The organism is Rhodobacteraceae bacterium M382 (assembly GCA_025141015.1).
GTDB lineage: Bacteria > Pseudomonadota > Alphaproteobacteria > Rhodobacterales > Rhodobacteraceae > Aliisedimentitalea > Aliisedimentitalea scapharcae.
The window spans coordinates 547,501-605,171 of the sequence record CP081098.1; the positions used below are offsets into that span (position 1 = coordinate 547,501).

The window sequence follows — 57,671 nt, forward strand, 5'->3', positions numbered from 1 at the left end:
TTTGTATTGAGTGTTTGATCGTCCAATCGGACGCACGCAACTTCGGTTGCATTGACATCGTTTAGAGAGAAAATCAATCAACACTGTTTGATCGCCACAAGTACGTGGATGATCTCAGTACGGTTCTGGTTCTTCGCAAGAAGGTCCAGAAGGCGTGATTGGAGATGTTTCCTCGTCTCCTTTGTGCGTATCCCGTCTGAAACGAACAGAGTTGTCCAAGTCAAGTACACTAACCCGGTTCAAATTCTGCACGGATTTGAACCAAATGTTCTTCATCCTCCACACGGGTCCGACCGACATCGGAAGTGTGGGTTCGGGGTGAAGAGCGGGAAAGTATGCTTTTGGTTCAGAAAGTTAAGGCCCCTTTAGTTACCAGCTGGGGTGCCGCGAAAGATCAGTCTTTCTCTTTCTGGATCAAATCAAGCGCGAGAAGGGCGTTTGGTGAATGCCTTGGCAGTAAGAGGCGATGAAAGACGTGATACTCTGCGATAAGCCATGAGGAGCTGAGAATAAGCTTTGATCCATGGATCTCTGAATGGGGCAACCCACCTGAAAGTTCATTATAATTACTTCGGTAGTTTATAATGTTCTTAAACAGGTACTTATAGACTGAATACATAGGTTTATAAGAGCAAACCCGGGGAACTGAAACATCTAAGTACCCGGAGGAAAGGAAATCAATTGATACTCCCCTAGTAGCGGCGAGCGAACGGGGACCAGCCGAGCCAGATGAGTGACTAGAACATGTTGGGAAGCATGGCCATAGCGGGTGATAGCCCCGTATAGGAAGCTTTGATGGACGTATTAAGTAGGGCGGAACACGTGAAATTCTGTCTGAAGATCGGAGGACCACCTTCGAAGGCTAAGTACTCCTTACTGACCGATAGTGAACCAGTACCGTGAGGGAAAGGTGAAAAGCACCCCGACGAGGGGAGTGAAACAGTACCTGAAACCGAACGCCTACAATCAGTTGGAGGGCCCTTGCGGCCTGACAGCGTACCTTTTGTATAATGGGTCATCGACTTGGTCTATCTAGCAAGCTTAAGCCGTTAGGTGTAGGCGCAGCGAAAGCGAGTCTTAATAGGGCGCATGAGTTAGATGGATCAGACCCGAAACCGAGTGATCTAGGCATGATCAGGTTGAAGGTGCAGTAACATGCACTGGAGGACCGAACCCACATCTGTTGAAAAAGATCGGGATGAATTGTGCCTAGGGGTGAAAGGCCAATCAAACTCGGAGATAGCTGGTTCTCTGCGAAATCTATTTAGGTAGAGCGTCATCCGAATACCCCCGGGGGTAGAGCACTGGATGGGTAATGGGGCCCCACAGGCTTACTGATCCTAACCAAACTCCGAATACCGGGGAGTACTAGATGGCAGACACACTGCGGATGCTAACGTCCGTAGTGGAGAGGGAAACAACCCTGACCTACGACTAAGGCCCCTAATTCATGGCTAAGTGGGAAAGCAGGTGGGACGACCAAAACAACCAGGAGGTTGGCTTAGAAGCAGCCATCCTTTAAAGATAGCGTAACAGCTCACTGGTCTAATCAAGTTGTCCTGCGGCGAAGATGTAACGGGGCTCAAGCCATGAGCCGAAGTCTAGGATGCACATAGTGCATGGTAGCAGAGCGTAGTGTGACATAGTCTCATTCCTCCTTAACTCCTTCGGGAGTATTGGAGGAGAGAGGCTTTCGATGAAGCGGGCGCGTGAGCGATCCCGTGGAGAGATCACTAGTGAGAATGATGACATGAGTAGCGACAAAGAGTGTGAGAGACACTCTCGCCGAAAGTCCAAGGGTTCCTGCTTAAAGCTAATCTGAGCAGGGTAAGCCGACCCCTAAGGCGAGGCCGAAAGGCGTAGTCGATGGGAACCAGGTTAATATTCCTGGGCCATGGAGTGGTGACGGATCTCGAAGGTAGTTCATCCTTATCGGATTGAATGGGCTGCTGAGAGGTTCCTGGAAATAGCCCTCCTATAAGATCGTACCCTAAACCGACACAGGTGGACTGGTAGAGAATACCAAGGCGCTTGAGAGAACTATGTTGAAGGAACTCGGCAAAATACCTCCGTAAGTTCGCGAGAAGGAGGCCCGGTTCCTAGGCAACTAGGGGCTGGGGGCACAAACCAGGGGGTGGCGACTGTTTATTAAAAACACAGGGCTCTGCGAAGTCGCAAGACGACGTATAGGGTCTGACGCCTGCCCGGTGCCTGAAGGTTAAAAGGAGGGGTGAGAGCTCTGAATTGAAGCCCAGGTAAACGGCGGCCGTAACTATAACGGTCCTAAGGTAGCGAAATTCCTTGTCGGGTAAGTTCCGACCTGCACGAATGGCGTAACGACTTCCCCGCTGTCTCCAACATAGACTCAGCGAAATTGAATTGCCTGTCAAGATGCAGGCTTCCCGCGGTTAGACGGAAAGACCCCGTGCACCTTTACTACAGCTTCACATTGGCATTAGGCCGAGCATGTGCAGGATAGGTGGTGGGCTTTGAAGCAGAGACGCAAGTCTCTGTGGAGCCTCCCTTGAGATACCACCCTTGCTCTGCTTGATGTCTAACCGCGGTCCGTTATCCGGATCCGGGACCCTGTGTGGCGGGTAGTTTGACTGGGGCGGTCGCCTCCTAAAGCGTAACGGAGGCGCGCGAAGGTTGGCTCAGAGCGGTCGGAAATCGCTCGTTGAGTGCAATGGCAGAAGCCAGCCTGACTGCGAGACTGACAAGTCGAGCAGAGTCGAAAGACGGCCATAGTGATCCGGTGGTCCCGAGTGGAAGGGCCATCGCTCAACGGATAAAAGGTACGCCGGGGATAACAGGCTGATACTGCCCAAGAGTCCATATCGACGGCAGTGTTTGGCACCTCGATGTCGGCTCATCTCATCCTGGGGCTGGAGCAGGTCCCAAGGGTACGGCTGTTCGCCGTTTAAAGAGGTACGTGAGCTGGGTTTAGAACGTCGTGAGACAGTTCGGTCCCTATCTGCCGTGGGTGTAGGATACTTGAGAGGAGTTGCCCCTAGTACGAGAGGACCGGGGTGAACGAACCACTGGTGGACCAGTTGTCGTGCCAACGGCAGTGCTGGGTAGCTATGTTCGGACAGGATAACCGCTGAAGGCATCTAAGCGGGAAGCCCCCCTCAAAACAAGGTATCCCTGAGGACCGAGGTAGACCACCTCGTCGATAGGCCAGAGATGTAAGCATGGTAACATGTTCAGTTGACTGGTACTAATGGTCCGATAGGCTTGATTTGATCCAGTAAAAGTAAGACTGCTGGCCTCATGTAGCGCTCCGCGCAATAGGCCAACAAAACTGGAACCAAACAAAAGCATACAGCCCCAAAAAATCTTGGCTTGGACAGCACAATGTTGATTGATCTCTATCCGCTCTGACAATGAATGGGTGACAACGCGCTTTCCTTTGGAAAACGCTGTCTGTCACTCTCACTGTCCGAGAGCGGACAGTGAGTATTTATTCGGTTTGGTGGTCATAGCACGAGTGAAACACCCGGTCCCATCCCGAACCCGGAAGTTAAGCACCGAAGCGCCAATGGTACTGCGACTTAAGTCGTGGGAGAGTAGGTCACCGCCAAACCTAATAAATACTCACAAAATCTCTCAATTCGATCCAAAACACACACCCTCCCAAAAAAACACCAGACAAACTAAAATAATCGCAAGTCGATATGTCTGGATATTCGTGTATGACCTGCCTGGTTGCCATCGGGTTGATGGCTGTCGGCCCAGGTGGCGTTAGCCCAAAGCATGGGTGGGCTCCGCTGCCTGTCTGGGTATCTGGCCGATAGCATGAACGCGCGGTATGTCTTGGCCAGATGGCATCTTAACTTGCCAAAATGTCGTGACAATCTCTTCTGGTTCGTGTCGTTTGACACCCCGCTTTGATCACCGGGTTCCCAAATACAGGGGCGGGCCATTTCATTGGCGGAGGTTCAGGATTTTAGTTTCTCAGTCAAAATCCAAGTGATCAAGGAAGTCGATACAAATCGTATGCCTTGCGCATAACCGTCGGAAGATCCGAAACACGAAAATCACGCAAACCAATAACCTCATACGGACTACCAGGACTGAAATCTGCGGGAAATTCGGCATATTGCACCGCCAGTATCAGGTGAAAATGCGTGAACGTATGGCGCACTTCGACCTTCAATTCGCGCCATTGGGCGGCAAAGGGTGGCGCAGGGTTTGGTGCGTCGGTCCAATCAGATCCCGGCCAGCCGAGCATCCCGCCCAACAATCCCGAATCGGGGCGCCGTTCCAGCAACCAGTCGCCGGTTTTGGACTGGGCGATGTAAACAATGCCGTATCGCGTCGGCTTGGGTTTCTTGGGCGTCTTGCGAGGAAGTTCAGGAGCAGTGCCGGCATCGCGTGCCTTGCATGGAAGACGCCAAGGACAGATTCCACAGGCTGGCGACTTTGGTGTGCAGATGGTCGCGCCCAGATCCATCACAGCCTGTGCATAATCCCCGGGGCGCGCATTTGGTGTCAGATCTGCGGCTAGGCGTTTGAGTTCAGGTTTGACGCCCGGCAAAGGTGTATGAATGTCGTGCAATCGCGACATCACCCGTTCGACATTTCCGTCCAGTACAGTTTCAGGCCGATCAAACGCTATCGATGCGACGGCTGCTGCTGTATAGGGGCCTACCCCGGGAAGTGTTAGAAGCTCGTCATACGTATCAGGAAAAACACCACCGTATTCTGTCACGATGACTCGGGCGCATTTCAATAGATTGCGCGCCCGTGCGTAATACCCAAGCCCTGCCCATTCGCCCATAACGTCCGCGTCCTGGGCTGCGGCCAGAGCGGATACCGTCGGCCAGCGTCGTGTAAACCGTTCAAAGTAGCTGACCACGGCTGCCACAGTTGTTTGTTGAAGCATGATTTCGGACATCCAGACCCGGTAGGGATCCGGGGCGGTTCCGGTGGACCGCTCTTTGGGGCCAATCCGCCAAGGCATTGAACGGGCATTGCGGTCATACCAATTCAGAATGTCCTGGCTCAGTTCGTCCGGAGTCCAGTCTAGGTCACGCATTCTTTACACTTTCATTTCCGGTTTTGCTGGTACATGTCTCAGCGCTCTTTACAATAGGCGGCACAATCGAGCAAAACCATCACCATGCCACCCAGACGATCAACAACCCGCGGTTTTAAACGCACAGCGTCGCTTCTGAGCGATCAAATTCGTCGTGCAGGGGAAAGCCGGGGGTTTGCGGTCTCTAGGTTGCTGACCCATTGGCCGGAAATTGTTGGCGAAAATATTGCTGCGATCGCGCGTCCCGTCAATATAGGTTACGGCCGTGGTGGATTTGGGGCAACTTTGACAGTGTTGACTACCGGTGCCCAGGCACCGATGCTGGACATGCAAAAAGAACAGTTGCGCGCCAAGGTCAACGCCGTCTACGGCTATAACGCGATCAGCCGGATACGGTTGACTCAGACTGCACCAACTGGATTTGCTGAAGGCCAGGCCCAGTTCTCGCATGGCGCAAAACCCACAGCCCGGACACCGTCAGCTGATGTTGTCAAAAAGGCGGAAGAAACAACCAAACCAATCGAAAACGACATGTTGCGCGAGGCCCTGGAACGATTGGGGCGTAACGTGATGACAAAACAGAAAAACCAAGGAAAGGGTGAAAAATGACCCGTCTAATGTCCGGTGTCTTTGCACTGGTTGCTCTTGTTGCCGGTGGTTATGCCGTGATGGGGTGGCAGGCATCCGCCCCTACCATACCTGAGAACCTGTTGGTCGGGGCAGCCAATGCCCAGGAGGCCGCTGATATCGACACGTCCACGATTGTCGAAATGGTACAGGGTGCCGAAGACGCGCCGATTACGTTGATTGAATACGCGTCTTTTACCTGTCCGCATTGCGCCAATTTCCACGCTGGGCCCTATAAACAGATCAAGGCGGACTACATAGACACCGGCAAGGTCAAATTCATCTTTCGCGAGGTTTATTTTGATCGCTACGGATTGTGGGCCTCAATGGTGGCGCGGTGCTCAGGGCCGGAGAAATTCTTTGGCATCACCGATCTGATCATGAAGGGTCAATCCGAATGGGCCCGTGCAGGCAGCGCCACCGAAATCGTCGATGGGCTGCGCAAGATCGGTCGCTTGGCCGGGACGGACAGCGATCAACTTGAAGCGTGCCTGATGGATTCCAACAAGGCCCAGACTTTGGTGACATGGTACCAGGAACACGCGACCGCCGATGGAGTCGAATCCACGCCCTCGTTCATCATGAACGGGAAAAAGGTTGAAAACCAAGCTTATGAAGACTTCAAAAAATTGCTCGACGCCGAGCTGGAAGGCTAAGTAAACGATCCGGGTGGGCGGCCAACGCCCGCCCGGCGACATATCAAGGTGGCGGTGCGGTGATTTTCAAACGCTCCCGCAGCCCCTCGTCCCCCTGAATCTTTAGGCGCACCGGCAGGGTGACGACCTTGGTCCGAAACGACAGCGGCAATCGCACGGCATCCTTTTCCGTCGTGACCAATTGCGCATTCAAAGATTTGGCATCGTTCTCCAATCTTGACAGCAGGGCGGCCGACAGTTTCTGGTGGTCATCCAGCGCTTCTGAGCGGCAAATCTCGGCCCCTAGACTGCGCAGGGTGGTAAAGAATTTTTCGGGGTGTCCAATACCCGCAAAGGCCAGCACGCGTGTCCTTTCCCAGGGCATTCCGGTTTGTAACGGCTCTACTTTCCCCACGTAATGAGGCAGGGCACCAAGCTGTGCTGCCCACTGATCCTTGAACGAGTTTTGGGCGTCATCGTCTCCCAGTGACAGAACCAGGTCGGCGCGTTTCAACCCGACGTCCACAGGTTCGCGCAGCGGTCCGGCTGGCAGGCAACTGCCGTTGCCAAACCCATGTCGTGCATCGACCACAATAACGGAAAGGTCCTTTGCAACTGACGGGTTTTGAAACCCGTCATCCAGGATCAGAACTGTTGCGCCTGCTTCGACTGCGGCCCTGGCTCCGGCTGCGCGATCTCTGGAAACCCAGACCTCGGCAAAGGCCGCCAGCAGCAGCGGCTCGTCCCCGACGTGCTGTGCCTTGTGGCGGCTGGGTTCGACCTGAACCGGCCCTTCGAGTGTGCCGCCGTATCCACGCGAAACAATGTGCGGCTCATGGCCCAGATCGCGCAGGGTCTCGGCCATCCAGATGACGGTCGGGGTTTTGCCAGTGCCGCCGGCATTCAAATTTCCGATACAGATGACCGGCACATCGGGTCGATAGGGGGTGCCTTTGGCCAGGCGTCTGGCTGTGGCCATTGCATAGAGCCCCCCCAGAGGGGTGAGCAACAACCGCTTCAGGTCAAAACCTGCAGGGGGTTTGTTCCAGAAATCAGGAGCCCGCATACTGTGTCTCCTGTTGATCCAGAAAAGTCTGAATGTCATCGACCAGCAGATCCGCCAGCTGTGCCCCTTCGGTGACGACTTCCCATCCCGCCACGGCCATGCTGGCGGCTTTGTCCGGGGCGGACAAGTGGGTGATCTTGGTCGCCAGGTCCTGACTGTTGTTGATCTGGATCGCTGCCTTGTCCGTGGCCAACCGGTTGTACAGCGCCCGGTTGCGCCGCACTCCGGGGCCAAACAGAACAGCAGACCCCAATGCCAGAGCTTCCATGGGGCAGTGTCCTTGCCACGCGGGTTCCAGAGAGCCCGCAATCAGGCTGACGGGGGCAACCCGGTACCACAGCCCCAGACCGTCCTGGGTACAGGCCAACAGGACCTGGGTATTGTCGCTGGGCATCTCACCTCGATCCCAGTCGGTGCACCGCAATCCGCTGTGTTCAACTGCGTCAAACAACGCATCGCGATTTCGATCGCAATCTACCACAATCACCAACAGCAACCGATGCAGTCGACGCAACGCATCCCGATGTGCGGTCAGAATTGTTTCGAATTCTTCGGGTTCTGCATAAGCCGCCAACCAAACGGGACGCCCCCCCAGCGAGTCAGTGAGTTCACTCAGGTCGTCCGGATGGTAATAGGGCGGAGTCACCGAACTGCGCATGCTGGTTGTGCGTTTGATTAGATCCGTGGAATAGCCGACCCGCACGAGCCGTTCTTGGGCGTCTTTGGACGGGGTGTAAACAAACGAAAAACACTCCATCATGCGTTGCGTGACATCCGTCAGCCATCGGCGGCGGCGTGTCGGAACTTCATCAGCCTGAATGTCGGCCAATAACATGCACGTCCCCCGGTCTTGGGCTGTTCGGATCAATGTCGGGCGTAACCCGCCGCCTGTCCACATGCACAGGCCAGGCTGGTGCCGATCCAGAAATTGACGGGCTCCGGATGCCGTGTCGGATGTGGGCAGGCCGCCCCGTTCATCGCAACCCTCAGGGAGGGCAAGACTGGCCAATGCGGATTCGGTTGTGACCAGAACCCGCAGATCGGGGCGTGTGGTTTTGAGTCTTCTGGCGATATCTCCCAAAGCGCCCAGTCGTTCGGCCGATGTCGCGTGCATCCAGATCGACATTGCTTTTATCTTCTTGTGAGAAGACCCGTTTCCCTCGCCCTGTTCGGGATTTCGGGTCAGTGCAATACGTGCTTTTTGTGCCAGAGATTGGGACATTGAATCAATCCGGCGTGCTCAGTGCACCCAGGATCTGGGCGTGCAAATCCAGGTTTGACGCAATAACACCGTTCAACATGGGATGAGGGTTGTTGAACCGCAACTGGGCACCGGAGCGATCTGTGCAACATGCACCGGCTTCGCGCAAAATCAGATCACCGGCGGCAATATCCCACTCCCAACTGGGGCGCAGGGTCAACATGCCGTCAAATCGACCCTGGGCCACGGTGGCCAAACGGTACGCCAAAGAAGGTCGGTAGCTGCGGGTAAAAGCGGGGACATGGCCGTTTTGCCAGTGTTCGGGTTGCAGGTTGGGACGAGCTGCCAGAATTTCGGCCTCTGCAAGGAGCCGGCAATCAGAGCGCCGGATCGGGTCACCGTTCAAAAAGGCACCTTGGTTCGCTGCTGCCGTAAACATCATGTCCCGCAGCGGTAGATAGATGACCGCTGCGGAAACGACACCGTGTTCGGCCACGGCCAAAGAATGGGCCCAGGTGCGAGACCCATCGGCAAAACTGCGGGTGCCATCAATCGGGTCGATGATAAACACCCGGTCCCGGCTCAACCGATCAGCTGTGTCTTCGGTTTCTTCCGACAGCCAGCCATAGTCAGGGCGTGCGCCGGGCAAGCGATCTTCGAGCATGGCGTTCACTGCCAGGTCTGCTTCGGTCACGGGACCGGCACCATCGGGTTTGTCCCAACGGCGTGCGTCTTTGCCAGTGTATGTCGTGGCAATCCGACCAGCTTCGCGTGCAGCGTCGATCAAAAGGTCCAGGTCAGCTGCCGGCAAGGGTCATACCCTCGATCAGAATTGATGGAACCACGCGTGAAAGATAGGGGCGGGCGTCATTGCCGGGAATGATGCGGCCCAACATGTCCCGCAGGTTGCCAGCAATGGTACATTCGTTGACTGGGTGGGTGACTTCGCCGTTTTCCACCCAGAACCCTGATGCGCCGCGTGAATAGTCACCGGTGTTGGGGTTGATGGTGGATCCGATCAGCGAAGTGATCAGCAGGCCAGTGCCCATATCCCGCAGCAGGTCTTGGCGGGTGTGATCCCCTGGGGTCAGTTCGATGTTCCAGTTCGCCGGTGACGGTGGAGAGCCGGCCCCACGCGCCGCGTTGGCGGTGCTGCGCAGCCCCAGCTGACGGGCGCTTCCCAAATCCATGGTCCACCCCGTCAGAATGCCGTTTTCAACAATGGCCCGTCGTTTGGTCGCCAGCCCTTCGGCGTCAAACGGTCGTGAGCCAGGGATGCGTACCCGGTGCGGATCTTCGATGATGGACAGCCGGTTGGGTAGCACCTGTTTGCCGTTGGCATCCAGCAACCATGATGATCCGCGAGCGATGGATACACCATTGATGGCTGACAGGAGATGTCCGATCAGGGACGAAGAAATCCTTTCGTCAAACAGGACGGGATAGCAGCCTGTCTGTGGCTTGCGTGCATTCAGGCTGGCCACCGCGCGTTCGCCGGCGGTTTGACCGATTTCCTGGGCGCTGCGCAGGTCCGTTTGAAAGATCCGGGAATCGCCGTCATAGTCCCGTTCCATGTCCGCCCCGGTGCCGGCAATTGCGACGCAAGAGAGCGATCTGCTGGTCCGCCGGTAGCCGCCCGAAAATCCGTTGCTGGCTGCCAGATGCACGCCATGCATGCCATACCCGGCGGCCGCCGATTGAACCTGTGTCACACCGGGCACGGCTTTGGCCACGGCTTCGGCCCCCAGCGCGTCCGCCATCAGGGCATCGGGATCGGGTTCCGGGCTACTGTCTTCCAACTCATAGGCGGCGATATCCCACCCTTGGGCCAAATCGTCGGGCTCTGCCAGGCCGATATGCGGATCTTGGGGCGCTTCGCGGGCCATTGCCACCGCCCGTTCGGCCATCGCGGCCAGTGTTTCCGGTCGGCTGTCGGAGGCGGACACAATGGCCTGGCGTTGACCTACGAGGACCCGCAATCCCAGATCCGTGCCCTCAGAGCGTTCTGCATGTTCCAGTGTTCCTTCGCGGACTTCGATCGAAACCGAATTTCCCTGAACGGCCAGCGTGTCTGCCGCGTCAGCCCCGGCTTTCAGGGCAGCTTCCATCAGGGCGTGGCTCAGATCTTGCAAGGATTGGGTCATGAGGCTCTTTCGTGTCAGGTCTGAGACAGAGCTAGCCAGAGCAGCGCCAAGCTGCAAGGCCTGCACGTACAAAAAGGGCCGCGTCTGGCGCAGCCCCTTGGAATTGGCATCAGGTTGGGATCATTTGATCCGTTGACCATTTGCAATGATGTGACCCTGATCGTTGATTTCGATTTTTGATGTCAGCGTATCCGGCGTCTCCCCCGGTACGGCCAGCATACCCATCATCATCCGGGCCCCCATCGCGTCTTCTTCCGCCAGGAAACCCATTTGGATCAAACGGTCGATCAGGCCATTCGCACCGCTGATGGACAGGTTGGCCACGCCGCTGGGGGCGGGCATTCCATCAAAGCTTTGCAGATCAGTGTTGTCAAAGGTGAAGTCCCCGGTGCCGGCGATTTTGGCGCCAGCAGCGGCAACCTGCAAATCGTTGACGGTCAACGCGTTTAATTCGCCCGGAGGCTGGTCGCCCATTTCCGCAGCGGACTCCGGATCCATCAAATCAAACAGCATCTTTGCCTTGCCCGAAAGATCGACCACAATCGTCGCAGGGTCCCGCGGCATGATGGCGGCCGGATCGACCATCCCCCACAGCATGTCAGGCACTGTGAATTCGGTCAGGCTGATACCAAAGGCAAAATCCTGTTCAGCGTCCGATTTTGCAATCGGCATGGACATGTTGAACCCGAACCCGGACATGGACAGCATGATGGGAAACGGGAGCTCTCCGCTGCTGATCGACATGCTGGTGGCTTTTTGTTGCACGTCATACGACAGGTGAGTCGCGCTCATGGCGACGCCGACGGCACCGTCTTGTGTCTGACCTTCAAACCCAAAGGTTTCACCATCGCCGGCACCGCTCATCGAAGTTGTGGCCTGGCCGTAGCTAAATGTGCCATCAAAGGAAAATCCCGCGTCCAGCATGGCGCGCACATCATTTGGATTGGCATCGGCCGGGACTGCAGCGGTTCCTTGAAACCCTATTTGGTTCAACGTGCCGTTAAAGCTGGCCTGATCATCAGAGTCCGGGTCTTTGAACCCGAGTTGGTAGGTCAGGCTGTCCGCGCTCATATTTTGGGCGTAACTGCGCCCCTCGGCTACGATGGTCTGGGTGCTGCTGGCCACGTTATTCATGGTCATGGCAAAATTCCCGACCGAGGCGGGGACCGCTTCGCCATCGACATTCAGCGATTTCAGCGCAATGGATGCAGTGGATGCAGAATAGTCGCTGGTCATGTCGTCTGGATCGCCAGATACGGTCATGACCGCGTCGGCATGGGCATAGTTCAGCTCGATATCGACAGATTCTTCGCCGTCCGGGCGCATGGACATGAGCATTGGGAATTCCGCGGGCAGCGTGACATTCACAGAGCCGTCGCCATTATCAGTGAACACAAGCTGGGGCATAGTCATCGTGACGACGCCCTCTGCGTCCGGGACTTGCATTCCCAGCGACAGGTCGCTGACCGTCAGAACGCCACCTGATTGTGACTCTTGGGCAGAAATATCATAGCCCATTCCGGTCAAATAGGATTTCCAGTCGGACCAGACCTCCTGAGGGCTGACATCGGCCCAACCGGTGGAGGTTGAAATAGCAAAAATGGATGCCGCACTCAGCCCGCGTGCGAATGAAACAGACATATGAGAACCTTTCGTGGTGAATTTGTGCGATATGGTCTGCGCTTGCGGCCCGGGCGTCAAGGGGGCAGGGGTGGACCTGTTCCCCCTTGCGCTTTACCACGGTCGGTGAAACCGCAAGGGGAGATAGATGTGATGAACATGGGTGGGAAAACTGTCCTGATCACCGGCGCCAGCCGTGGAATCGGGGCCGAAGCCGGGCGGGTTTTCGCCGATGCAGGTGCCAATGTCGCCTTGTTGGCCCGCAGCGCGGACCAGATTGATGCGCTGGCCGCTGAAATTGGCGACGCCGCCATGGCGCTGTCCTGTGACATCAGTGACTATACGGCAGTGGCCGCAGCAGTTCAGGCCTGTGTGGACCGGTTTGGCGGCATTGATGTGTTGATCAACAACGCAGGTGCGATCGAACCGATTTCCCATCTGGCTGCTGCAGATCCCGATGACTGGGGGCAGGTGATCGATATCAACCTCAAAGGCGTCTTCTATGGGATGCGTGCCGCGGTGCCGCTGATGCGGGCGCGTGGCGGATCTGTTCTGACCATCAGCTCCGGCGCAGCCCACGGTCCGGTCGAGGCCTGGAGCCATTATTGCGCCTCCAAGGCGGGCGCAGCGATGCTGACACAGTGCCTGGACAAGGAAGAGCGCGCCAACGGCATTCGTGCTATCGGACTGTCACCGGGCACTGTCGCGACACAGATGCAGAAAGAGATCAAAGCCAGTGGCATCAACCCAATCAGCCAATTGGCCTGGGAAGATCACATTCCTGCCGATTGGCCTGCGCGTGCATTGCTGTGGATGTGCGGCTCTGACGCTGATTCCTATTTGGGGCAGGAAATTTCCTTGCGGGATGAAAGCATTCGAAAACAGGTTGGGCTGATATGATCGAATTGACCAAGGTGGACGGGCTGTGGACCGTCACCATCAACCGTCCTGACAAGGCCAATTCCCTGACCGAAGAGATGCTGGGCGATTTGGCGGACATCGCCGAAAGCGCCGGTGATGCGCGGGCGCTGATTCTGACCGGTACGGGAAAAGTGTTCAGCGCCGGTGCCGATCTGGAAGAGGCGCGCAATGGTCTGGCACTATCCGGGGTATGGGAACGTTTGTCTTCGGCTATCGCCGCGTTGCCCTGTCTCAAGATTGCGGCGCTGAACGGGACATTGGCAGGTGGGGCCAACGGAATGGTGTTGGCCTGTGATCTGCGTATCGCGGTGCCCAACGCCAAAGTGTTTTATCCGGTGATGAAACTGGGGTTCCTGCCGCAACCTTCGGACCCCAAACGCATGGCGGCGCTGATCGGCCCGGCCCGGACCAAGCTGATCCTGATGAGCGGGCAAAAGATCACCGCACAGCAGGCCTATGACTTTGGCCTGATCGACCGGATCGTTCCGCCCGAAGACCTGATGCAAACCGCCCACGATCTGGTGGCCGACAGTGTGGCGGCCAAGCCCGAGATAGCCCGCGGAATCATGGACATGTGTCAGTGAAACGGTTGTCAGGTGTGCGCCTGAGGGTCGCGGACATGGGTCCGTTGATTACCTTTTACACAGACGTTATGGGAATGACTGCGACAGCGGACACGCAAGGATGGCGGCTGGGGTATCTGGGCGCAGATGCCGATCTGATTCTCTTGCCCGGCGGGTTATCCTATTTGCACAGCCAAGATCAGAGGTACTGGAAAATCGGTGTTACCCTACCGAATCTGGCGATGGCACATGCACAGTTGCGGGCCGCAGGCGTTCAGGTGTCACAGCCTCGGCAGTTTCTCGATATCGGCTATATGGCGCATCTGAGCGATCCCGCAGGATTCGTGATCGAGCTGCTGCAATGGGATTTTGATGGAAACCGCCCCCCGGATGCCGGGAATGCGTCGCTGCCGTTGGGCGGGCAAGCCCGCATCGGCCAGATCACTCTGCGCACCGGCGATATGGCCGCCGAACGTGACGCATATTCCGACATGCAAGTGCTGTCGGTTCAAAATGTTGCTGACCATGGCTTTGATCTGCATTTCTTGGCCTATGCCCATGAAACGCCACCTGTGCCCGACGTGACGGCGGTTGCGAACCGCGAATGGTTGTGGAAACGGCCTTACACCTTGTTGGAATTCCAGCATGTGGCCGGCGTCAACTTTGCTCCGACGTCGGCATTTGAAGGGTTGGAGATTACCGGGTGAAGGAGGTGCGTTTGCGCCGCTTTCCCGGAACCCGCGATTGGAAGTCGGGAGGGCGTTTGTGAACTCATGCGATGAATTTGACCATTCGGGGGTGCGCCTGCAGGGCAGTAATCGTTGCATACTGCCGTGCCAGTTCGGTTTCTGTGAACGTAGTGTGGATCTCGCGCTGGCATATATCATGCAACAACACAGTTGGTCCCCCCTTGCCTCCTTTCAGTTTTGGGATCAGATGGTGCACACTTTGCGAAACGCCGGGCGGGATTGGTCGGTGGCATAGCGGGCATATCGGGTCGGATTCTGTCATGGCCAGCACATGATGCGGCATTCTGACATTTGGGCAAGGGGACAGGTCATGCAGGCGCATTTTGACGCTGTGGTTATCGGGGCCGGACCCGCAGGATTGATGGCCGCAGGAGAAATTGCGGCTGCGGGGCATCGGGTGTTGGTCGCCGAAGCCAAGCCGTCAGTCGCGCGCAAGCTGCTGATGGCCGGGAAGTCGGGATTGAACCTGACCAAAGACGAGCCGCTGAGCCAATTTCTGACCGCCTATCGCGAAGCTTCCAACTGGTTGTCGCCGGTGATCTCTGCGTTTGATGCCCAGGCGATACAGGATTGGGCCCAGGCACTGGGGCAAGATACTTTTGTCGGCTCGACAGGGCGGGTGTTCCCCAAGGTGATGAAAGCCTCGCCTTTGGTGCGGGCGTGGATGGCACAATTGACCAACCTCAACGTCGATGTGCGCACCCGCTGGCAGTGGACCGGATGGGATGGCGACGCGGTGTGTTTTGACACACCTGACGGAGCACAACAGGTCAGCGCCACTGCAACGGTTCTGGCCTTGGGCGGAGCGAGCTGGTCCCGGTTGGGTTCGGATGGAAGCTGGGCACAGATCCTCGCCGATCGCGGAGTTGGTCTCGCGCCTTTTGCGCCTGCAAATGCCGCGCTTTGTGTGAATTGGAGCCCCCATATGACACCCCATTTCGGTGGGGCGCTGAAATCCATGCGTTGGACAGCGGGTGATCTGACATCGCGGGGCGAAGTCACGCTATCGCGACATGGATTAGAGGGTGGGGGGCTGTATTCGTTGACCCCGGCCTTGCGTCAGGGTGCGGACCTGATGGTCGACTTGTTGCCAGACCTCAGCGTCGAAGTGCTGGAGAGCCGATTGTCGAAAAAACCGGCCAAGTTGCGGCTGGCGCATTGGCTCAGGAATGGACTGCGGTTGCCGCCTGCCAAAGTTGCGCTGTTCTTTGAAATGACCAAAGGCGCGGACTTACCCCGATCCCAATGGGTTGCAACCGTCAAATCCCTGTCCATTCGCCATCAGGGACTGCGTCCGATGGATGAAGCGATTTCAACTGCGGGCGGCGTCAGACAGGCAGCTCTAGATGATGGGTTGATGCTGCGAGAACTCCCAGGAGTGTTTTGCGCGGGGGAGATGTTGGATTGGGAAGCCCCGACCGGGGGCTATTTGCTGACCGCATGTTTCGCGACCGGGCGCTGGTCCGGGCGGGCGGCGGCAGAGTGGATTTCGCGATAATCGCCCCTACCGCCAACTATTATTTCATCAACGCTGCAACATTGCGGAATGCGTCACGGCTGCGCATCTGCTTGGTATAGGCTTGGATTTTTTCGTCGCCCACCGGGAATTTGGCGCTAAAGGCCCAATTCAGACAATGGGTCAGGATGATATCTGCGATGGTCATCGTGTCGCCTTGCAGGAATGGGCTGTCGAACTGAGCGGACAGGCGTGCAAGATTGGTTTCAAATTCCCATTTCAGACTGGATTTCACTTCGGGACAGCGCTTCTCCTGTGGCAGGACAAAGCTGTGCCGGGCGGCGGTCCACAGCACAGCGTCGATTTCGTCCAGAACCATATGGGTCAGCGCATCCTGTTTGGCACGTTCAAGGGTGCCGGCCGGATGGGTCAGCTTGCCGTGTTTGTCTGCCAGATAGGTGATGATCGCAGTGGAATCGGTGATCACCGTTTCGCCATCTTTGAAAGCGGGGACCTTGCCCGAAGGGTTCAGGGCGGTGATTTCCGGGCTCTGAGGGGCCATTTGAACCAAGTCATAGGGTTCACCCATTTCCTCGAGCGCCCACAAGACCCGGAACGTGCGAGTCGTGGGTTTGCCATATACGGTATACATCTGTGGTCTCCTGTCTGTTTGGGTCAGCTTGCCTGCCAGGCGCAGGGCGTCAAGATGAACGGGACGGAAGGAAATGAATTCAGCGCGAGCGGGCCAGCATGGCCAGCCGAATCAATGCCCGTTCGATCAAGGCCATAGCCGGGGCCGTTTGCCCCGCTGACCGCAATTGCAGGTCGGTATCGGTCAGGATGGTCAATGCCGTTTCCAATTTGTGCGGACCCCAGGCCTGGGCCTGGCGCAACACCCGGTCGCGGCGTTTTCCATACAGCGGCGGACGCATTCTGCCGATACCCTGGGCTGCCCCCCCTGGATCCGATGCACAGGTGTAAAGCGTGCGGAAATGCCGGGTGGCCCCGATACACAGGGTCACGGCAGCTGTTCCTTGGGATTGCAGCCGCCGGATCAGTGGGCCGATTTCGCCGCTGCGGGCCTCGGCCACCACGTTCAGAACATCATCCAGGGCAGCTTCGGTAGATTGGGGGGCTACAGCGTCGATGTCATCCAGCGTCAGCGGGTTGTCGTCCTGAAATTTGTACAGTGCCAGCTTTTCGATCATTCGGGTGAAATCGCCGGGGCCGATGTCATTCGCAATATCAGTCAACATCGACATGGCATCATTGGGGACATTGCGGATCCCGGCCTCGCCCAGGATCCGTTCAATTTCGGACCGCGACGGCGGGTCGTCATAGATTCCGACGGCAAAGGCATTGCGATGCCCTTCAAACGCCTTGCGCAGTTTCGATGTGGCCTTTAATTGCCCGGCGGTCACGATGATCTGTGCGTCGCCCTGAGCCCAGTCTTCCAGCGCAGCCAATATCGACTTGGCTGCGGTTTCGGTCGCGTCTTCGACAAACACGGCACGGGGACCGGGGAAAAAGCCCACGGCCTTGATCGCGTCAATCAACTGCGCGGGATCCGAACGCAGGTCGTTTGCCGGCATCCGCGTCAGGCGCATTTCTTCGTCGGCATTGGCCCCCAGAAGAGCGGCCAGCACCTGTTGACGTTTCAAGGCAACTCGCATTGTGTCACCGCCATAGATCAGCAGACCGGTCTGGTCCGGGTCGGGGCGGGCAAAGTAGCCGTCCGCCTCGCGTGGCGAGAGCTTCACGCGCCAAGTCCCTGAGTGGCGTAAAGCCGGGAGCTGATCTGATCTGCCAGAATCACCATCAGCCGTTCCCGCGCATCTCGTTCGCCCGCGAATGTATCAACGGTCGACCCGGTGGCAGAGTAGCCGGTGAAGTTTTCAACAGTGCCTTTTGTCACAACAACATCATCGGCAACCCGGACCAGAGCATACGTTGTAACCCCGACAATCGAATAGCGTGTGATAACGTTGCTCAGAGTCAGGGCCTGGCCTTCTTCTTCGGTTTCCAACGTCAGGTCCAGACGGTATTCACCACCTGACCCCCGGCCGATCCGCTCCTCGAGATGGCGCACAAGGAAATAGCTGTCCTTGGTGTTCGGGGCCTGCACCAGAACATTGTCATACAGTGCCTGCCCCGTGCCGCCGGGGGCGTGCACCGGGGTAAAGCCACAGGCGGCGGTCAACAGCATCAATGCCGCAAGAACGCCGGTCATGTTCAAGCGTGCCATGTTCATGATCGTTCCCTTTACACGCTTTGCGCCGCAATGGCGGCGATGATCAGCGCCCGCCAATTGGCAGGCGGGCGCTGTTTCAGATCAGGCGACCACGTTCACGATGCGGCCCGGAACGACGATTACCTTTTTGGGGGTGCCGCCATTCAACACCTTCTGCACAGCTTCGTGCGCAAGCGCGATTTTTTCAACCTCTGCCTTGTCCATGTCTGCGGGAACGTTGATTTCCGCGCGGCGCTTGCCGTTGATCTGGATTGGCAGGGTGACTGTGTCATCGATCAACATCGCGTCGTCCGCAACCGGCCAGGGCGCTGTCGCGATCAGACCTTCGCCGCCCTGATGGGCCCAGATGTCTTCGGACAAATGCGGAGTCATTGGCGACATCAGCTGGGCCAGGGTCATGATGGCCTGCCGCTGCGCGGCGTGACCAGCCTTGGATTTGGCCAGGGTGTTGGTAAAGGCATAGAGCCGCGCGATAGAGGCATTGAACCCAAAGGATTCGAGCCCCACAGTCACATCGTGAATCGCCTTGTGGGTTTCGCGCAGCAGGTCATCGTCGCCTTGCCCCTTTGAAGTCGGGTCCATTGCGGCGATCTTGTCGCACAGTTTCCAGACGCGGCTGAGATGCTTGTGGGTGGCCTCTGCCCCCGAAGCGGTCCATTCCACATCCCGCTCGGGCGGCGAATCGGACAGCACGAACCAGCGGGCGGTATCCGCACCAAAGGCCGAGATGATAGACACCGGGTCGACCACGTTCTTTTTGGACTTTGACATTTTGGCGGAGGGGATGATTTCCACCTCGGTTCCGTCTGCCAGTTTGCCGTCGGTCACATCCTCGGGCAGGTGGTAAACCGGGCGGCCATTCGGGCCGGGGGTCTGATAGATTTCATGCGTGACCATCCCTTGGGTGAACAGCGCATCGAATGGTTCGATGGCTTTTTCAGGCAGGTGACCGGTGATCTTCATGGCGCGTGCAAAGAAGCGAGAATAGAGCAGGTGCAGAATCGCGTGTTCGATGCCGCCGATGTATTGATCGACATTCATCCAGTATTCGGCCTCGGCCAGATCGGTCGGTGTTTCGGCACGCGGGGCTGTGAAGCGGGCGAAATACCACGATGAATCAACAAATGTGTCCATCGTGTCGGTTTCGCGCTGGGCGGGCTTGCCACAGGATGGGCAGACACAGTCGCGCCAGGTTGGGTGGCGGTCCAACGGGTTGCCGGGTTTGTCGAACGTCACGTCATCGGGCAGGCGAACCGGCAGGTTTTCCTTTTTCTCAGGCACCACTCCGCAATCGTCACAGTGCACGACGGGAATTGGGCAACCCCAATAGCGTTGACGGGACAGGCCCCAATCGCGCAGGCGATATTTGGTGACTCCCTCGCCCCAGCCTTGCTGTTCGGCAAAATCGACGGTGGTGTTGATGGCCTCTTCGCCGGTGGCCTCGTCCAATCCGGCAAAGTGATCGACCCAGCGGACTTTTTCAGATTTGGCGGGGACGAACGCGTCCTTGGCAACCGGCGTGTTATCGTCCAGCGCAAAGAATGTGTCGATCACCGGCAGATCATACTTGCGGCAGAAATCCAGGTCGCGCTGGTCGTGCGCGGGGCAGGCAAAAATCGCACCGGTCCCATAATCCATCAGGATGAAGTTCGCGATCCAGACCGGCAATTCCCACTCCGGGTTCAGCGGGTGTTTGACACGGATGCCGGTGTCATAGCCCAGCTTCTCGGCGGTTTCGATTGCTTCTTCGGTGGTGCCGCCCTTGCGGCATTCCGCAAGAAATGCAGCCAGTTCAGGGTTACCCTGTTCCAGCTCCTTGGAAATCGGGTGGTCAGGCGAAATGCCAACAAAGGACGCGCCATTCAATGTATCGGGCCGGGTGGTGTAGACGGTGATCGGGTCGCCATCATCTGTGCGCTCAAAGCTGAACTGCAGACCACGTGACTTGCCGATCCAGTTCTCTTGCATCAGCCGTACTTTGGCCGGCCAGTTGTCCAGCCCGTCCAGGGCCGATAGCAATTCTTCGGAAAAATCCGAGATCTTGAAAAACCACTGCGTCAGCTCGCGCCGTTCGACCAGTGCACCCGACCGCCAACCGCGGCCGTTTTCGACCTGTTCGTTGGCCAGAACCGTCATATCAACCGGATCCCAGTTCACAACAGCATTCTTACGATACACCAGCCCGGCTTGGAGCATGTCCAGGAACAGGGCCTGTTGCTGACCATAGTATTCCGGATCACATGTGGCGAATTCACGGCTCCAGTCGATCGAAAGGCCCAGCGGTTTCATCTGGTCGCGCATGTCTGCGATGTTGCCGTAGGTCCATTCCTTGGGGTCGCCGCCGATTGCCATCGCAGCGTTTTCCGCAGGCATTCCAAAGGCATCCCATCCCATTGGATGCAGCACGTTGTGTCCGGTTGCCAATTTGTGCCGGGCGATCACGTCACCCATGGTGTAGTTGCGCACATGGCCCATGTGGATACGCCCCGAAGGGTACGGAAACATCTCCAGCACATAGTACTTTGGCTTGTCACCTGTTCGGGTGGCCTGGAAGATCCCGGCCTTGTCCCAGGCCTCTTGCCATTTTGCTTCAATTTCTGCGGCAGAGTAACGCGACATCGTACACGGGTCCTTGTCAATGAAAACGCCGGGCAAGATTGCCCGGCGATGTGATAATCGGTCTTGCGAGCGGATTCTAGAGGTTGCGGTCAGCAATCCGCAATTGCCGGGCGCGTGATAGGATTGCGTCTTCGACAGCACGCGTGGTCGCGGCGCTTGCCGGACCGCCCTTGGTGTGCAGCGACACATTCAGCGACCGGGCTTCGAGTGCGGGGTCTTTTACGTGAACCGTTGCGCGATAAGAACGACCGCCACCCGGCGGTACGCCGTACCCGGTCACGATAACACCTGTAAACGGATCGACGGATTGAACGGGCAGAAAGCTCAGGACATCCAGGGATGCGGACCACAGATACCGATTGACCTGGGTGGATTGGTCAGACTTGTTGGGGCCAAAGACATCCCAGATCGAAGAAGCTTCATAATTCGTCGGTGCCGATTCCCGATTGTTCGCAATCAGCGGTTCACCTGATGTCGTTGCCGAAGCCGTTGATGCCTGTGGACTGGCATTTCTCCCGCCGCGAGGCCCGCAGCCAACTACGGCCAAACAAAGAACGCCAACCAATGCTATATTCAGGGTCTTTTGCAGTTTCATCAGGAATACCGGTACCTTTCTGTTGTGAAAGTCCTATCCAAGCAGGCGTGGTCGGGCAAGAGGATAGTGTATTCTAAAGAGTATGTAGGCACCTCGTTTCCCGGTTGCTTCCGGGACGGAATGCCAGCCAGAGACCGGAATTCGGATGGCAGGTCAAAAGACTGTGGCAAAGCTGCACCATCTGTCGGTCCTTTGCGCTTGGATCATCCGCAAGTCTTGCCAAGAAGGGGGCGAAAGAGCGAAACCCCTTTCCATACCCACACCGGATTCCCCGGTTTGGGCGTATGAATAGAAAACCGAGGGAAACGAAATGAAAAAGATTCTCTTCGCGACTACCGCGCTGATCGCCACCGCGGGCATGGCCGCCGCAGATGTCCGCATTTCTGGTTACGGCCGTTTTGGTCTGGACTACAACGAAAACAACGACCGTGTTGGTAACATTGCTTCCGGCGCCCTGAACGGCCGTTCGGAAACCAACATCACCAGCCGTCTGCGTCTGCAGTTCGACATGTCGACCGAAACCGACAGCGGTGTGACCCTGGGTGCTCGTTTCCGTGCACAGGCTGAAAGCCGTGACAACGCTCCCGGCGGCGCAGCATTCAACGGTGCTCGCTTCTTCGCAACCTACGAAGGTTTCACCCTGCAGGTTGGCAACATCATCGGTGCGGTTGAAAACGCAACCGGTCTGTACCTGGAAACCCGCACCGCAGGTGTTGGTATCGACGGTGCCGGCTTTGAATCGATCGTTACCAACGTGAACGGCGAATCGTTCAACTGGGACGCATACAGCTCGGCTGGCGTTGGCGCCAACGGTGTTGAAGTTCTGTACGCAGCTGGCGCATTCAGCGGCCACATCTCGTACTCCGAAGACAACGGTCTGCCCACAAGCGCATCGCGTGTTGCCGCCAACATGGCATACACCTTTGGCGACTGGACCGGTGCTATCGCTGTTCAGGACTCCGACCTGGCATTCGAAGACAAAACCTTCGTCAGCATCTCGGGTGACCTGGGTCAGTTCGGCGTACGTCTGGCCTATGCAGACAACGACGGCATCGACAAGTGGGGCCTGTACGGCAACATGGACATCGGTTCTGCTTCGAACATCCTGGTTTACGTGACCGACGAAGACGCAGTTTCGGCTACTGACGTTGCTGCTGGTCGTAACGACAACCGTGACGCAATCGCCGGTTCGAACAACCGCGAAGGTACCGGTTACGGTATCCACTACTCGTACGATCTCGGGGGCGGCGCTTCCTTCGAAGCCGGTATCCGCGAATCTTCGTGGGACAACACCACCGTTCAGGCGGGTGTGTACTTCAGCTTCTAAGTTGAACAACGCATAGCGTGAATTTTGGGGCGGGCTCATATGAGCTCGCCCTTTTCTTTTGTCGAAAAACCGTGTTGTTTCGCCAAAAGACATGAGGAACTGGATGTCACTGGAAGAAATCAAATCCCGCGTTGCATCGGCTGAACAGAATTCTGGACGCCCTGTTGGTGCTGTCACGTTGATTGCTGTCTCAAAAGTCCAACCCAATGAGCGGGTTGCACAAGTTTTGGAGCAAGGGCACCGTATCTTTGGCGAAAACAAGGTGCAGGAAGCCGCTGGGAAATGGCCAGATTTTTCTGCACGCTTTCAGGGGCTGGATTTGCATTTGATTGGCCCTCTTCAGACCAACAAAGCACGCCAAGCCATGCAGTTGTTTAATGCGATCCATTCAGTTGACCGGCCCAAGCTGGCAAAAACACTGGCCCGTCTGGCACAGGAAATGGGTGCCTGTCCTGACTTGTTCATTCAAGTCAATACAGGCGAAGAGGAACAGAAGGCAGGGGTGCTGCCTAATGAGGCAGATGGGTTTGTTGCCGAATGTCGGGCATTGGACTTGCCGGTTAAGGGCTTGATGTGCATACCGCCTGTGGACGAGGAATCGTCATTGCATTTTGCGCTTTTGGCCAAGATCGCCACGCGGAATGGTCTGGATGGGTTGTCCATGGGAATGAGTGGCGACTTTGAAAAGGCAATTTCATTGGGTGCAACTCATATCCGTGTTGGATCCGCCATATTCGGTGAGCGTGGATCTTAACCGGCAAAAGTTTTTAAAACTTTTGCCAAGACTTTTACTAAAAGTCTTGGCGTCGCAGTGGTCATTGCAGCATTGGAATGAAAACCCGGGTGCCGGGCGGTATCCTGGGTGCGATCCAATGCAGATCTGATCTGGAAAATGCGATGCAGCCTTCTGTTGGGAAGCCAGGGCGACGCCATTGGTGAATGAAAATGGCCGACCCTTTTCCGGGAATTGCCTTTGGCCAGTTCCAATCTGTTGTCAGGATCAGGTCATAAAGCGGGTCAGAGCGTCGCAGGCTCTCGTGGCTCAAGGCGTGTGGACCGTGAACGTGGTGGTTGTAGTTGGGGCAGGTCACATCGTCTGACCACAAATCTCGGGGGCTGATGGGGCGCGCCCAAGCGGCTGGCTTCGCAATGCGATCCGGGCGATAGTACAGGGCCGTAATCCGGAGCACCCCCACAGGAGTGGCACCATCTCCTTCGCGTTTGTCGGCCGTCAGACCGTTTCTTCCGATCGAACATGGGAAATACCGTCCGGCATATCGAATCCCGCGAGGGCTCAATACCAAGTCGAGGGGCGTCACAGGAAATGCCCGGACTTGGCCGCTTTGGTGGCCAGATAGTGCTGGTTATAGGCGTTTTCCCCAACTTGCAGCGGAACGCGTTCGGTCACTTGAACGCCGGTTTTTTCCATCATCGCAATTTTGTTGGGGTTATTTGTCAACAATCGTACCAGACCGAATCCCATCTGACGCAATATTGAGGACCCCAACCTAAAGTCGCGTTCATCGTCTTCAAATCCCAAGCGGTGATTGGCCTGGACCGTATCAAACCCCTGATCTTGCAGGCTATAGGCGCGCATCTTGTTGGCGAGCCCGATCCCCCGGCCTTCCTGATTGAGATACAGCAGAACACCGGCACCTTCGCTTCCCATTTGCGCGAGTGCGCCGCGCAACTGGGGGCCACAGTCGCATTTGAGAGATCCCAGAACATCCCCGGTAAAACAGGCAGAATGCAACCGTGCCAAAACAGGCTTGTCCCGTGCTGGGCGCCCGATTTCGATCGCGTAATGTTCTTCATTGCCATCTTCGGGACGGAACACATGCAAACGCCCGGCCTCGGCGGCATCCATGGGCAGACGCGCTGCCGCGACGGCATGCAGAGGGCTTGTATCCTGTAGCAAAGGCTCGGTCGCTGCGTGTGGCAGAACGGTCAGGCCAAATGTCTGGGCCATCTCCGCCGGCCTTTCCACGGAAATTAGAACAGCGGCAGGCAGCAGCCGGGCCGACTTGCTGAGTGCAATAGCCAGGCGATGCAGTTTGGCTGACCCGCCACGATCAGATGTAAAGGGCCCTTTCATCGGCGTGTTCAGATCATCGGCCGGATCCGCTAGGGCCTGAAGCCAAACCAGATCAGCGGATGCAGGCACCTGTATTCTGGCAACATCTCCATCATAGGCGCGCGCCTTGAGTGTCTCGGCTCGCCGCGAGGTGAGCGCCAATGTTATTGCGCCTTGAACCTTGAAGTCGTTCCAGCGGTCAGGTCTCAGCGTTTCGACAGCCATGGCCAGCGCCGCGTCCGCGCCATCGGTCAGGATCACCGGCACTCCCATGCGTAGATCGACTCGGGCACGGGCCAGCATCTCGACAGTTGTTGGCAGGAATGTCATCAATCGGTCTTTCCATGGTTTTGCTGCATGAGAACAGCGCATTGCTAAGCCAATTCCGAAGGAATGTGAAACATTTCCCGCATTCAGGACACGTCGCCGTGAGACCCTTGCAGCAAATCTTGTCGTTTGATGAAAGTACCCTCATCTGAATGACAACGGACAGGAGGAACCCCAATGGCTCAACTCAAGAAAATACTGCTTGTCGACGATGACGAAGATCTGCGCGAGGCGCTGAGCGAGCAGTTGGTCATGACCGAGGAGTTCGACGTGTTCGAAGCCGAAAACGGTCAGGGCGCGATGGAGCGGGCCAAGGAGGCCCTGTACGATCTGATCATCCTGGATGTTGGGCTGCCCGATACCGATGGGCGGGAGTTGTGCCGCCTGATGCGCAAGCAGGGTGTGAAGTCTCCGATTCTGATGCTTACGGGGCACGACACCGATGCTGACACCATTTTGGGTCTGGATGCTGGTGCCAATGATTACGTTTCAAAACCATTCAAGTTTCCGGTTTTGTTGGCCCGTATCCGTGCGCAGTTGCGCCAGCACGAACAATCCGAAGACGCGGTATTTGCCCTGGGTCCCTATACGTTCAAACCGGCAATGAAACTGTTGATCACCGAAGATGACCGCAAGATTCGGTTGACCGAGAAAGAGACAAATATTCTCAAATTTCTCTATCGGTCGAACGATGGGGTGGTTGCCCGTGACGTTCTGCTGCACGAGGTTTGGGGGTATAATGCCGGGGTAACGACACACACGTTGGAAACCCATATTTATCGCCTGCGCCAGAAGATCGAACCAGATCCGTCGAATGCGCGCCTTTTGGTGACGGAATCAGGCGGGTATCGTCTGGTCGCGTGATGTTAATCTGTTGATACAGATCAAAGAGGTTCCTGAGTGACATCTTTAATCTGACCCTATCCCGCGCATATCCGGGTTATGATATGCACCTCCCTGTTGGACTTGGCCGGGCCTGGTGCCCGGTCTTTTTTTCCTGGGACTGCCGGAAAACGGTTCTGGTAACTGCTGCCTCCCCCCGATAACCTGCGCCAGTCATTCATCCCTGCGCGAGCGTTATCATGTCCTTTTCCCTGGCAACCTGGAATATCAATTCGGTTCGTCTGCGCGAACCTATCGTCCTGAAATTGCTGCAAGAAGAGGCACCCGATGTCTTGTGTCTGCAAGAAATCAAAAGCCCCGCAGACAAGGTTCCGACCCAAGGGTTCGCGGAACTGGGGTATACTCACATGGTCGTGCGGGGGCAGAAAGGTTATAATGGTGTGGCGATCCTGTCCAAGCTGCCGATCCGGGATGTCGGAGACAAGGACTTTGCCAGCCTGGGGCATGCACGTCATGTTGCTGCGCAATTGGAAAACGGAACAACAATCCACAATTTCTATGTTCCGGCAGGCGGTGATGTGCCGGATCGCGAAGTGAATGAAAAATTTGGTCAAAAGCTCGATTATCTCACTGAAATGCGCGATTGGTTCCGTTCGGAAAAACCGGAAAAATCCATTCTGGTGGGGGATCTGAACATTGCTCCTCGCGAGGATGACGTGTGGTCCCACAAAAAGCTGCTCAAAGTCGTGTCGCACACTCCGATCGAAGTCGAGCATCTGGCTGAAACTCAGGACGCTGGCGGTTGGGTTGACGTCACCCGTCAGGATATTCCCGAAGGTGAGTTGTACAGCTGGTGGTCCTATCGGGCCAAGGATTGGGATGCCGCCGACAAGGGGCGGCGATTGGACCACGTCTGGGCCACGAGCGACATTTCCAACGCGGGGCATTCCAGTCGTGTCTTGCGCGCGGCGCGGGGGTGGGAAAAACCCAGCGACCATGCGCCGGTTTTTGCCACCTTTGATCTCTAGACGTGTGCGCATGGCCGGTGTCCGAACTGGAAGCCTGGGTCAGGTAGGCGGGATTTCCCGGCCTCTAATTCGCAATGCCCCCTTGGTTTTCCGGTTGATAGCTTTCATATAGGGGCCAAATCCCAAGCGGAGAAAATGGCTATGATGGATATTCTGAGCGGTGCGGGCGCGGCCCCGGCCGATGACCTGATCAAGGATGTAAGTGAAGCCACCTTCATGCAGGATGTGGTCGAAGCGTCGATGAATGCGCCAGTGATCGTCGATTTCTGGGCCCCCTGGTGTGGCCCTTGCAAGACATTGGGCCCCGCACTGGAGGCTGCCGTGACCAAGGCCAAGGGCGCGGTCACCATGGCCAAGGTCAACGTCGATGAAAATCAGGGCATTGCCGGACAGATGCGGGTTCAGTCCATTCCGACGGTCTACGCATTCTATCAGGGGCAGCCGATTGATGGCTTTCAGGGCGCTGTCGCGCCCAGCGAGATTGACGCTTTTGTGGCCCGCGTCGTCGAACAGGGCGGCGGCGAAGCTGATGGTGGTCTGGGTGACGCATTGGAAGCCGCCGAGCAGATGCTGACCGAAGGGGCTGTGGCAGATGCGGCGCAGACTTTTGCTGCCATTCTGGGCGAGGATCCGAACAATGCCGCCGCCTTTGGCGGTCTGGCACGGGCTCATGTTGCGCTCGAAGATCTGGATCAGGCCGAAGCCATTTTGAACGGTGCTCCTGCAGAAATTTCCGACGCGCCTGAAATCGAAGCGGTCAGAGCCCAGATCGAATTGGCACGTCAGGCTGAAAATGCGGGTCCCGTGGCCGAATTGCGCAGCGCAGTCGATGCCAATCCTGATGATCATCAGGCCCGGTTTGATTTGGCACAGGCGCTGTTTGCCGCTGGTGAAACCGAAGAGGCTGTCACTGAATTGTTGGAATTGTTTCGTCGGGATCGTGAATGGAACGACGGCGCGGCCAAGGCGCAATTGTTCACCATTTTCGACGCGCTCAAGCCAAATGACCCGGTGGTTTTGAACGGCCGACGCAAGCTCAGCTCTTTGATATTTGCTTAAACGTTTCTCAGAGCTACAATCATCTCAATGATCAAAGCTGCTGACCTGCCGGACACGCTGGCCGTGTTCCCTCTGCCCGGGGCGCTTTTGCTGCCCCGCGCACGCCTGCCACTGCATATATTTGAACCGCGATATCTGCAAATGCTCGAAGATGCGTTCAAGACGTCGCATCGTCTGATCGGCATGATTCAACCCTGCCCGTCTCCCTCATCCGAAGACGCCTTGCATTCAATCGGGTGCGCCGGGCGGGTGACCCAGTTTTCCGAAACCGAAGACGGGCGTTACCTGATCACGCTGACAGGGATTTCACGCTTCCGCATCCAACAGGAAACCAACGGTTTTGCTCCTTATCGACGGTGCCAGGTCGGTTGGTCCGGTTTCGACCGGGATCTTGGGCGAGCCGAGCATGATGACAGGTTCCGTAGAAATGGGTTCATGAGCCTGCTGAACCGATACTTCAACGCGCGTCAGTTGGACGTGGATTGGGATACACTCAAGGATGCGGATGATGAACTGTTGATCAATTCGCTGTCCATGCTGCTGGATTTTGAACCCGAAGACAAACAGGCCCTGCTCGAGGCCCCCTGCCTCGCAACGCGGCGCGAAACCCTTGTGACATTGATTGAATTCGCCCTACGCGGCGGATCAAATGAGGAAATTCTGCAATGACAGAACAGACGATTGTGTTTGACCGCCGGATGTTGGAGGCGTTGGTGTGCCCGCAAACGCAGACCACGCTGACTTATGATGCAGATCGGCAGGAGCTGATTTCCAAGTCCGCAAACCTGGCCTTTCCGATCCGCAACGGCATTCCGATCATGTTGGTGGACGAGGCACGTACCCTGGATTGAGCTGCGCCACCTTAGATCGGTTTGCCCTGCAACAGGCGCGGCATGTCGCCGGTCAGCCCCGCGGCTTCACGCACGAATCCGCGGCGCAGTCCCGGGAGTGATCCGACAATTCCCATGCCGATATCACGGCCCAGTCTCAGCAACGGGTTATCATTGGAAAATAGCCGATTAAAGGCATCGGTTGCCGCTGCCAATGCGGCAGTGTCAAACCGGCGCCACTGTTGATACCGCCCCAGGACCAGAGACGATCCAAAGTCTTCACCCCGTCGGGTTGCTTCGGTCAGGACTTCGGCCAATGCGGCCACGTCGCGCAGGCCCGCGTTCAGCCCCTGCCCGGCGATCGGGTGCATCCCATGGGCTGCATCTCCGACCAGCGCCATCCGATCACCGATAAAGCTGTTGGCGATGGTCAAATTCAGCGGATACGTAAATCGTTTGCCCGCCAACGAGATTTCCCCCAGAAAATCCCCAAACCGAGGGCGTAGGGCGTCCAGATATCCGGCGTCATCCAACGCATGGATGGCGTGGGCAGTTTCGGTCCGTTCGCTCCACACGATCGAGCACCGATTGCCCGGTAGGGGCAGAATTGCCAGCGGCCCCGGTGGCATAAAGAACTGATGGGCCACGCCTCCATGCGGTTTCTCGTGGTCAATGGCGCAAACCAATGCGGTCTGTCCGTACTCCCATCCGGTCCGTTTGATCCCGGCGCGTTCGGCGGTGCCGCTCTTGCGTCCGTCGGACCCAATCAGAACACGTCCGCGCAGGGTGCCTCCATTGGCAAGCGTGACAGTGACACCGGTCGGATCCACGTCCTGAGCCACCACCCGAGTATCGGGCATTACAGTGATGCGTGGCTCGGCCTTCATTGCCGCCCCAAAGGCGCGGCGTAAAAAACGGTCCTCGACCATGTAGCCCATCGGGCCCTCTTCGATTTCGGCATGGTCAAAATGCATGAAAAACGGGGATGGCCCCTGACCCACGGTGCCATCCGTAACCTTGATTTCCAGCATTGGTTGGGCGTGATCCGCGACGTTCTCCCACACGCCGATTTGAGCCAACAAACGTTGTGAGGCCAGCGCCAGCGCATAGCCACGCCCGTCGAAATCCTCGGCTTGTGACGCGCCGGGGGGGAGCGCATCAATCACAGTCACAGAATGCCCGGTCTGGGCCATGGCCAGGGCCAACGCCGGGCCGTTCAGCCCACCGCCGACGATCAGGATGTCGGATGTGTTTTTCATGCCCTGCAATATGCGCGTGTCTTCGGGATTGTCCATGGGCCTTGGGGTCGCTACCGTCACGAAAACCAAACATAGGGGAGCGTTCACATATGGATCACTGGTTGAACATGACAGCAGCTGATTTGGGGCGTGGGATTGCTGCGGGCGAGATTGACCCGATTGATCTGACCCGAACCTATCTGGATGCCATCGATGCCCACCCTATGCGGGACCGGATCTATACGGTTGTTACCCATGACCGCGCCATGGCCGAGGCCCGCGCCGCGTCCGAACGCGCCAAGCTGGGCCTGCGTCTGTCGCCGCTGGACGGGGTGCCGATCAGTTGGAAAGACCTGTTCGACAGTGCCGGCGTGGCCACTGAATCTGGCTCGGACCTGTTGAAGGGGCGGGTGCCTGATCACGACGCTCTGGTGTTGCGGACGGCAACCCAGATGGGCCTGGTTTGTCTGGGTAAAACACATATGAGCGAATTGGCCTTTTCCGGGCTGGGCCTGAACCCGGTGAAACAGACACCGCCCTGTATCAATGATTCCGAAGCTGCTCCGGGAGGATCATCATCAGGGGCAGGGGCCTCGGTTGCCTTTAACCTCGCGGCCTGTGGAATCGGATCTGACACCGGTGGATCGGTACGGATCCCGTCGGCCTGGAATGATCTGGTGGGCCTAAAGACCACTGCCGGGCGGATCAGCCTCGAAGGGGTTGTGCCGCTGTGTTTGAAATTCGACACTGTCGGGCCGCTGGCCCGCTCGGTCGAAGATGCAGCGCTGATGCTGGGGGCGCTTGAGGGGCATGAGGGCCCTGATCTACGCGGGGCATCCCTGCAGGGCAAGCGGTTTGCCAGCCTTCAGACCGTGGCGCTAGACGATGTACGAGACATCCCGCAACAGGCGCATGACGCTGCGCTACAGCGGTTGCAGGACGCCGGAGCCGAGATTGTGCCGCTTGAGGTGCCAGAATTGGCAGAGGCAATGGAATTGTCGCCAATTCTGTTCACCTCCGAGGCCTATGGCCTGTGGAAGGACGCGGTCGAAGCGGCCCCTCATCTGATGTTTGATCGTATTCTGGAGCGCTTTCGCTCTGGTGCCCAGTTCACAGCGGCCGACTATGTCGCCGCCTGGGCCAGACTCGAACGTTGTCGGGGCGCCTGGGACCGGGCGGTGGCCGGGTTTGACGGTGTTCTACTTCCAACAGCACCGATCCTGCCGCCCAATGTGGAACGGTTGCTGACGGATGACGCGTATTACGTGACTGAGAACCTTTTGGCCCTGCGCAATACACGTATTGGCAACCTGATGGGTGTCTGCGGGCTGAGCCTGCCGACAGGGACGCCGAGCTGCGGATTGCAGATCCTGTGCCCGCCCGACACCGAAGAAGCGCTGTTGCGTGTGGGCGTCGCTGTCGAGAAGGCATTGGCCTGAAAGCCACATTTCGCATCCGGGGCGATCTCGCTACTGGACGCACACCGGGGGGATCTGTAATCTGGCTGCAAACGGGGCGACAAACGACCCCGACCTTGAGGCAGTAACACGATGGATTTCCCCGAGCGGTTTTCGAACCTACCGGCTTATGCATTCCCGCGTTTGCGCGCGCTTTTGGATCACCATGCCCCTGGCGGGGACGTGGTTCATATGACGATTGGCGAGCCGAAACACGATTTTCCGTCCTGGGTGACGGACGAAATCGTTGCGCATGCAGGCCTGTTCCGGTCGTATCCTCAAAACGAAGGTACAGATGCGTTGCGCGTTGCGATCTCCGGTTGGATCAATCGCCGTTATGGCGTGTCTATGGACCCCGACACCCAGATCATGGCGCTGAATGGCACCCGCGAAGGGTTGTATAATGCGGCCATGGCGCTGTGCCCGGAAACAAAAAACGGGCAACAGCCGGTCATCCTGACGCCGAATCCATTTTACCAGGTTTACATGGTGGCGGCTTTGTCCGTGGGGGCTGAACCGGTTTTTGTGTCCGCCACGGCCGCCACTGGACACTTGCCCGATTACGCCAGCCTCCCCGCCGAGGTGCTGAACCGCACGACTATCGCCTATATTTGTTCTCCGGCGAATCCACAGGGCGCAGTTGCCACGCGAGAGTACTGGGTCGAGCTGATCCAACTGGCCGAGCAATATGATTTCCGCATCTTTGCGGATGAATGCTATTCCGAGATCTATCGCGATTCCGCCCCCATTGGTGTGCTGAGCGTCGCACAGGAAATTGGCGCAGACGTCGAGCGGATCATTCTGTTCAACTCCTTGTCCAAACGTTCGAATTTGGCCGGGCTGCGATCGGGGTTCATTGCGGGTGGCCCCGAAACGATCAAACATGCCAAACAGCTACGGTCCTATTCCGGCGCGCCGCTGCCGGGGCCATTACAGGCCGCCGCCGCCCGTGTGTGGGCGGATGAAGAACACGTTGTTGAAAATCGTCGCCTCTATCAGGAAAAATACACCATCGCTGATGACGTGCTGGGTAGCGTACAGGGATATATGAGCCCAGAGGCTGGCTTTTTCCTGTGGCTGCCCGTGGATAACGGCGAAGAGGCTGCGTTGAAACTGTGGCGGGAAACCGGAGTGCGGGTGTTGCCGGGGGCCTATCTGGCCCAGGGCGACGCCGGGCAAAATCCGGGAGAAACATATGTTCGGGTCGCTTTGGTTGCCCCGAAAGAAGACACAGGCAATGCGCTGATCACCTTGCGCGACTGTTTGTACGGATAACGCATAACGAACGTGGCCCCTGGTCGGGAGTGACCCACCGGGCAAGCCACGCAACAAGATAAAAACCGAGGGTAGGCATGGCATTTCAGACACGCAGCCGAGATCCGTTGTTGGACAGCAACATGCAGGCCGCGATCGAAAGACGCGGCAAGGAACTGGTCGGGATCTGTTTGATCCTGTTGGGGCTGGCAACGGCTGCGATGGTTGGATCCTACACACCGGAAGATCCCAACTGGATCGTTTCGACCGATGCGCCAGTGCAGAACTGGATGGGGTCAATTGGTGCAGCAATTGCCGCGCCGATGTTCATGATCGTCGGCTGGGGCAGTTGGGCAATTGCATTGATCCTGATTGTCTGGGGAGCGCGGTTTGCTCTACATTGGGGCGAAGAGCGTGCGGTTGCGCGCCTGATTTTTGCACCTATCGTTGTGGTCGTTTGTTCGATCTACGCGGCCACTCTGCTACCTGGTGACAGCTGGCGTGCGACACACAGCTTTGGTCTGGGTGGGTTGTTCGGCGATACGGTCATGGGGGCATTGTTGACCCTGTTGCCGATTGGGTCGCATTTCGCGGTCAAACTGATGTCGCTGGTTATGGCGCTGGGCATGATTGCGCTGGGTACTTACGTGTTGGGATTTACCCGTCCCGAACTGAAACGAGTGGCGCGGTTCCTGATTGTTGGCGTGATCATGGCCTATGGCAGCCTGATGACCCTGGTGGGGCGTGGGGCCGTAACGGGCGTGCAAGCCGCCCAAAGTTACCGGGCCAAGCGGGCGGAGCGTGTCGTCACACGAAAACAGGCCATGACCGAGGATACTGGATTTGCAGAGCCCGATGCGATCCTGTTCGAAGAGCCTGCGCAGGTGCCTGACCTGCAAGAAGAACCGATGCCAGCAGAACGCGGCGGATTTCTCAAGCGGATGCCCGGTTTGATCCGCAGAGCCGATCCGGCCCCCGAAGTCATGCCGGAACCCGAACTGGTTGAACCTATGGCTGTGGCGGATGTCGAGATGTTGCCTGGAGACGACCGGATTCGGGCCAAGATTGCCAGCGTTGTACGATCGCGCCAACAAGAGCACCTACCTCCGGAGCCGGATCCGAACCGCCCCTTGACCAAGGGCCGCGGACGTGGCCCGGATCCATTGTTGCTGAACCCTGCACCCCGTCAGGCTGACCTGCCACCCGAACCTCCGGTCACGGTGCAACAGGCACATTTGCCGCCTGAGCCGCCGATGTTTGCGGCCGGGTCGCAACCTCAGCCACAACAGCAACCGATCGAGACGCCTGTCATAGCAGAGACCCATGCCAGCTTTGAGCCGGAGACCATGGATCAGGGAGCTTATGCAGTCGACAGTTTTGACGCAGCCCCGGTCGCTGTTGACCCTTTGCCATTGGAGCAACCCACTCCTGTTCAACCGCGTATTCCCGTCGCTACGCCGCGCAAGGCCGTTGTGGAACAGCCGACACGCAAACAGCCGGCTCCGTCGCGCCGGGCCAAGGCCGAAGCCGAGCCCAAATTGGCGTTCGAAGACAAGGATGTCGAATTTGAACTGCCACCGCTTAGCCTGTTGACCAGCCCGACCAGCATTCAGCGCCATCATCTGAGCGATGAAGCGTTGGAAGAAAATGCACGGATGCTGGAACATGTTTTGGACGATTACGGCGTCAAGGGCGAGATCGTCAGTGTCCGGCCAGGTCCAGTTGTGACCATGTACGAACTGGAACCCGCGCCGGGTCTCAAGGCGTCTCGTGTTATCGGTTTGGCCGATGACATTGCGCGATCGATGTCGGCATTGTCGGCACGTGTGTCGACGGTTCCGGGTCGCTCGGTCATTGGGATCGAATTGCCCAATGAGAACCGCGAAAAGGTTGTGCTGCGCGAAATCCTGGCATCCCGTGACTTTGGCGATAGCAACATGAGCCTACCGTTGGCGCTGGGCAAGGATATTGGCGGTGATTCCGTTGTCGCCAATCTGGCCAAGATGCCCCACCTGCTGATCGCGGGGACCACGGGGTCCGGCAAGTCGGTGGCGATCAACACCATGATCTTGTCGTTGCTGTACAAGCTGACGCCGGAACAGTGCCGTTTGATCATGATCGACCCAAAAATGTTGGAATTGTCCGTCTATGACGGCATCCCGCATCTGCTGTCTCCGGTTGTGACTGACCCCAAAAAGGCGGTTGTTGCGCTAAAGTGGACCGTCGGCGAGATGGAAGACCGGTATCGCAAGATGTCCAAGATGGGTGTGCGCAATATCGAAGGCTACAATGGGCGCGTTCGCGAGGCGTTGAGCAAGGGAGAAATGTTCAGCCGAACTGTCCAGACCGGATTTGATGACGAAACCGGCGAACCAGTGTTCGAAACTGAAGAGTTCGCACCCGAGGCGATGCCCTTTATTGTCGTGATCGTCGATGAGATGGCCGACCTGATGATGGTTGCCGGCAAGGAAATCGAAGCCTGTATCCAGCGTCTGGCACAGATGGCGCGGGCTTCAGGCATCCATCTGATCATGGCGACACAGCGTCCCTCAGTGGATGTGATTACCGGCACGATCAAGGCGAACTTTCCGACCCGGATCTCGTTCCAGGTCACGTCCAAGATCGACAGCCGTACCATTCTGGGTGAAATGGGTGCCGAACAGCTATTGGGTATGGGCGACATGCTTTATATGGCTGGTGGGGCCAAGATCACCCGCTGTCACGGCCCGTTCGTGTCGGACGAAGAGGTCGAGGAGATCGTCAATCATCTCAAAGCCTTTGGCCCACCAGAGTACATGAGCAATGTCCTCGAAGGACCGGACGAAGACAAAGCCGACAATATCGACGCTGTTCTGGGCCTGTCGACCGGTGGCAATACCGATGGCGAAGATGCTCTGTACGACACCGCTGTGCAGATCGTGATCAAGGATCGCAAATGTTCGACCTCCTACATCCAGCGGAAACTTGCCATTGGGTATAACAAAGCCGCGAGGCTGGTCGAGCAGATGGAAGACGAAGGTCTTGTTTCTCCAGCAAATCACGTCGGGAAACGGGAAATTCTGGTGCCGGAACAACAGTGATCGACATCTTCACAACAGCGCATCAGGGCTTATGTAGGCAGGTATGAAACAATTTGCACTTGCCCTGATGTTGTCCGCCGCAGCGCCTGCTGCCTGGGCGGCAGAACAATTGTCGCTGAACCAGGTTTCGGCCTATCTGAACGATTTATCCACGGCCAAAGCCAAGTTCACCCAGATCAGCGACGACGGGTCCCTGGCAACCGGGCAGCTATATCTGCATCGTCCGGGCCGTGCTCGGTTTGAATATGACCCACCCAATGGTGGCACAGTGATCGCCGGGGGCGGGGCTGTGGTGATACACGACCCCAAATCCAACCAGCCACCGGAAACATATCCGCTTAGGCGGACACCTTTGTCAGTGATCCTGGACCGCCATGTTGATCTGGGGCGCGCCAATATGGTGGTCGGGCATGGATTTGACGGCACAGTGACAGTGGTGCGGGCGCAGGACCCTAAGAACCCTGAATACGGAAGCATCGAAATGATGTTCACCGATAACCCTGTCGAGCTGCGCAAGTGGGTCATTCATGATGGGGCAGGGGGGCAGACAACTGTCCTCCTGGGGGACCTGGCCACCGGTGTCAGCCTAAGTTCGAGTTTGTTTACCCCGGGGGCGGGTACAAGAAATCGCTGAGCATGGCGAGGGTGTTCTCCCTCGCCGGTGCAGCTGTTGTGGATCAGAGCCGCAGTTTGCGACAGTTGGCCAGCTGACTTTGATACATGCGTGAGCGGGCTTCGACATTTGACGAGATCCGCAACAGCCAGCTTTTTGATTTGTAGGATCCTCGGGCGTATCCTGTGTGACCTTCGTGGTAGGCCAGATATTGGTTGCGCGCATCTGTCAACCGAATGCCGTTTCGATTGTAGCTTTCGGTGGCGTACCAGCCAATGAAATCGGCGGCATCCTTGATCCGGTCCCGTTTCGCGCTGCGGCGTCCCGTTTCATTCTTGTACTGTTTCCATGTGCCATCGATGGCTTGGGAATACCCATAGGCGCTGCTTTGCCGCCCCATCGGAATCACTCCCAACACATAGCGGAAGGGAGTGCGGGCGTCGGCACGAAAGCGGCTTTCGTGGTAGATGATCGACATTTGTACATGGACCGGAACACCCCATTTGCGCTGTGTCGACTTGAACGCCTTGCGAAATTCCGGACGCTGAGCCAGGATGCTGCACGCGTTGTCCAGGTTGCGCGGAGGCGACTTGTACCCACCGCCACAAGACGCCAATAGCAACACCGCTAACATGGCGGTAATAATTCTGCTCATCTGCCTCTGCCTTTTTTGGCAATGTTAACCTATTTGGCAGGGTGATGAAATCACATTTGCGGGGGGTTACAATAGCAGCCCCAACAATACTGGCAACGAGGCCACAGACATCAGGGTCGATACCACGACCATTCCCGCAACAGATTCGGCATCCGCGCCATATTTCTCGGCCAGAAGATAGGATGTAACGGCGACCGGTGTGGCCAGCTCCAGTACCAGAACCCCCATAGCGGTCGGTCCTAAATCAAATATCCACCCAACGCCCCAGCCAATTAGGGCGCAAACGACAACTTTCATCGCCGAGAGCCAAAACGCCTGAATGATCTTGCTCGGCGTTAGCCGCGCGACCGCGACACCCAAAGTGAGAAGCATGAGTGGAATCGCCATCTGGCCAATCAGATCCATCGTATTGGTCAGAAATTTGGGTGTCTCCCACCCTTGCCACAGGAAAACAGCTCCGGCCAGAGTCGCCCAAACCATCGGTTCCTTGACAATCTTGAGCGCAGAACCACGCCCAGCGACCAGATAGATCCCATAGGTAAATGAATAGACAGCTGACAACGCCAACATGACGATGGCATATCCCAGCCCTTCGGTCCCAAAGGCAAACAGACACAAAGGCACGCCAAGGTTGCCGGTGTTGCCAAAAATCAGTGGCGACAGAAACGTTCGCCGTTCCAGGCGCAGTATTCTGACGATCACGATGAACACCACGGTCAAGGCGCCGTATCCGGCGAGCCCGGCCAATGCGAACCGCCCCAATGCAGCGCGATCAATTTCGGTTTGCATCAAAGCGACGAAGATCAGGCAAGGAACCGCCAATGTCATCGCCAGACGGGTGACAAATTGCAATCTGTATTCAAATCCCAGCTTTACCCAAGTAAAGCCGATACCAGCCAACAGGAAAACCGGGGCGACAATTTCAAGTACTGTTAAGACAAGGTTCACAGTCTGTTTCCTCAAAAAACCGCGCAAGTGTTGGACAAAACTTATGGTTACCGGGTACTAATGAAGAATAGGGGCTGCAAGACAATGCTGAGAACGCGCGCAAAATATCATCTGGGACAAGTGGTTCGCCACAAGAAACACCCGTTCCGTGGTGTGGTTTTTGATGTGGATCCGGAATTTTCCAACACCGAAGAATGGTATCAGGCGATTCCCGAAGACAGCCGTCCAATCAAGGAACAGCCGTTCTATCATCTATTGGCCGAAAATGACCAAAGCTATTATGTGGCTTATGTTTCCGAGCAGAATCTGGTGGCAGACTATTCGGGAGAGCCTGTGGATCACCCGGATATCCCTGATATGTTTGGGCCGTTTTCGGACGGAACCTATCCGCTTCATTTTCACTTGAACTGAATGTCGCCAAGGCGAGGCCGACACGGGCATGTGGCTAGTGGTGTGCATTGCGGGTCCCTGTCCGTTCAAGCGATCTGGTGAACACCTGTTTGTGACCTTCTATGGTGTGGCTGGAAACGGCTGACGGTCTGACCCTGGGCCTGAAGTGTCGGCACACAAGCCCGTGTGCGCATCTGTCAAAGACTGCAACGCCCGTGTCCCAACAACAACCAGTGTGAATCTTGACTGCCGTGGGTCCGCTGTCCGCAGTGTTTTGGGCTGACTGTCGGAGCTTCCTCACATAACAGCCGGGTCCTGATGATATCCAGGAGACTTTGACCATCATGCGATGTCAAAATGGAAATGTTTGAATGTTGGGAGAAATCCTCGGTGCCACGAACTGGGTGGGGGCTATGAACCGCAGCACCGAGGGAAGCTTTGTGCAGCTACAAGACATATATGTCCTTGCTTTCGGGCCTCAGTTTGCTCGGATTGGGGCAGTTTTGTGTCACGTTGCACATCAGGATACATTCTAACGCAACACAGGCATTCCGCCCGGGCAAGGTATGCCAAAGGCGAACCGGTTACTTTTGCGGCAGGATTAGACGTATCTGCAGGAGGCAATTGTTGCGGGGAACCAATCAGCTCGCTTCGGCATCAAATGCAAGTGTCAGGATATTGTTGTCGCCTTTGCGGTCATAGCTGATCGACTGGGTCAACGTGCGGAGCAAGAACCACCCAAACCCACCTTCAGGAAGATCGCCAAACCCGACATTAAGATCGACAGGGTTGCCAGGTGGCAGTTCGTCCGTGCCAAAGGCGCTCCCGGAATCTGTTATTCGCATTGTTAACCCGGTCTCCTTCATTTCACATGCGATCTCGATATTGCCCCGAGGCATATCAACATACGCATGTTCAACGATGTTATTCACCGCTTCGGCCAAGGCGATCTGAACAGTGCCAGTCCAATCCTCGGTTGCACCTGTTTGCCGTAACCTGGCAACGATGAATTCCATTCCGTCTCGGGCGTCCAATTCGGTCGCCCGAAAAGAGTGTTTGAAAGTTTCCGCCATATTTACTGCACTCATAGCTCGGCTGATGTCGGATTCGGGGGTTATTCGGTGTTGGCCGCCTTGGCGTCGTCCAGAGACGGAAACAGGTTAAACACCGTGTCCATTCGAGTCAGGCGAAAAACCTTGTCGACAGTGGGGGTCAGGCCGGCCAAATCCAGGTTTCGCCCCTGGCCCATCTGCTTCATTGCGGCGACGATCGCGCCCAAACCGCTGGAATCAATAAAGTTCACCGATGACAAATCCAGGATGACCCGATCTGGCCCGCCTTCGGTTTCGGAGCGCATATCTTCCTTGAATTGGATGGCAATCGCCGCATCAATGCGATTTGCGTTGACTGTGACAATACGTGCACTGTCCGTTACGGTACTGGTAAGGCTCATTTTTCTTTCCCCGTGCGATATTAACTTCGACATGAGGGTAGACGGCAATTCTTACCATTCGGTATTCAATGGCCAAGCTTTGGAGGGAAGAGAATGAAAGAAGTCGTCATCGCAGGTGCAGCCCGGACGCCCATGGGTGGATTTCAGGGCATGTATGATGGTGTGACCGCTGCCGATTTGGGCGGCACCGCAATCAAGGCCGCGCTGGAGAACGCAAAGACCGAAACCGTGGACGAAGTTCTGATGGGCTGTGTGTTGCCCGCAGGGTTGGGACAGGCGCCCGCACGCCAGGCCGGTTTTGCCGGTGGCCTGGGCGAGGATGTTCCAGCCACGACACTGAACAAGATGTGTGGTTCAGGGATGAAGGCGGCGATGATGGCCTTTGACCAGATCGCTTTGGGTCACGCCAATACGATGATCGCGGGGGGCATGGAAAGCATGACCAACGCACCCTATATCCTGCCCAAGATGCGCAATGGTGCACGGATCGGTCACGGGCAAGTGGTTGATCACATGTTTCTGGACGGGCTCGAAGATGCCTATGACAAAGGCCGCCTGATGGGTACCTTTGCGGAAGATTGCGCGGAACATTACCAGTTTACACGCGAAGCCCAGGATGAATATGCGCTGAAATCCTTGTCCAACGCGCTGGAAGCCCAGAAAACCGGCGCTTTTGAAGGTGAGATTGCGGCGGTTACCGTCAAGACCCGCAAGGGTGATGTGACAACCGACACTGACGAGCAACCGCAAAGCGCCCGACCCGACAAGATTCCAACCCTGAAACCCGCCTTTCGTAAGGACGGTACCGTGACAGCGGCCAATGCGTCTTCGATTTCCGATGGTGCTGCGGCCTTGGTGTTGGCTTCGGCCGACGCAGCCGAGGCGCAGGGGCTGACAGTCCGCGCGCGGGTTCTGGGGCACGCAAGCCACGCTCAGGCACCGGGTTGGTTCACGACGGCCCCGGTCCCGGCGGCGAAAAAGCTGCTGGATCGTCTGGGGTGGTCCGTCGAAGATGTGGATCTGTGGGAAGTCAACGAAGCCTTTGCAGTTGTCCCAATGGCCTTCATGCATGAAATGGGCATCTCGCGCGACAAGGTCAACGTAAATGGTGGTGCTTGCGCGTTGGGCCATCCTATTGGAGCTTCGGGTGCGCGGATCATGGTAACCTTGCTGAATGCGCTGGAAAAACGTGGCCTGAAACGTGGTGTTGCCGCGATTTGTATCGGTGGCGGTGAAGGCACAGCGATCGCAATCGAACGGGTCTGATCCGACCTTCCTCTTGCAACCAGTATCTTCGGGGGTGAATTGCCCCCGGAGGATCATCAAGGGGGCAGACGGCCCCTCATTTCTGCCTCAAGGGAACAGTCATGACCGTGGATTACACCTCCTTGACCAAAATCATCGCGTCCTTGTGCGAGGGGGAGACCGACGAGGTTGCGCTGATGGCGACTGTGGTATGCGAGTTACATCACAGCGATGACCGGTTCGATTGGACCGGGTTTTACCGCGTCACTGAACCCGACATGCTGAAGATCGGCCCCTATCAGGGTGGGCATGGATGCCTGAAAATTCCCTTTGCGCGTGGGGTCTGCGGGGCCGCTGCGCGCACAGGCACAGTGCAGTTGGTTGCGGATGTCGACGCTTTTCCCGGCCATATCGCCTGTGCCAGCTCTACCCGGTCGGAATTGGTATTGCCAGTTTGGAACGGAGCGGGGCGGCTGTTGGGGGTTCTGGACATCGACAGTGACCAGCTGGGCGCTTTTGCCAAATCAGATGCGGATGCCTTGGCTGTGATTCTGAAACAGACCTTTGCCAACGTTGCCTGAGCGACAGTAACGAACAGGGGGCGTTGCCCCCTCGCCCGGACAGATCCGGGCTCACCCCCAAGGTATTTTTGACCAGAAAGAAGCACATAGACCGCTGTCGAGGGGGTGGTGGCGGCAGATTTCATTGTATCGTGAAAAAGTCCTTGGTTTTTTCACGATAATGGCGCATCGTGAAAAACGGAATGAAATTTTCACGAGGCAGATGCTTTGAATGATCAGACTCCCCGCAGTGCATCGCTTGGCGCAGATATTCGGGCGCTGCGCAAGGCGCGCGGCATGACATTGGCCGAGATCGCTGGACGTCTGGAGCGATCCGTCGGTTGGTTCAGTCAGGTTGAACGGGATCTGTCCGACCCGTCAATTTCCGACCTGCGCAAGATTGCGGGATGTCTGGGTGTGCCTATGTCGATGCTGTTTGCGCATGCAGCTGCTCCGGCCAGTGAGCAGGGGTATATCGTGCGGGCCGGGGCGCGTCGGCCCATGGGCTCGGGTGAAGAAGGGTTGATTGAAGAGCTGTTGTCCCCCGATCTGACCGATGACTTTGAGATGGTGCATTCCACATTCGCGCCGAAATCGCGGATGCAGGAACCGGCGGACCGCCCGACACAGGAAGTTGGCTATGTGATTTCTGGTCAGTTGGATCTGATGATTGGAGGCAACAGTTTTTCGGTCGGTCCCGGCGATAGTTTTCGGATCAAGCATGAACCCTATCAATGGGCGAACCCGCATGACGACCCGGCAGTGGTGATCTGGGTCATCGCGCCGCCGGTGTATTAAGCGATGAGCTGGGAGGCCTGGACCATATTCGCGGTGTTCTGGGTGGTGTTTGTGACCACGCCGGGGCCCAATGCGGTGAATTGCATTTCTAATGGCATGAGCCTGCCGTTTGCAAAGGCGATGCTGGGCGTGGCGGCAATCCTGACACAGGCGACCGCCTTTCTGGTCCTGTCGGCGCTGGGTGTTACTGCCCTGATTGCGGCCTCTCCCATGGCATTTTTCATTGCAAAGCTAATCGGGGCCGGGTTCCTGATTTTTCTGGGGGTGCGGGGCTGGCTCAACGCAAGGACGCCGGTCAAGCCCGAAGGACGGCCAGCCCGCCATGTCTACGCGCATGCGCTGGCCATCGCGACCATCAACACCAAAAGCGTTGCAGGCTATCTGGCGGCCTTTTCGCAGTTCGTGCAGCCGGATGTGCCGATTTGGAGCCAGATGTCAGTGATCATGCCCACCGCGCTGGTCATCACGGCGCTGAGCTACACGGGGTTCACGCTGTTGGGTGCGGTTTTGGGCAAAGCAGCGCTGCGTGCCGTGTTCAATGTCTGGATCCGTCGGACCATGGCCGTGTGTTTCATCATCTATGGTGTGTTGTTGGGGGCCAGCTCCACGCCTCAATTGGAGGTAACGCGATGATCAAGGGATCCTGCCTGTGCGGCGATATCGCTTTTGAAACCGCGGCAGAGCCGCAAGGCGCTTCGATGTGCCATTGCGGCCAATGCCGAAAACAATCCGGTGGGATCTGGTCCTCGGCCTATGTGCCTGAGAAGGACCTGACCATCACCGGCCCGGTCAGCTGGTTTGCCTCTAGTGACTCGGCCAAACGCGGTGTCTGCCCGCGCTGCGGCTCTTTCCTCTTCTGGAAGGCCAATGACGAAGACACCATCAGCTTTTCGCTTGGATCAATTGACGGCCCCACCGGCCTGACCCTGACCAAGCACATCTTTGTCGCCGACAAGGGCGACTATTACGAACTTGCGGACGGCGTGCCGCAAAAGGACTGAAGACTTAGGGAGCAAACATGTCTGATTTTCCAACAAAGGCCCGTGTGGTCATCATCGGTGGCGGCGTCATCGGCGCGTCAACGCTCTATCATCTGGGCAAGAAAGGTTGGACCGATTGTGTCCTGCTCGAAAAAAACGAACTGACTGCAGGATCGACATGGCACGCGGCCGGGAACGTACCAACGTTTTCGACGTCCTGGGCGATCATGAACATGCAGCGGTATTCGACCGAGCTGTATTCGCGCCTGGGTGAGGAAGTTGATTACCCGATGAACTATCACCAGACCGGGTCAATCCGTCTGGGCCATTCCAAAGAACGGTTGCAGGAGTTCGAGCGCGCCTGTGCCATGGGCCGCTATCAGGGCATCGAGATGGAGATGTGGACGCCGGAACAGGCCAAGGAAAAATACCCGTTCCTGGAAACCCACGATCTGGAAGGGGTTCTGTGGGATCCGTCGGACGGCGACATTGATCCGGCACAGGTGACCCAGGCGCTGGCCAAGGGTGCGCGCGATATGGGGCAAAAAATCGTGCGGTTCTGCCCGGCAACCGGTGTGACCCAAAAGGAAGACGACACCTGGATCGTGCACACCGACAAGGGCGATATCGAATGTGACTATGTGGTCAATGCCGCCGGGTATTATGCCCAGCGCGTCGGTGAATGGTTCCTGCCTTATGGTGGTCGTACCGTGCCGATGATGGTCATGTCGCACCAGTATTTGCTGACCGAACAGATCCCCGAGGTTGAAGCCTGGTCCAAGGAACACGGCGGCAAGCTGCCGCTGATCCGCGACGTGGATATCTCCTATTACCTGCGTCAGGAAAAGAACGGCTATAACCTCGGCCCGTATGAGCCGAACTGTAAAGGTCACTGGATGACCGAGGACGACCAGATGCCCGAAGACTTCAGCTTCCAGCTGTGGCAGGACGATCTGGACCGGATCGAAGACATTGTGACTGATGCGATGGAGCGGGTGCCGCTGATGCAGACGTCAGGTGTCAGCAGCGTCATCAACGGTCCGATCCCCTATGCGCCGGATGGTCTGCCGTTGGTTGGTCCAATGCCCGGCGTAAAGAACGCGTTCGAGGCCTGTGTGTTCACCTTTGGCATCGCCCAGGGCGGCGGCGCTGGCAAGGTCATGGCCGAATGGATCGTCGATGGGTCCACCGAATGGGATATGTGGGCGATCGACCCGCGCCGTTACACCGATTACACCGATCAGGATTATTGTGATCAGAAGGGTCTGGAAGTTTATGGCAACGAATACGCCATGCATTTCCCGCACCACGAATGGCCCGCAGCGCGCGACAAGAAACTGTCGCCGGTCCATGCCAAGGTCAAGGAACTGGGCGGTGTCATGGGGGCCTATAACGGTTGGGAACGAGCCAACTGGTTTGCTCAAGACGGCGATGACACGTCGCTGGAAGCGACCCACACCTGGGGTCGCTCCGGCCCATGGGAGCAGCGCATCAAGGAAGAATGCGAAGCGGTGCGTGACACTGTTGGCGTGCTCGACCTGCCAGGGTTCTCACGTTTCAACCTCGAAGGAGAGGGTGCTGCAGAATTCCTGCGGGGTATGGTCACGGGTGGTCTGCCCAAAGTGGGTCGGATGAATCTGGTTTATTTCTCGGATGACCGGGGCCGGATCCTGACAGAGATGTCCTGTATTCGTCACGGCGAAGATCATTTCACCATGATCACCGCCGGTGGCGCACAATGGCATGATTTCGAGATCCTGAGAAACGCTCTGCCTGCCGGGGTGTCGTTGACCGATCACACCACCGAATTTGGCACCATGATCGTGACCGGCCCGAAATCGCGTGACTTGATCGCGTCGATTTCGGATGCAGATCTGACACTGGGATGGCTGACACATCAAAAGGCGACCGTTGCGGGTAAACCTGCGTTTTTGGCGCGGGTGTCCTTTGCGGGTGAACTGGGGTGGGAGGTGCATTGCGCCAATGCAGATCAGGCAGCGATTTATGATGCTGTTCTGGCTGGCGGTGCCAAGCCATTTGGTATGTATGCCCTGAACTCTCTGCGTCTGGAAAAAGGCTACCGTGCGTGGAAGGGTGATCTGTCGACCGACTACTCGCTGCTCGAAGGCGGATTGGAGCGTTTTGTCAAACTCGACAAACCCCAGGATTTTCCGGGCAAAGCCGCAATCCAGAGCGAAAAGCAGCAGGGAGTTAAGAAGTCCTTTGTCACTCTGACGGTTGAAGCTGGCGGCGCTGATGCGCCCTATATGTCCTGTATCTGGAGCGGAGACGAGATCGTTGGTGAAACCACCAGCGGCGGCTGGGGCTATCGCGTCGGGTCGTCGATCGCGCTGGGCATGGTGCGCGCCGAACTGGCGGTGCCGGGCACCGAGCTGGAGGTCGAGATCTATGGCGAAAAGTGTCGCGCGGTGGTTCAAAAGGACGAACCGCTCTGGGATCCCGCAAACGAGCGTCTGCGCGCCTGATCAGCTGGTCGCTGAGCCATGCGGAACCGGAAAGGAAACCTGGAGTATTGGAGCGTACTCCAGGTGCCTGCTTTCCTGAACTGCGTGGGACAGATACACTGACTGGAGGAAAATGCGTCTGCGCCGCTCGTTTGGGTCGGGGCAGACGGTTGCCAAACTGGTGGAGACCGTGTGATCCCTCTGGGCCTGCCAACAGACCCAGACAGCCACCGAATGCAGGAGATCGGCATGACAGATATTACGTTGCTCGACGGTTCCATAGGCCAGGAATTGGTCAAACGGGCGGGGAATCGTCCGACGCCTTTATGGTCTACATCTGTTATGCTGGAGCGTCCGGAATTGGTGCGTGCGGTACACGGGGATTACTTTGCATCCGGTGCGACGGTTGCGACAACCAATACATACGCCGTCCATCGGGATCGACTGCCGCATGGAAATCTCGAGGACAAATTCGAAGACCTGATCAACACGGCGCTGACCGAGGCAGAAGCCGCACGAGATCAGGCCGCAGGAGGTCAGATCGCGGCCTCCCTTGGGCCGCTTGGGGCCTCATATCGGCCAGACATATGTCCACCACCGGCCGAGGCGGCACTGCAATATGCTGAGTTGGTCGGGTTGATGCAGGACCGGGTGGATCTGTTCCTGATTGAAACTGCATCTTCTGTGGCGCAGGCCCAAGGGGCGCTGTTGGGAACATATGGAACCATCAAACCGGTGTGGTTGGCAGTAACGGTCAAGGATGATGATGGGACCTGTTTGCGTTCGGGTGAACCAGTCGGAGCGTTGCGTGAGATCATCGAAACCTATCAACCGGCTGCCATTCTGGTGAATTGTTCGCGCCCCGAGGCCATCGGTGCGGCGTTGGACACGATCAAGGGCTTTGGAAAACCCTTTGGTGCCTATGCCAATGGATTTACCCGGATCTCGGAGGCCTTTCTGGGCGATGCGCCAACCGTTGATGCGTTGGAGGCACGGGTGGATCTGACACCCGACGCGTATTCCGATATTGCAATGAGCTGGGTCTCACAAGGGGCAACGATCATTGGCGGCTGCTGTGAAGTGGGTCCCACCCATATTGCAGACTTGGCAATGCGATTGCAGGCCAACGGGCATCAGATCGTCTGAGGAAAACACCAATGGGTATGCATCAAGGACAGCAAAAAGACGATGCAGACCACAAGGTCTGGCATTTTGACATCGTAGTGTCGGACGGTTTTGTCCTGATCGAAGTCGCGGCCATCACCGATTTGCTGCGTATCGCCAACCGAACCATGGCCCGTGCGCCGTTCAAATGGACCTTTCGATCTGCCAAGGGGGGGCGGGTTGCATCGTACAGTGGCCCGCTGGTCGAGACCGAACCATTCATCCAGAAACCCGAGGCCGATTTTGCCTTTGTGATTGGAAATTCGAACCCTGATACTCCGGCCCTCTCGCTGACGCAGACGATCAGCGCCTATACATATCGCGGGGCCAAGGTCTATTTATTGGCCGAAGCCGCCAGTCGGTACATCCGTGATCTGGGGCCCGAAGCCGAAGGCCATACGACCCATTGGGAGAATTCGATATTTCTTAGGGAACGGTTGGGCATGTTCGATGCAGGACATGCGCTGGCATCCGAAACCGGACCCATTATTACCTGCGCGGGTATGGGGGCGACGATCGATGTGGTTCTGGCGTTGATTGGGCGGTTGACGTCATCGGCCACGCAAATGACGGCGGCCAATGTCATGTTGCATGAAAACATCCGCGATTTCGGATCACTGCAACCGTTTTCCGGTGTCAAACCTACGATCACCGGGGACAGCGATCTGGATCACTGCATCCGCATTATGCAGGACAACATGGAAGAGCCGGTGCCGATCAATGAGATTGTGGATATGCTGGGGATTTCCACCCGATCCCTGGAACGGAAATTCAAAACGTTTCTAAGGGCGACGCCAAATACGTTCTACCGGGAAATGCGCCTGAGTAAGGCCAATAATCTGTTGTTGAACACCACGCTCAGCGTTCGTGAAATTGGTCTGGCTTGCGGTTTTCCCAGCGGCTTCTCGGGCCTCTACAAAAGCTTTTTTGGCGTCACGCCCTTTACCGTACGAAAAAGTCGCCGTGCCGGAGCAAGTGGAGAATAGCACCGAAAGGCTGGCGTTTTTGATGCATTTCCTGTCGCCTGTTTGTGCCAGATTGCCCGAAATTCGTTGTTTCGGAGTAGCGACATGGTTGATCTTCCCAACAAGGCCCGCGTGGTCATCATCGGTGGTGGTGTTATTGGTTGTTCGGTGGCGTATCACCTGACCAAGAAAGGCTGGAAGGACGTTGTTTTGCTGGAGCGCAAGCAGCTGACCTCCGGCACCACCTGGCATGCCGCGGGCCTGATTGCCCAGCTGCGCGCCACCGCCAACATGACCAAACTGGCGAAATACAGCCAAGAGCTCTATGGCTCGCTCGAGGAAGAAACAGGCGTTGCTACCGGGTTCAAACGCTGTGGCTCAATCACCGTTGCCCTCACCGAAGAGCGCAAGGAAGAGATCTATCGCCAGGCCGCGATGGCGCGTGCCTTTGGCGTCGAGGTTGAAGAGATCTCGAATGAACGGGTGGGTGAAATGTACCCGCATCTGAACCTCGAAGACGTCAAGGGCGCGGTGTACCTGCCGCTGGACGGGCAGGGCGATCCTGCCAACATCGCGCTGGCCTTGGCCAAAGGGGCCCGTCAGCGGGGCGGTATCGTCAAGGAACGCGTCAAAGTCACTGATATCGTGAAATCCGGTCGCTCTGTGACCGGAGTAGACTGGGTTGCCGATGACGGCAGCGCGAGCGGTCACATTGAATGTGATATGGTGGTGAACTGCGCCGGTATGTGGGGCCACGAGGTCGGCCGCATGGCGGGCACCAACGTACCGCTGCACGCCTGTGAGCATTTTTATATCGTGACCGAAGCCATCGAAGGGCTGACACAATTGCCGGTTTTGCGGGTGCCGGATGAATGTGCGTATTACAAAGAAGATGCGGGTAAAATGCTGTTGGGTGCGTTTGAACCCAACGCCAAACCCTGGGCGATGAACGGCATTCCGGACACGTTCGAATTTGATCAGCTGCCCGAAGATTTCGATCACTTTGAACCGATTCTGGAAAATGCCTGTAACCGGATGCCGATGCTGGCCGAGGCGGGGATTCACACTTTCTTTAACGGACCTGAATCCTTTACTCCAGATGATGCCTATCACCTGGGCCTCGCACCCGAGATGGACAATGTCTGGGTTGCGGCAGGGTTCAATTCGATCGGGATCCAGTCCGCGGGCGGGGCCGGCATGGCGCTGGCCGAATGGATGGACAGCGGTGAAAAACCGTTTGATCTGGGCGATGTGGACGTGTCCCGCATGCAGCCGTTTCAGGGCAACAAACAGTATCTGTTTGAACGGTCCAAAGAGACCTTGGGCCTGCTTTACGCCGACCATTTCCCCTATCGCCAAAAAGCAACCGCACGCGGTGTGCGCCGCACCCCGTTCCATCACCACCTGCTGGAAAACGGTGCGGTGATGGGTGAAATCGCCGGTTGGGAACGTGCCAACTGGTTTGCCAACGAAGGGCAGGAGCGCGAATACCACTACAGCTGGAAGCGTCAGAATTGGTTCGAAAACTCGGCCGCCGAACACCGCGCGGTGCGTGAAAACGTCGGCATGTACGACATGTCGTCGTTCGGCAAGTTGCGGGTCGAAGGCCCCGATGCCGAAGCCTTTTTGAATTACATTGGTGGTGGTGATTATTCAGTTCCAATTGGCAAGATCGTCTATACACAGTTCCTGAACAACCGCGGTGGGATCGAGGCAGACGTGACCGTCACCCGCCTGAGCGAAACCGCCTATCTGGTGGTAACACCTGCGGCAACACGTCTGGCGGATCAGACCTGGATGATGCGCAATCAGGGCGACTTCCGCGTGGTGATCACCGATGTGACCGCTGGCGAAGGCTGTCTGGCCGTGATGGGACCCAATGCCCGCGCGTTGTTGGAAAAAGTGTCGCCTGCTGACTTCTCGAACGCGACTAACCCATTTGGCACCGCGCAAGAGATCGAGCTGGGTATGGGGTTGGCGCGCGCGCACCGGGTGACCTATGTGGGCGAATTGGGCTGGGAGCTGTATATGTCTTCGGACATGGCTGGCCACGCCTTTGAAACGCTGCACGCGGCCGGTCAGGATATGGGGCTGAAACTGTGCGGCATGCACATGATGGACAGCTGCCGGATCGAAAAGGGGTTCCGCCACTTTGGCCACGACATCACCTGTGAGGATCACGTGGTTGATGCAGGTCTGGGCTTTGCGGTCAAGGTCGACAAGGCCTGTGATTTTATCGGAAAACAGGCTGTGATCGATCGCAAGGCATCCGGCCCAAAGAGCCGTCTGGTCCAATTCAAATTGACCGATGCCGAACCACTGTTGTTCCACAATGAACCGATCCTGCGGGACGGTGAATATGTCGGCTACCTCAGCTCGGGCAATTATGGTCACACGCTGGGTGCCGCCATCGGTCTGGGTTATGTCCCCAGCGAAGGCGAAAAGGCAGCCGATGTTTTGGCATCGAGCTATGAGATCGACGTCTGCGGCGTCAAGGTCAAAGCCGAAGCGTCGTTGAAGCCGATGTACGATCCAAAATCCGAACGCGCCAAAGTCTGACCATTTCGGAAACAGGTAAATCAAGGCCCCGGAGAGATGTCTCCGGGGCCTTTTCGTTTGTCGGGGGCGGGCGTCCGTATCATCACGTTTTGGAATTCGAAAGATCACAGAAAACGAAGTTTCCCGCGCCGTGAAACCTGCCATAAGAACGGCACAAGGAGCATCCCAATGAGTCCATCTGAGAACCGTGATACACCACAAGGTTTGGCCTTTGCCGTATCGGCCTATGTGATGTGGGGTTTCCTGCCACTGTATCTCAAGCTGTTGGACCATCTCCCTCCCACCGAAGTCGTTGCGCACCGGGTGATCTGGTCTGTGCCCGTTGCCGGGCTTTTGTTGCTGATCCTGCGCCGGACGCGTGATCTCAAGGCGGCGCTGAAATCACCCAGAACCATGGCAATGGCCTGTCTGACTGCGGCGCTGATTTCGATCAATTGGGGAATCTATGTTTGGGCGATTTCGACGGGACAGACTTTGGATGCGGCCTTGGGGTATTACATAAATCCGCTGTTTAGTGTCTTTTTGGGTTCTGTTCTGTTGCGCGAACGATTGAGCCGATATCAGCTTTTGGCGATCTCTATTGCGGCGCTTGCCGTTCTTATTCTGGCTGTGCAGGCCGGATCCCTTCCGTGGGTGGCGTTGGCATTGATGTTCAGCTGGGGGTTTTATGCGTTTTTCAAGAAATCCCTGCCCATTGGGCCGAACCAGGGTTTCCTGCTTGAGGCGTTGATTCTGCTGATCCCGGGACTTGGGTATGTCGGGTATCTGATGGCGACCGGCACCGGGCATTTTGGTGTAGGTGGGTTTGACACCGCAATGCTGTTGGGATGTGGGGTGGTTACGGCAGTGCCGTTGATCGTTTATGCCAATGGAGCCAAATTACTGCGTCTGACGACCATCGGCATACTGCAATACATAGCGCCCACCATGATCTTTGCGATTGCTGTTTTTGTCTTTGGCGAAGAGATCGACCCTGCCCGTCGCATTGCCTTTCCGCTGATCTGGCTGGCCCTGGTGGTTTATTCGATTCCCATGGTGAAACAGATGCGACAGGGCGCTGTTCATACAGGTTGATCACAGCGCGAACCGGGAAAGGCCGCGCTGTCGGTGATTTCCTGATGCAGGCGCGCGGCCCATAGCCCATAAGCTGTCGCATTCGGATGATAGCCATCTGTTGCCGCCAGATCCGGATCAGGGGGCAGGTCAAACGGCAAATGTCGCACATATGCGCCGTGATTCTGGACGGTATGCGACAGTGCCTGATCGAGGCGTTTGGACTGCTGTCCCAGAACCCAGGCCAACGGCTGTGGCAAGGCCGGGAAATGCTGCATCGGAGGCACGCCCGAGAGCAGAATCAGCCGTGCGCGAAACTTGCTCCGCAGCAGGGCAATCAACCGATCCTGACGATGGGCAAACCGGCGCGCGGAGGTGCCACGGGTGACATCGTTGACCCCCAGCGCTGCAACCGCGATATCGAACTGTAGGTCCGGCAGGGCCTGTATGCGTGCGACAGCGTCCTGAGTCGTATGCCCTGTTGTCGCTTCGAGCCGCCAGTGCACAGAATGGGTCGAGGCCAATCTGGCAACCAGATGTCCGCAAAGGGCGGTGCTTTGGTGATCTGTTCCCACGCCAGCGGCCGAACTGTCCCCTAGGATCAGCAGTCTCAACTCGGGGCCGGTTCCGGTCCGACCTGACCGGGGCCCCTTGGGTTCTGGCAAAAGGGTCGCCTGCGAGCGGACATACAAACCCTGTGCAATCAGCAGGGGCAGCAGGCCCAACCGAATGATCTGGTCGGTTGCAAACACCTTAGGACAGCGCGTCCTTGAATTTCAGAAAACGGGCGTCCGTCATGACCCTTGCATTCATCGCATCCCGCAGAGCACCGACCGATTTGTACGGTCTCATGACCACTTCGAAGTCCTGGATCAACCCGTCTTGGTTCAGGGTAATCAAATCTACGCCAACTGCATCCAGATCGCCGATCTTGCACTGAAATTCCAACGCCCAATCCAAACCCTCGCCCATGACACGGCGGTATCGAAAGTCGGAAAATACCTGAACAACGTGCCCCAGAACCGCTGCCACAGGATCGCGTCCGGTCCAGGTTTTGTAATAGGTTGGCGGCAGGAAACGCACGTCCGGTGCCAAGATCGCCTTGAGCTGATCAGGGTTTCCGGACGCGACTGCGGATTTCATCTGGGTTATGGTCGGGTGCATGGCAGTCTCCTGTGACAGCAGATACAGCCAAGGTGAGCCGAGCAGATTATGCGAGCAAGGGCGACGTCACGGTAGCCCCTGAATCAGATGCGGCGTTCACAGGCAGATACGCCCCCCCAAGGGCTGTTATGCCGTCCGCCGCAATCCGATGTCCGTGTCCGGTGTGGCAAACAACGCTGCGGCGCAGGGAAATCGTGCCAAAATCTCAGCGCCGCCGGGCAGACGTTCAGCGTGAAAATGACCATTTTCCCACAGTGTTACACCGTCAACTTTGATCGTTGGATCAATCACATTCCAGCTGATTTCTCCCGGTGCATAGGCCCCGCAAGTGTGAAAATGGAGAATCCGTGGGTTTCCGAATGCAGCACCGCCCCAGCGCTCGTAATTCTCACGCGCGTCCCACGGGTAACCGCATCCGGGGTGAATGCCAGCGTGCCAAGAGTGAACAAAGTTGCGGTCGATGCCAAACATCTTTGCAACAAAATCATAATGCGCTTCCGCCTTGGCCACATCCGTCGGCAACCCGTCGAACCCGGTCAATCGCCCCTCGTGCATCACGGCAAGAAGCGGACCGTCGAATTCAACGGTATAGGGTTCATAGTATTTTGACCCTGTGCCGGTCAAAAAACCGGGCATCGCAATGCGACCTGTGAAACTATGGGCAGGCACCGGAGTAAACACGGACATTGGAAACCGCAGGATCGAAGTATCACCCGAAGGCGCAAGATTCATCTCGGGGCGTCCGCTGACTTGCGTCCCGGCAGGGCAGGACAATTCAACATGTTGCGATGTCGCAAGGGTTTGGTTGACCAGAGATTTCAGCGCCATGAACGCGTCATGATGTCCATTGGAAAACCCGGAGCCAAACAGTTCCTTGGTCACGGCAAAGCTGACGATGACCTTTTTTCCCTGGGGCATTTCCGAGAAGCGCAGCTGATCTCCCAACCGTGCGAGAAATAGAATGATGTCTGCGCGTTCAAAGGCCTGCAGCAGTGCATCTGATAGATGCGGATTGTCAGGATTGAACCCCACGTCCACGGCTTCCACGGCCAGATCCAAATCCCGTGCAGCGCTGGTTACGACTTGGACCGAATCCGCGTCAAAATAGCCATATTCCGGTGGCTCATAAGCGATCAACAGACGTTCGCCCGCGCGCGCCTGCGCACAGTTCTGCAGCAGGTTTCGAGCACCGTGTTCAGGGGTGATATCAGACATTCCGGCTCCTGTAATGGTAGGTCAGTTTCACCTGTTTCGGTGCACGGAACCATTTGAAACCTGTAATGCAATACATTAGCTTGACTTATATGATACTCAATCTTCCCTTTACCTCTCTACGGGCCTTTGAGGCAGTTGTCCGCTGTTCCGGGTTCAGCGCCGCAGCCGACGAATTGGGCGTCAGCCAAAGCGCCGTTAGCCAACATGTACGCAGTCTTGAGGGGTGGCTGGGGCAGGACCTGTTGATCCGCGGTGCGCGTAAATCACGCCCAACCGAGGATGGAGTACGGCTGGCTTTGGCGATTTCGGATGGATTGGGGCGTATTTCCGACGTCTGCGGGGATCTGCGCAGTAAGGTGCGCAACAAGAATACGATTGTCATAAATTGCCCGCCCGGGTTTGCCTATATCTGGTTGTTCCCCAGATTGGTTCGCTTTGATCTGGCCCATCCGGATCTCACCATTTCAATTGCGACCGACGCCGGGCATTCCGGATTTTCCACCGGTGCCGCCGACATAGCGATCCGTTATGAACTGGGCGAGACACCCGGGTTTCACGGTCACAAGCTGATGGAGGAAACCCTGTTCCCTGTGTGTGCGCCCAGTCTTGCAAATGGACCCCGGCCCATCCGTCAGGTGGCAGATCTGGCCCATCACACGATCCTCTATGATGACGTGGACCGCTATGGCGCTGACAGCCCCAACTGGACGTTCTGGGCACGGGAATGTGGTATGCATCTCTTTCCCCCGGAACGTACCCGCCGGTTTGGTCAGTCCAACATGGGCGTTCAGGCTGCGATAGATGGAATGGGGGTCGGAATGGGGCGGACACCTTTGGTGAATGATGCGCTGGCTGACGGTCGACTGGTCCGACCGTTTCCCGAGATTGCCAAATCCCGTCTCAGCTATTGGGTGTCTTATCGGTCCGGGACCGAAGGCAATGACAAGATTTCCAGGTTTCTATCTTGGATTGCAGACGAAGCACGCGCCCAGCCTGCAATCACAGATTTGAAAGGTTGACGATCAAATCGCCTGGGCGCGCTGGTCTTCGCGTCCCATTGCGATCAATCGCGGTGTCTTGTCCTGTTCTGACTGAAACTCGGCCTTGTCAGACATGCCACGCCAACCGGATAACAGCAGGCTTTGCGCTACTGCCCCGCCCAGGGTCGTGCCCGGTCCCAGAACAATGAACACGTCAGGCATCAGTTCGCGGGCTGCCGTCCGGATCGCGGCGGTAAAGTCATAGGGTTCAACAACCTGATGGCCCAATGTGTAATCGTACAGTTCAGCCAGGTCACTGGCCCCGCGCTGCCATAGGCTGCCGCGCCCGTCGATCAGTGCCAGATCCGGTTGTCGCAGCAGAGCCCGCCCCAGTCGGGCCTGACCCAGAGCCGAAACCGGCTTTTGCAGATTTGTGTGAAATCCGGCGTGATTGGGCAGGCGCATGGGAAAGCGGTCTTGAACTGGCTCCATTTCAGTCTCGAACGCCTGCAATCCGGCTTCGTCTCCGGCCAGCACCAGCATACCGCCCAGGTCGATTGAAATAGCCAGGCTATGCGCGGCACGGGTATTGATGTCGTCCATTTTGGCCAGGATGGCGTCGCGCGCTCCGGGGATGGGACGCCACTCTTCGTCAACAAAGGGATAGATCAACTGCCCGCCGATCATTTGTTCCTGCATCAGGGTGCCCATTGTGTTGATCACCTCAAGACCGCCCATCGGATCCAGCGCCCCGGCACAGGCCAGCGCGATATACCACCCCATGGAATTTCCGGTGACACCCAAAATGTCGAACCGGTCCCGGTCGATCGCCCGAAAGTCCGCCAGCGCGCATGCATAGATCAACGCCGAAGCATTGTCGCCCCGTGTGTGCGTCGGACCAGAGAACCGCGCCGCGCCATCCAGATCGGATAGGGTTTTCTGTCCCATCTGGCTGCGATAGGCGTCAAAGTCGCTCAGCATCGCCGCCTGATCCATGTGGTGGCGGCCAAAGTACCCCAATTCTGTTCGGTTATAGGTGCCCCGTCCTGGGGCTACGACGACAGCGGTCTGTTTCATGATGCGTTCCACAGCGTGCGGGCGGCTTCGGTGATCGAGGCGCGCGAGGGCATGGTGGCGGCATAGGCGGGACCCGTGGCAATAAAGCTGTCTTGTGCAGCGATACGGGCGTGGGGCAAATCGGTCTGCTCGTGCAGCATAGCCATCAGAGCCTCGGACTGGCTACCTGTGGTTCTGCATTCATCAACCACCAGCACCTTTTCAGCACCACCCAGAGCGGCCAGAACCCCCTCCAAAGGCAATGGTGCCAACCAGCGGAGATCAATGATCCGGGTTTCGATCCCTTGCGCCCGCAAGTCGGCAGCGGCCTGTGTGCTCAGATAGCGCCCATTCCCATAGGTCAGGATTGCCAGTGGTCCGTCACCTTCTACCCCGACTTCACCCAACCCGATCCGGCGATCCGGCTCAGGGTATGTGGACAGCCATCCGCCGTCCTTTTCGCCTATCAGGTCGCGCATCGGGTACAGCGCGATAGGCTCCACCATCACCACAACGCGCTGCTCTTCCCGCGCCAGACGTACACATTCGCGCATCATCATCGCGGCGTCGTCACCGCGCGAAGGGCAGGCGATTACCACGCCTGGAATATCGCGCAGCACCGCGAGAGAATTGTCATTGTGGAAATGCCCGCCAAACCCCTTTTGATAGCCAAGGCCCGCAATGCGCATCACCATCGGGTTGGTGAACTGACCATTGGAGAAAAACGACAGGGTTGCCGCCTCGCCGCGCAATTGGTCTTCGGCGTTATGCAGATAGGCCAGAAATTGGATTTCCGGCATTGGGATGAACCCGTTGTGCGCCATGCCGATGGCCAAACCCAGAATTGACTGCTCGTCCAGCAGCGTGTCGATCATCCGGTCAGGACCAAAGCGGTCAACCAGCTTTTGGGTGACACCGTAAACGCCGCCCTTGCGGCCCACATCTTCGCCCATCATGACGATCTCACGATGCTCCAGCATCAGATCGGTCAATGCCCAGTTCAGCAGCTTATTCATTGGCTGCGGATTGCCGAGTTGTTTGTAATCGGATCCAAAGGCCACAGCGCGGGCATCTTCGGACGGGCCGTTCGACGGTATGCAGTCCCGCATGGGGGGGATGATCGAAGCCATGACATCAGATGCGGTTTTCAGGCGGGGCCGTTTGACCGCTTCTGTGGCCACACGGGTGCATTGATCCTCGGCCTCTTGATAGATTGCCAGAATCTGTTCGGCATTCAGCACCCCCTGTTCGATCAACAGCCGGGCTGAATGCAGCAATGGATCGTCTGCTTCCCAGCCTTCGAACAGCTCCTTGGACAGATAGGCCTGCTGCAAATCCGACCCGGCATGACCGTAAAGCCGCACCAATGTCAGGTGCAGAAAGGCCGGTTTGCGCCGTGTGCG

The 57,671-nt window shown here is 57.1% G+C and carries 52 protein-coding genes and 2 rRNA genes (1 of these 54 running past the window's edge); 31 read left to right on the forward strand and 23 right to left on the reverse strand.

Annotation, left to right across the window (positions count from 1 at the left end):
• Positions 1 to 417: 417 nt before the first annotated feature.
• Positions 418 to 3,245: ribosomal RNA gene (locus K3727_02430) — 23S ribosomal RNA — on the forward strand.
• Between the two features lie 226 nt (positions 3,246 to 3,471).
• Positions 3,472 to 3,586, forward strand: a 5S ribosomal RNA gene (gene rrf, locus K3727_02435).
• A gap of 390 nt (positions 3,587 to 3,976) precedes the next feature.
• On the opposite strand, the gene mutY is transcribed toward rrf, so the two are convergent.
• Entirely contained in the window at positions 3,977 to 5,041 is a 1,065-nt protein-coding gene (gene mutY, locus K3727_02440) for an A/G-specific adenine glycosylase (protein UWQ91686.1), read from the reverse strand.
• Between the two features lie 84 nt (positions 5,042 to 5,125).
• Here mutY and K3727_02445 point away from each other — a divergent pair, with 84 nt between their 5' ends.
• Together K3727_02445 and K3727_02450 are read left to right on the forward strand one after the other, a co-directional pair.
• Entirely contained in the window at positions 5,126 to 5,650 is a 525-nt protein-coding gene (locus tag K3727_02445; GenBank protein UWQ91687.1) for a DUF721 domain-containing protein, read from the forward strand.
• The gene (locus tag K3727_02450) at positions 5,647 to 6,324 is read left to right on the forward strand and encodes a DsbA family protein (GenBank protein ID UWQ91688.1); all 678 of its coding nucleotides are present in this window, start codon (positions 5,647 to 5,649) and stop codon (positions 6,322 to 6,324) included. Before K3727_02445 ends, K3727_02450 begins: the two co-directional genes overlap by 4 nt.
• A 43-nt stretch (positions 6,325 to 6,367) precedes the next feature.
• On the opposite strand, the gene lpxK is transcribed toward K3727_02450, so the two are convergent.
• From lpxK to K3727_02475, 5 genes are all read right to left on the reverse strand, one after another.
• Positions 6,368 to 7,369 carry a tetraacyldisaccharide 4'-kinase gene (gene lpxK, locus K3727_02455; protein ID UWQ91689.1) on the reverse strand — a complete coding sequence of 334 codons (1,002 nt, stop codon included), beginning with the start codon at positions 7,367 to 7,369 and terminating at the stop codon, positions 6,368 to 6,370.
• Positions 7,356 to 8,591: a 3-deoxy-D-manno-octulosonic acid transferase gene (locus K3727_02460; protein UWQ91690.1), complete on the reverse strand. Its 1,236-nt coding sequence runs from the start codon at positions 8,589 to 8,591 to the stop codon at positions 7,356 to 7,358. Before K3727_02460 ends, lpxK begins: the two co-directional genes overlap by 14 nt.
• A 4-nt stretch (positions 8,592 to 8,595) precedes the next feature.
• The gene (locus K3727_02465; protein ID UWQ91691.1) at positions 8,596 to 9,381 is read right to left on the reverse strand and encodes a 3'(2'),5'-bisphosphate nucleotidase CysQ; all 786 of its coding nucleotides are present in this window, start codon (positions 9,379 to 9,381) and stop codon (positions 8,596 to 8,598) included.
• Positions 9,368 to 10,714 carry a TldD/PmbA family protein gene (locus K3727_02470; GenBank protein UWQ91692.1) on the reverse strand — a complete coding sequence of 449 codons (1,347 nt, stop codon included), beginning with the start codon at positions 10,712 to 10,714 and terminating at the stop codon, positions 9,368 to 9,370. The genes K3727_02465 and K3727_02470 overlap by 14 nt, the downstream gene beginning before the upstream one ends.
• A 120-nt stretch (positions 10,715 to 10,834) precedes the next feature.
• The gene (locus K3727_02475) at positions 10,835 to 12,355 is read right to left on the reverse strand and encodes a DUF2125 domain-containing protein (GenBank protein UWQ91693.1); all 1,521 of its coding nucleotides are present in this window, start codon (positions 12,353 to 12,355) and stop codon (positions 10,835 to 10,837) included.
• A gap of 132 nt (positions 12,356 to 12,487) precedes the next feature.
• Between K3727_02475 and K3727_02480 the strand changes: the two genes are divergently transcribed.
• The 4 genes from K3727_02480 (at position 12,488) to K3727_02495 (ending at position 16,065) form a co-directional block, all read left to right on the forward strand.
• A complete protein-coding gene (locus K3727_02480) occupies positions 12,488 to 13,234 on the forward strand; it encodes an SDR family oxidoreductase (GenBank protein ID UWQ91694.1) in 747 nt (248 codons plus the stop codon).
• Positions 13,231 to 13,839: an enoyl-CoA hydratase/isomerase family protein gene (locus tag K3727_02485; protein ID UWQ91695.1), complete on the forward strand. Its 609-nt coding sequence runs from the start codon at positions 13,231 to 13,233 to the stop codon at positions 13,837 to 13,839. The genes K3727_02480 and K3727_02485 overlap by 4 nt, the downstream gene beginning before the upstream one ends.
• A complete protein-coding gene (locus K3727_02490; protein ID UWQ91696.1) occupies positions 13,830 to 14,525 on the forward strand; it encodes a VOC family protein in 696 nt (231 codons plus the stop codon). The genes K3727_02485 and K3727_02490 overlap by 10 nt, the downstream gene beginning before the upstream one ends.
• Positions 14,526 to 14,877: 352 nt before the next feature.
• Positions 14,878 to 16,065 carry a TIGR03862 family flavoprotein gene (locus K3727_02495; protein UWQ91697.1) on the forward strand — a complete coding sequence of 396 codons (1,188 nt, stop codon included), beginning with the start codon at positions 14,878 to 14,880 and terminating at the stop codon, positions 16,063 to 16,065.
• A 19-nt stretch (positions 16,066 to 16,084) separates the two neighbouring features.
• On the opposite strand, the gene K3727_02500 is transcribed toward K3727_02495, so the two are convergent.
• The 5 genes from K3727_02500 to K3727_02520 form a co-directional block, all read right to left on the reverse strand.
• Positions 16,085 to 16,675 carry a glutathione S-transferase family protein gene (locus K3727_02500; protein ID UWQ91698.1) on the reverse strand — a complete coding sequence of 197 codons (591 nt, stop codon included), beginning with the start codon at positions 16,673 to 16,675 and terminating at the stop codon, positions 16,085 to 16,087.
• Between the two features lie 79 nt (positions 16,676 to 16,754).
• Positions 16,755 to 17,783 carry a DNA polymerase III subunit delta gene (locus K3727_02505; GenBank protein UWQ91699.1) on the reverse strand — a complete coding sequence of 343 codons (1,029 nt, stop codon included), beginning with the start codon at positions 17,781 to 17,783 and terminating at the stop codon, positions 16,755 to 16,757.
• The gene (locus tag K3727_02510) at positions 17,780 to 18,268 is read right to left on the reverse strand and encodes a hypothetical protein (GenBank protein ID UWQ93245.1); all 489 of its coding nucleotides are present in this window, start codon (positions 18,266 to 18,268) and stop codon (positions 17,780 to 17,782) included. The genes K3727_02505 and K3727_02510 overlap by 4 nt, the downstream gene beginning before the upstream one ends.
• 87 nt (positions 18,269 to 18,355) lie before the next feature.
• Entirely contained in the window at positions 18,356 to 20,893 is a 2,538-nt protein-coding gene (leuS, locus tag K3727_02515; protein UWQ91700.1) for a leucine--tRNA ligase, read from the reverse strand.
• A gap of 76 nt (positions 20,894 to 20,969) precedes the next feature.
• Entirely contained in the window at positions 20,970 to 21,488 is a 519-nt protein-coding gene (locus K3727_02520) for a DUF3576 domain-containing protein (protein ID UWQ91701.1), read from the reverse strand.
• 310 nt (positions 21,489 to 21,798) lie between these two features.
• On the opposite strand from K3727_02520, the gene K3727_02525 reads away from it, so the two are divergent.
• The gene (locus tag K3727_02525) at positions 21,799 to 22,815 is read left to right on the forward strand and encodes a porin (GenBank protein UWQ91702.1); all 1,017 of its coding nucleotides are present in this window, start codon (positions 21,799 to 21,801) and stop codon (positions 22,813 to 22,815) included.
• A gap of 103 nt (positions 22,816 to 22,918) precedes the next feature.
• A complete protein-coding gene (locus K3727_02530; protein ID UWQ91703.1) occupies positions 22,919 to 23,569 on the forward strand; it encodes a YggS family pyridoxal phosphate-dependent enzyme in 651 nt (216 codons plus the stop codon).
• A 61-nt stretch (positions 23,570 to 23,630) separates the two neighbouring features.
• Here K3727_02530 and K3727_02535 read toward each other — a convergent pair whose 3' ends face one another.
• Both K3727_02535 and ribA read right to left on the reverse strand, forming a co-directional pair.
• Positions 23,631 to 24,134, reverse strand: a complete 504-nt coding sequence (locus tag K3727_02535; protein UWQ91704.1) for a L,D-transpeptidase family protein — start codon at positions 24,132 to 24,134, stop codon at positions 23,631 to 23,633.
• Positions 24,131 to 25,219 carry a GTP cyclohydrolase II gene (gene ribA, locus K3727_02540; protein UWQ91705.1) on the reverse strand — a complete coding sequence of 363 codons (1,089 nt, stop codon included), beginning with the start codon at positions 25,217 to 25,219 and terminating at the stop codon, positions 24,131 to 24,133. The genes K3727_02535 and ribA overlap by 4 nt, the downstream gene beginning before the upstream one ends.
• A gap of 174 nt (positions 25,220 to 25,393) precedes the next feature.
• Here ribA and K3727_02545 point away from each other — a divergent pair, with 174 nt between their 5' ends.
• The 5 genes from K3727_02545 to K3727_02565 all read left to right on the forward strand — a co-directional run bounded on the left by K3727_02545 (position 25,394) and on the right by K3727_02565 (position 28,997).
• The gene (locus K3727_02545) at positions 25,394 to 26,080 is read left to right on the forward strand and encodes a response regulator transcription factor (protein ID UWQ91706.1); all 687 of its coding nucleotides are present in this window, start codon (positions 25,394 to 25,396) and stop codon (positions 26,078 to 26,080) included.
• A 218-nt stretch (positions 26,081 to 26,298) separates the two neighbouring features.
• Positions 26,299 to 27,087, forward strand: coding sequence for an exodeoxyribonuclease III (locus K3727_02550; GenBank protein UWQ91707.1), 789 nt, complete (start codon positions 26,299 to 26,301; stop codon positions 27,085 to 27,087).
• Between the two features lie 141 nt (positions 27,088 to 27,228).
• Positions 27,229 to 28,146: a co-chaperone YbbN gene (locus tag K3727_02555; protein ID UWQ91708.1), complete on the forward strand. Its 918-nt coding sequence runs from the start codon at positions 27,229 to 27,231 to the stop codon at positions 28,144 to 28,146.
• 27 nt (positions 28,147 to 28,173) lie between these two features.
• Positions 28,174 to 28,815, forward strand: coding sequence for an LON peptidase substrate-binding domain-containing protein (locus K3727_02560; GenBank protein ID UWQ91709.1), 642 nt, complete (start codon positions 28,174 to 28,176; stop codon positions 28,813 to 28,815).
• Complete coding sequence (locus K3727_02565) at positions 28,812 to 28,997, forward strand: Trm112 family protein (GenBank protein UWQ91710.1); 186 nt, start codon at positions 28,812 to 28,814, stop codon at positions 28,995 to 28,997. Before K3727_02560 ends, K3727_02565 begins: the two co-directional genes overlap by 4 nt.
• A gap of 11 nt (positions 28,998 to 29,008) precedes the next feature.
• On the opposite strand, the gene K3727_02570 is transcribed toward K3727_02565, so the two are convergent.
• On the reverse strand, positions 29,009 to 30,235 hold the full coding sequence (locus K3727_02570) for an FAD-dependent monooxygenase (protein UWQ91711.1): 1,227 nt from the start codon (positions 30,233 to 30,235) through the stop codon (positions 29,009 to 29,011).
• 89 nt (positions 30,236 to 30,324) lie between these two features.
• Between K3727_02570 and K3727_02575 the strand changes: the two genes are divergently transcribed.
• The 4 genes from K3727_02575 (at position 30,325) to K3727_02590 (ending at position 36,639) form a co-directional block, all read left to right on the forward strand.
• Entirely contained in the window at positions 30,325 to 31,653 is a 1,329-nt protein-coding gene (locus K3727_02575) for an amidase (GenBank protein ID UWQ91712.1), read from the forward strand.
• A gap of 111 nt (positions 31,654 to 31,764) precedes the next feature.
• Entirely contained in the window at positions 31,765 to 32,946 is a 1,182-nt protein-coding gene (locus K3727_02580) for an aminotransferase class I/II-fold pyridoxal phosphate-dependent enzyme (GenBank protein ID UWQ91713.1), read from the forward strand.
• Positions 32,947 to 33,023: 77 nt separating this feature from the next.
• Positions 33,024 to 36,005, forward strand: coding sequence for a DNA translocase FtsK (locus tag K3727_02585; GenBank protein ID UWQ91714.1), 2,982 nt, complete (start codon positions 33,024 to 33,026; stop codon positions 36,003 to 36,005).
• A gap of 43 nt (positions 36,006 to 36,048) precedes the next feature.
• Positions 36,049 to 36,639 carry an outer membrane lipoprotein carrier protein LolA gene (locus tag K3727_02590; protein ID UWQ91715.1) on the forward strand — a complete coding sequence of 197 codons (591 nt, stop codon included), beginning with the start codon at positions 36,049 to 36,051 and terminating at the stop codon, positions 36,637 to 36,639.
• A 43-nt stretch (positions 36,640 to 36,682) separates the two neighbouring features.
• Here K3727_02590 and K3727_02595 read toward each other — a convergent pair whose 3' ends face one another.
• A complete protein-coding gene (locus tag K3727_02595; protein UWQ91716.1) occupies positions 36,683 to 37,273 on the reverse strand; it encodes a lytic transglycosylase in 591 nt (196 codons plus the stop codon).
• A gap of 66 nt (positions 37,274 to 37,339) precedes the next feature.
• Positions 37,340 to 38,221, reverse strand: a complete 882-nt coding sequence (locus tag K3727_02600; protein UWQ91717.1) for an AEC family transporter — start codon at positions 38,219 to 38,221, stop codon at positions 37,340 to 37,342.
• A gap of 84 nt (positions 38,222 to 38,305) precedes the next feature.
• On the opposite strand from K3727_02600, the gene hspQ reads away from it, so the two are divergent.
• Entirely contained in the window at positions 38,306 to 38,632 is a 327-nt protein-coding gene (gene hspQ / locus K3727_02605) for a heat shock protein HspQ (GenBank protein UWQ91718.1), read from the forward strand.
• A 620-nt stretch (positions 38,633 to 39,252) separates the two neighbouring features.
• On the opposite strand, the gene K3727_02610 is transcribed toward hspQ, so the two are convergent.
• Positions 39,253 to 39,684: an ATP-binding protein gene (locus K3727_02610; protein ID UWQ93246.1), complete on the reverse strand. Its 432-nt coding sequence runs from the start codon at positions 39,682 to 39,684 to the stop codon at positions 39,253 to 39,255.
• A gap of 41 nt (positions 39,685 to 39,725) precedes the next feature.
• Complete coding sequence (locus tag K3727_02615) at positions 39,726 to 40,064, reverse strand: STAS domain-containing protein (protein UWQ91719.1); 339 nt, start codon at positions 40,062 to 40,064, stop codon at positions 39,726 to 39,728.
• A 93-nt stretch (positions 40,065 to 40,157) separates the two neighbouring features.
• Between K3727_02615 and K3727_02620 the strand changes: the two genes are divergently transcribed.
• From K3727_02620 to rarD, 10 genes are all read left to right on the forward strand, one after another.
• Positions 40,158 to 41,330, forward strand: coding sequence for an acetyl-CoA C-acyltransferase (locus tag K3727_02620; GenBank protein ID UWQ91720.1), 1,173 nt, complete (start codon positions 40,158 to 40,160; stop codon positions 41,328 to 41,330).
• Positions 41,331 to 41,431: 101 nt separating this feature from the next.
• Entirely contained in the window at positions 41,432 to 41,890 is a 459-nt protein-coding gene (locus tag K3727_02625; protein ID UWQ91721.1) for a GAF domain-containing protein, read from the forward strand.
• A 207-nt stretch (positions 41,891 to 42,097) separates the two neighbouring features.
• Complete coding sequence (locus tag K3727_02630) at positions 42,098 to 42,667, forward strand: helix-turn-helix domain-containing protein (protein UWQ91722.1); 570 nt, start codon at positions 42,098 to 42,100, stop codon at positions 42,665 to 42,667.
• 3 nt (positions 42,668 to 42,670) lie between these two features.
• A complete protein-coding gene (locus tag K3727_02635; GenBank protein UWQ91723.1) occupies positions 42,671 to 43,300 on the forward strand; it encodes a LysE family translocator in 630 nt (209 codons plus the stop codon).
• Positions 43,297 to 43,668: a GFA family protein gene (locus K3727_02640; GenBank protein UWQ91724.1), complete on the forward strand. Its 372-nt coding sequence runs from the start codon at positions 43,297 to 43,299 to the stop codon at positions 43,666 to 43,668. Before K3727_02635 ends, K3727_02640 begins: the two co-directional genes overlap by 4 nt.
• Before the next feature lie 17 nt (positions 43,669 to 43,685).
• Positions 43,686 to 46,133, forward strand: a complete 2,448-nt coding sequence (locus K3727_02645; protein ID UWQ91725.1) for an FAD-dependent oxidoreductase — start codon at positions 43,686 to 43,688, stop codon at positions 46,131 to 46,133.
• 228 nt (positions 46,134 to 46,361) lie between these two features.
• On the forward strand, positions 46,362 to 47,258 hold the full coding sequence (locus K3727_02650) for a homocysteine S-methyltransferase family protein (protein ID UWQ91726.1): 897 nt from the start codon (positions 46,362 to 46,364) through the stop codon (positions 47,256 to 47,258).
• Positions 47,259 to 47,275: 17 nt separating this feature from the next.
• Positions 47,276 to 48,262: a helix-turn-helix domain-containing protein gene (locus K3727_02655; GenBank protein UWQ93247.1), complete on the forward strand. Its 987-nt coding sequence runs from the start codon at positions 47,276 to 47,278 to the stop codon at positions 48,260 to 48,262.
• Positions 48,263 to 48,346: 84 nt separating this feature from the next.
• On the forward strand, positions 48,347 to 50,800 hold the full coding sequence (locus K3727_02660) for an FAD-dependent oxidoreductase (protein UWQ91727.1): 2,454 nt from the start codon (positions 48,347 to 48,349) through the stop codon (positions 50,798 to 50,800).
• Between the two features lie 168 nt (positions 50,801 to 50,968).
• A complete protein-coding gene (gene rarD / locus K3727_02665) occupies positions 50,969 to 51,874 on the forward strand; it encodes an EamA family transporter RarD (GenBank protein ID UWQ91728.1) in 906 nt (301 codons plus the stop codon).
• Here rarD and K3727_02670 read toward each other — a convergent pair.
• The 3 genes from K3727_02670 to K3727_02680 all read right to left on the reverse strand — a co-directional run bounded on the left by K3727_02670 (position 51,862) and on the right by K3727_02680 (position 54,232).
• Entirely contained in the window at positions 51,862 to 52,605 is a 744-nt protein-coding gene (locus tag K3727_02670) for an SGNH/GDSL hydrolase family protein (GenBank protein UWQ91729.1), read from the reverse strand. The two genes, rarD and K3727_02670, sit on opposite strands and share 13 nt — an antisense overlap.
• Before the next feature lies 1 nt (position 52,606).
• Positions 52,607 to 53,017 (reverse strand): nuclear transport factor 2 family protein, encoded by a 411-nt coding sequence (locus tag K3727_02675; GenBank protein ID UWQ91730.1) that lies wholly within the window; start codon positions 53,015 to 53,017, stop codon positions 52,607 to 52,609.
• A 126-nt stretch (positions 53,018 to 53,143) separates the two neighbouring features.
• A complete protein-coding gene (locus tag K3727_02680) occupies positions 53,144 to 54,232 on the reverse strand; it encodes a hypothetical protein (protein UWQ91731.1) in 1,089 nt (362 codons plus the stop codon).
• An 89-nt stretch (positions 54,233 to 54,321) separates the two neighbouring features.
• On the opposite strand from K3727_02680, the gene K3727_02685 reads away from it, so the two are divergent.
• The gene (locus tag K3727_02685; GenBank protein ID UWQ93248.1) at positions 54,322 to 55,251 is read left to right on the forward strand and encodes a LysR family transcriptional regulator; all 930 of its coding nucleotides are present in this window, start codon (positions 54,322 to 54,324) and stop codon (positions 55,249 to 55,251) included.
• Positions 55,252 to 55,254: 3 nt separating this feature from the next.
• On the opposite strand, the gene K3727_02690 is transcribed toward K3727_02685, so the two are convergent.
• Both K3727_02690 and K3727_02695 read right to left on the reverse strand, forming a co-directional pair.
• A complete protein-coding gene (locus tag K3727_02690) occupies positions 55,255 to 56,289 on the reverse strand; it encodes an ACP S-malonyltransferase (protein ID UWQ91732.1) in 1,035 nt (344 codons plus the stop codon).
• A protein-coding gene (locus K3727_02695; GenBank protein ID UWQ91733.1) for an MFS transporter crosses the window boundary here: on the reverse strand, positions 56,286 to 57,671 show its 3' portion. 798 nt of this gene lie beyond the right edge of the window; 1,386 of the gene's 2,184 nt are visible here — the last part of the coding sequence; its start codon lies off the right edge, out of view; the stop codon is at positions 56,286 to 56,288. Before K3727_02695 ends, K3727_02690 begins: the two co-directional genes overlap by 4 nt.

Bases quoted from the DNA above. Each gene is read 5' to 3' on its own strand.
- K3727_02690 (UWQ91732.1), bottom strand. From the start codon at position 56,289: ATGAAACAGACCGCTGTCGTCGTAGCCCCAGGACGGGGCACCTATAAC.
- K3727_02675 (UWQ91730.1), bottom strand. From the start codon at position 53,017: ATGCACCCGACCATAACCCAGATGAAATCCGCAGTCGCGTCCGGAAAC.
- K3727_02655 (UWQ93247.1), top strand. From the start codon at position 47,276: ATGCATCAAGGACAGCAAAAAGACGATGCAGACCACAAGGTCTGGCAT.
- ribA (UWQ91705.1), bottom strand. From the start codon at position 25,219: ATGACATTCCTGCCAACAACTGTCGAGATGCTGGCCCGTGCCCGAGTC.
- K3727_02660 (UWQ91727.1), top strand. From the start codon at position 48,347: ATGGTTGATCTTCCCAACAAGGCCCGCGTGGTCATCATCGGTGGTGGT.
- K3727_02495 (UWQ91697.1), top strand. From the start codon at position 14,878: ATGCAGGCGCATTTTGACGCTGTGGTTATCGGGGCCGGACCCGCAGGA.
- K3727_02550 (UWQ91707.1), top strand. From the start codon at position 26,299: ATGTCCTTTTCCCTGGCAACCTGGAATATCAATTCGGTTCGTCTGCGC.
- mutY (UWQ91686.1), bottom strand. From the start codon at position 5,041: ATGCGTGACCTAGACTGGACTCCGGACGAACTGAGCCAGGACATTCTG.
- K3727_02545 (UWQ91706.1), top strand. From the start codon at position 25,394: ATGGCTCAACTCAAGAAAATACTGCTTGTCGACGATGACGAAGATCTG.
- K3727_02615 (UWQ91719.1), bottom strand. From the start codon at position 40,064: ATGAGCCTTACCAGTACCGTAACGGACAGTGCACGTATTGTCACAGTC.
- K3727_02570 (UWQ91711.1), bottom strand. From the start codon at position 30,235: ATGAAAAACACATCCGACATCCTGATCGTCGGCGGTGGGCTGAACGGC.
- K3727_02645 (UWQ91725.1), top strand. From the start codon at position 43,686: ATGTCTGATTTTCCAACAAAGGCCCGTGTGGTCATCATCGGTGGCGGC.
- K3727_02620 (UWQ91720.1), top strand. From the start codon at position 40,158: ATGAAAGAAGTCGTCATCGCAGGTGCAGCCCGGACGCCCATGGGTGGA.
- K3727_02610 (UWQ93246.1), bottom strand. From the start codon at position 39,684: ATGGCGGAAACTTTCAAACACTCTTTTCGGGCGACCGAATTGGACGCC.
- leuS (UWQ91700.1), bottom strand. From the start codon at position 20,893: ATGTCGCGTTACTCTGCCGCAGAAATTGAAGCAAAATGGCAAGAGGCC.
- lpxK (UWQ91689.1), bottom strand. From the start codon at position 7,369: ATGCGGGCTCCTGATTTCTGGAACAAACCCCCTGCAGGTTTTGACCTG.
- K3727_02585 (UWQ91714.1), top strand. From the start codon at position 33,024: ATGGCATTTCAGACACGCAGCCGAGATCCGTTGTTGGACAGCAACATG.
- K3727_02595 (UWQ91716.1), bottom strand. From the start codon at position 37,273: ATGAGCAGAATTATTACCGCCATGTTAGCGGTGTTGCTATTGGCGTCT.
- K3727_02590 (UWQ91715.1), top strand. From the start codon at position 36,049: ATGAAACAATTTGCACTTGCCCTGATGTTGTCCGCCGCAGCGCCTGCT.
- K3727_02510 (UWQ93245.1), bottom strand. From the start codon at position 18,268: ATGGCACGCTTGAACATGACCGGCGTTCTTGCGGCATTGATGCTGTTG.
- K3727_02525 (UWQ91702.1), top strand. From the start codon at position 21,799: ATGAAAAAGATTCTCTTCGCGACTACCGCGCTGATCGCCACCGCGGGC.
- K3727_02485 (UWQ91695.1), top strand. From the start codon at position 13,231: ATGATCGAATTGACCAAGGTGGACGGGCTGTGGACCGTCACCATCAAC.
- K3727_02460 (UWQ91690.1), bottom strand. From the start codon at position 8,591: ATGTCCCAATCTCTGGCACAAAAAGCACGTATTGCACTGACCCGAAAT.
- K3727_02635 (UWQ91723.1), top strand. From the start codon at position 42,671: ATGAGCTGGGAGGCCTGGACCATATTCGCGGTGTTCTGGGTGGTGTTT.
- hspQ (UWQ91718.1), top strand. From the start codon at position 38,306: ATGCTGAGAACGCGCGCAAAATATCATCTGGGACAAGTGGTTCGCCAC.
- K3727_02565 (UWQ91710.1), top strand. From the start codon at position 28,812: ATGACAGAACAGACGATTGTGTTTGACCGCCGGATGTTGGAGGCGTTG.
- K3727_02480 (UWQ91694.1), top strand. From the start codon at position 12,488: ATGAACATGGGTGGGAAAACTGTCCTGATCACCGGCGCCAGCCGTGGA.
- K3727_02450 (UWQ91688.1), top strand. From the start codon at position 5,647: ATGACCCGTCTAATGTCCGGTGTCTTTGCACTGGTTGCTCTTGTTGCC.
- K3727_02680 (UWQ91731.1), bottom strand. From the start codon at position 54,232: ATGTCTGATATCACCCCTGAACACGGTGCTCGAAACCTGCTGCAGAAC.
- K3727_02560 (UWQ91709.1), top strand. From the start codon at position 28,174: ATGATCAAAGCTGCTGACCTGCCGGACACGCTGGCCGTGTTCCCTCTG.
- K3727_02445 (UWQ91687.1), top strand. From the start codon at position 5,126: ATGCCACCCAGACGATCAACAACCCGCGGTTTTAAACGCACAGCGTCG.
- K3727_02555 (UWQ91708.1), top strand. From the start codon at position 27,229: ATGATGGATATTCTGAGCGGTGCGGGCGCGGCCCCGGCCGATGACCTG.
- K3727_02575 (UWQ91712.1), top strand. From the start codon at position 30,325: ATGGATCACTGGTTGAACATGACAGCAGCTGATTTGGGGCGTGGGATT.
- K3727_02640 (UWQ91724.1), top strand. From the start codon at position 43,297: ATGATCAAGGGATCCTGCCTGTGCGGCGATATCGCTTTTGAAACCGCG.
- K3727_02650 (UWQ91726.1), top strand. From the start codon at position 46,362: ATGACAGATATTACGTTGCTCGACGGTTCCATAGGCCAGGAATTGGTC.
- K3727_02530 (UWQ91703.1), top strand. From the start codon at position 22,919: ATGTCACTGGAAGAAATCAAATCCCGCGTTGCATCGGCTGAACAGAAT.
- K3727_02500 (UWQ91698.1), bottom strand. From the start codon at position 16,675: ATGTATACCGTATATGGCAAACCCACGACTCGCACGTTCCGGGTCTTG.
- K3727_02470 (UWQ91692.1), bottom strand. From the start codon at position 10,714: ATGACCCAATCCTTGCAAGATCTGAGCCACGCCCTGATGGAAGCTGCC.
- K3727_02625 (UWQ91721.1), top strand. From the start codon at position 41,432: ATGACCGTGGATTACACCTCCTTGACCAAAATCATCGCGTCCTTGTGC.
- rarD (UWQ91728.1), top strand. From the start codon at position 50,969: ATGAGTCCATCTGAGAACCGTGATACACCACAAGGTTTGGCCTTTGCC.
- K3727_02475 (UWQ91693.1), bottom strand. From the start codon at position 12,355: ATGTCTGTTTCATTCGCACGCGGGCTGAGTGCGGCATCCATTTTTGCT.
- K3727_02580 (UWQ91713.1), top strand. From the start codon at position 31,765: ATGGATTTCCCCGAGCGGTTTTCGAACCTACCGGCTTATGCATTCCCG.
- K3727_02685 (UWQ93248.1), top strand. From the start codon at position 54,322: ATGATACTCAATCTTCCCTTTACCTCTCTACGGGCCTTTGAGGCAGTT.
- K3727_02520 (UWQ91701.1), bottom strand. From the start codon at position 21,488: ATGAAACTGCAAAAGACCCTGAATATAGCATTGGTTGGCGTTCTTTGT.